At 64.0% G+C, this 53,783-nt stretch carries 62 protein-coding genes and 1 pseudogene (2 of these 63 only partly in view); 24 read left to right on the forward strand and 39 right to left on the reverse strand.

From position 1 onward, the window contains the following. Positions 1-325 carry the 5' end (the start) of a DUF7139 domain-containing protein gene (locus ACNO8S_RS04375; protein ID WP_420182542.1) on the reverse strand. It extends 770 nt beyond the left edge of the window, so only the first 325 of its 1,095 coding nucleotides appear in the window; its start codon is at positions 323-325; its stop codon lies beyond the left edge, outside the window. Positions 326-454: 129 nt separating this feature from the next. Here ACNO8S_RS04375 and ACNO8S_RS04380 point away from each other — a divergent pair, with 129 nt between their 5' ends. Together ACNO8S_RS04380 and ACNO8S_RS04385 are read left to right on the forward strand one after the other, a co-directional pair. Next, a complete protein-coding gene (locus ACNO8S_RS04380) occupies positions 455-742 on the forward strand; it encodes a DUF5789 family protein (protein WP_420182543.1) in 288 nt (95 codons plus the stop codon). A 150-nt stretch (positions 743-892) separates the two neighbouring features. Continuing rightward, positions 893-1,093 (forward strand): hypothetical protein, encoded by a 201-nt coding sequence (locus ACNO8S_RS04385; protein ID WP_146417442.1) that lies wholly within the window; start codon positions 893-895, stop codon positions 1,091-1,093. Between the two features lie 98 nt (positions 1,094-1,191). On the opposite strand, the gene ACNO8S_RS04390 is transcribed toward ACNO8S_RS04385, so the two are convergent. The 9 genes from ACNO8S_RS04390 to ACNO8S_RS04430 form a co-directional block, all read right to left on the reverse strand. Next, on the reverse strand, positions 1,192-1,356 hold the full coding sequence (locus tag ACNO8S_RS04390) for a hypothetical protein (RefSeq protein WP_023843175.1): 165 nt from the start codon (positions 1,354-1,356) through the stop codon (positions 1,192-1,194). 89 nt (positions 1,357-1,445) lie between these two features. Next, entirely contained in the window at positions 1,446-1,610 is a 165-nt protein-coding gene (locus ACNO8S_RS04395) for a hypothetical protein (RefSeq protein WP_165353747.1), read from the reverse strand. A 101-nt stretch (positions 1,611-1,711) separates the two neighbouring features. Continuing rightward, a complete protein-coding gene (locus ACNO8S_RS04400) occupies positions 1,712-2,482 on the reverse strand; it encodes a creatininase family protein (RefSeq protein WP_014039884.1) in 771 nt (256 codons plus the stop codon). 78 nt (positions 2,483-2,560) lie between these two features. Next, on the reverse strand, positions 2,561-4,258 hold the full coding sequence (locus ACNO8S_RS04405) for a glycoside hydrolase family 13 protein (protein ID WP_420182544.1): 1,698 nt from the start codon (positions 4,256-4,258) through the stop codon (positions 2,561-2,563). A gap of 96 nt (positions 4,259-4,354) precedes the next feature. After that, entirely contained in the window at positions 4,355-5,437 is a 1,083-nt protein-coding gene (locus ACNO8S_RS04410; protein WP_420182545.1) for a M24 family metallopeptidase, read from the reverse strand. 214 nt (positions 5,438-5,651) lie between these two features. After that, positions 5,652-6,611, reverse strand: coding sequence for a nucleoside hydrolase (locus tag ACNO8S_RS04415; protein WP_420182546.1), 960 nt, complete (start codon positions 6,609-6,611; stop codon positions 5,652-5,654). A 123-nt stretch (positions 6,612-6,734) separates the two neighbouring features. Further along, positions 6,735-7,748: an ornithine cyclodeaminase family protein gene (locus tag ACNO8S_RS04420; RefSeq protein WP_064288415.1), complete on the reverse strand. Its 1,014-nt coding sequence runs from the start codon at positions 7,746-7,748 to the stop codon at positions 6,735-6,737. Positions 7,749-7,827: 79 nt separating this feature from the next. Next, positions 7,828-8,100 (reverse strand): DUF7513 family protein, encoded by a 273-nt coding sequence (locus ACNO8S_RS04425; protein WP_050037749.1) that lies wholly within the window; start codon positions 8,098-8,100, stop codon positions 7,828-7,830. Further along, positions 8,097-9,650 (reverse strand): Na+/H+ antiporter NhaC family protein, encoded by a 1,554-nt coding sequence (locus ACNO8S_RS04430; RefSeq protein WP_014039890.1) that lies wholly within the window; start codon positions 9,648-9,650, stop codon positions 8,097-8,099. The genes ACNO8S_RS04425 and ACNO8S_RS04430 overlap by 4 nt, the downstream gene beginning before the upstream one ends. Before the next feature lie 329 nt (positions 9,651-9,979). Between ACNO8S_RS04430 and ACNO8S_RS04435 the strand changes: the two genes are divergently transcribed. Beyond that, positions 9,980-10,732: an IclR family transcriptional regulator gene (locus ACNO8S_RS04435; RefSeq protein WP_014039891.1), complete on the forward strand. Its 753-nt coding sequence runs from the start codon at positions 9,980-9,982 to the stop codon at positions 10,730-10,732. A gap of 133 nt (positions 10,733-10,865) precedes the next feature. Here the strand turns inward: ACNO8S_RS04435 and ACNO8S_RS04440 are convergent, their stop codons facing one another. Further along, positions 10,866-11,612 (reverse strand): helix-turn-helix domain-containing protein, encoded by a 747-nt coding sequence (locus ACNO8S_RS04440; protein ID WP_050037751.1) that lies wholly within the window; start codon positions 11,610-11,612, stop codon positions 10,866-10,868. A 138-nt stretch (positions 11,613-11,750) separates the two neighbouring features. Here ACNO8S_RS04440 and ACNO8S_RS04445 point away from each other — a divergent pair, with 138 nt between their 5' ends. Together ACNO8S_RS04445 and ACNO8S_RS04450 are read left to right on the forward strand one after the other, a co-directional pair. Beyond that, positions 11,751-12,794, forward strand: a complete 1,044-nt coding sequence (locus tag ACNO8S_RS04445; RefSeq protein WP_129754952.1) for a DUF1611 domain-containing protein — start codon at positions 11,751-11,753, stop codon at positions 12,792-12,794. Further along, the gene (locus ACNO8S_RS04450) at positions 12,791-13,870 is read left to right on the forward strand and encodes a dipeptide epimerase (RefSeq protein WP_050037752.1); all 1,080 of its coding nucleotides are present in this window, start codon (positions 12,791-12,793) and stop codon (positions 13,868-13,870) included. The genes ACNO8S_RS04445 and ACNO8S_RS04450 overlap by 4 nt, the downstream gene beginning before the upstream one ends. A 44-nt stretch (positions 13,871-13,914) precedes the next feature. Here ACNO8S_RS04450 and ACNO8S_RS04455 read toward each other — a convergent pair whose 3' ends face one another. After that, positions 13,915-15,012 carry a polymer-forming cytoskeletal protein gene (locus ACNO8S_RS04455; RefSeq protein ID WP_420182547.1) on the reverse strand — a complete coding sequence of 366 codons (1,098 nt, stop codon included), beginning with the start codon at positions 15,010-15,012 and terminating at the stop codon, positions 13,915-13,917. 204 nt (positions 15,013-15,216) lie between these two features. On the opposite strand from ACNO8S_RS04455, the gene ACNO8S_RS04460 reads away from it, so the two are divergent. Continuing rightward, a complete protein-coding gene (locus ACNO8S_RS04460; RefSeq protein WP_420182548.1) occupies positions 15,217-16,068 on the forward strand; it encodes a DUF7537 family lipoprotein in 852 nt (283 codons plus the stop codon). A 15-nt stretch (positions 16,069-16,083) separates the two neighbouring features. Here the strand turns inward: ACNO8S_RS04460 and ACNO8S_RS04465 are convergent, their stop codons facing one another. After that, entirely contained in the window at positions 16,084-17,544 is a 1,461-nt protein-coding gene (locus tag ACNO8S_RS04465) for an alpha,alpha-trehalose-phosphate synthase (UDP-forming) (RefSeq protein ID WP_420182549.1), read from the reverse strand. 329 nt (positions 17,545-17,873) lie between these two features. Here ACNO8S_RS04465 and ACNO8S_RS04470 point away from each other — a divergent pair, with 329 nt between their 5' ends. Next, the gene (locus ACNO8S_RS04470; protein ID WP_014039898.1) at positions 17,874-18,566 is read left to right on the forward strand and encodes a 6-hydroxymethylpterin diphosphokinase MptE-like protein; all 693 of its coding nucleotides are present in this window, start codon (positions 17,874-17,876) and stop codon (positions 18,564-18,566) included. A gap of 15 nt (positions 18,567-18,581) precedes the next feature. Here the strand turns inward: ACNO8S_RS04470 and ACNO8S_RS04475 are convergent, their stop codons facing one another. Beyond that, positions 18,582-19,580, reverse strand: coding sequence for a TIGR04024 family LLM class F420-dependent oxidoreductase (locus ACNO8S_RS04475; protein WP_129754957.1), 999 nt, complete (start codon positions 19,578-19,580; stop codon positions 18,582-18,584). 191 nt (positions 19,581-19,771) lie between these two features. Between ACNO8S_RS04475 and ACNO8S_RS04480 the strand changes: the two are divergent. Together ACNO8S_RS04480 and ACNO8S_RS04485 are read left to right on the forward strand one after the other, a co-directional pair. Continuing rightward, positions 19,772-19,908: pseudogene (locus ACNO8S_RS04480) on the forward strand (QacE family quaternary ammonium compound efflux SMR transporter); the annotation flags it as partial. Between the two features lie 108 nt (positions 19,909-20,016). Further along, positions 20,017-20,697: a haloacid dehalogenase type II gene (locus ACNO8S_RS04485; RefSeq protein ID WP_050037757.1), complete on the forward strand. Its 681-nt coding sequence runs from the start codon at positions 20,017-20,019 to the stop codon at positions 20,695-20,697. A 111-nt stretch (positions 20,698-20,808) separates the two neighbouring features. On the opposite strand, the gene ACNO8S_RS04490 is transcribed toward ACNO8S_RS04485, so the two are convergent. Next, positions 20,809-21,462, reverse strand: coding sequence for a potassium channel family protein (locus tag ACNO8S_RS04490; RefSeq protein WP_014039900.1), 654 nt, complete (start codon positions 21,460-21,462; stop codon positions 20,809-20,811). Between the two features lie 213 nt (positions 21,463-21,675). Between ACNO8S_RS04490 and ACNO8S_RS04495 the strand changes: the two genes are divergently transcribed. Beyond that, entirely contained in the window at positions 21,676-23,130 is a 1,455-nt protein-coding gene (locus ACNO8S_RS04495) for an APC family permease (RefSeq protein WP_023843179.1), read from the forward strand. Positions 23,131-23,132: 2 nt separating this feature from the next. Beyond that, positions 23,133-23,786: a potassium channel family protein gene (locus ACNO8S_RS04500; RefSeq protein WP_050037758.1), complete on the forward strand. Its 654-nt coding sequence runs from the start codon at positions 23,133-23,135 to the stop codon at positions 23,784-23,786. Between the two features lie 132 nt (positions 23,787-23,918). Here ACNO8S_RS04500 and ACNO8S_RS04505 read toward each other — a convergent pair whose 3' ends face one another. Continuing rightward, on the reverse strand, positions 23,919-25,076 hold the full coding sequence (locus ACNO8S_RS04505) for a dihydropteroate synthase (RefSeq protein ID WP_014039903.1): 1,158 nt from the start codon (positions 25,074-25,076) through the stop codon (positions 23,919-23,921). A 138-nt stretch (positions 25,077-25,214) separates the two neighbouring features. Here ACNO8S_RS04505 and ACNO8S_RS04510 point away from each other — a divergent pair, with 138 nt between their 5' ends. Continuing rightward, complete coding sequence (locus tag ACNO8S_RS04510) at positions 25,215-26,387, forward strand: sensor histidine kinase (RefSeq protein ID WP_014039904.1); 1,173 nt, start codon at positions 25,215-25,217, stop codon at positions 26,385-26,387. 120 nt (positions 26,388-26,507) lie between these two features. Next, positions 26,508-27,524, forward strand: coding sequence for a phosphotransferase family protein (locus ACNO8S_RS04515; RefSeq protein ID WP_064288423.1), 1,017 nt, complete (start codon positions 26,508-26,510; stop codon positions 27,522-27,524). Here ACNO8S_RS04515 and ACNO8S_RS04520 read toward each other — a convergent pair. Further along, positions 27,521-28,399 (reverse strand): carbohydrate kinase family protein, encoded by an 879-nt coding sequence (locus ACNO8S_RS04520; protein WP_044951743.1) that lies wholly within the window; start codon positions 28,397-28,399, stop codon positions 27,521-27,523. The genes ACNO8S_RS04515 and ACNO8S_RS04520 overlap by 4 nt on opposite strands. A gap of 229 nt (positions 28,400-28,628) precedes the next feature. Between ACNO8S_RS04520 and ACNO8S_RS04525 the strand changes: the two genes are divergently transcribed. Genes ACNO8S_RS04525 through ACNO8S_RS04535 form a run of 3 tightly spaced genes read left to right on the forward strand, consistent with a single transcriptional unit; the run spans position 28,629 to position 31,925 of the window. Then, positions 28,629-30,122, forward strand: coding sequence for a hypothetical protein (locus tag ACNO8S_RS04525; RefSeq protein WP_420182550.1), 1,494 nt, complete (start codon positions 28,629-28,631; stop codon positions 30,120-30,122). After that, a complete protein-coding gene (locus tag ACNO8S_RS04530) occupies positions 30,119-30,802 on the forward strand; it encodes an ABC transporter ATP-binding protein (protein ID WP_014039908.1) in 684 nt (227 codons plus the stop codon). The genes ACNO8S_RS04525 and ACNO8S_RS04530 overlap by 4 nt, the downstream gene beginning before the upstream one ends. Then, entirely contained in the window at positions 30,792-31,925 is a 1,134-nt protein-coding gene (locus ACNO8S_RS04535; protein WP_420182551.1) for an ABC transporter permease, read from the forward strand. Before ACNO8S_RS04530 ends, ACNO8S_RS04535 begins: the two co-directional genes overlap by 11 nt. Here ACNO8S_RS04535 and ACNO8S_RS04540 read toward each other — a convergent pair. From ACNO8S_RS04540 to ACNO8S_RS04595, 12 genes are all read right to left on the reverse strand, one after another. Next, on the reverse strand, positions 31,922-32,434 hold the full coding sequence (locus tag ACNO8S_RS04540; protein WP_420182552.1) for an HTH domain-containing protein: 513 nt from the start codon (positions 32,432-32,434) through the stop codon (positions 31,922-31,924). The genes ACNO8S_RS04535 and ACNO8S_RS04540 overlap by 4 nt on opposite strands. Positions 32,435-33,200: 766 nt before the next feature. After that, positions 33,201-34,274: a methionine synthase gene (locus tag ACNO8S_RS04545; RefSeq protein WP_008310097.1), complete on the reverse strand. Its 1,074-nt coding sequence runs from the start codon at positions 34,272-34,274 to the stop codon at positions 33,201-33,203. A gap of 2 nt (positions 34,275-34,276) precedes the next feature. Further along, positions 34,277-35,275: a 5-methyltetrahydropteroyltriglutamate--homocysteine methyltransferase gene (locus ACNO8S_RS04550; protein ID WP_420182553.1), complete on the reverse strand. Its 999-nt coding sequence runs from the start codon at positions 35,273-35,275 to the stop codon at positions 34,277-34,279. Positions 35,276-35,337: 62 nt separating this feature from the next. Beyond that, positions 35,338-35,970 (reverse strand): HemK2/MTQ2 family protein methyltransferase, encoded by a 633-nt coding sequence (locus ACNO8S_RS04555; protein ID WP_420182554.1) that lies wholly within the window; start codon positions 35,968-35,970, stop codon positions 35,338-35,340. Position 35,971: 1 nt separating this feature from the next. After that, positions 35,972-36,829: a 16S ribosomal RNA methyltransferase A gene (locus ACNO8S_RS04560; RefSeq protein ID WP_151146708.1), complete on the reverse strand. Its 858-nt coding sequence runs from the start codon at positions 36,827-36,829 to the stop codon at positions 35,972-35,974. Between the two features lie 81 nt (positions 36,830-36,910). Continuing rightward, entirely contained in the window at positions 36,911-37,483 is a 573-nt protein-coding gene (locus ACNO8S_RS04565) for a DUF655 domain-containing protein (protein ID WP_050006870.1), read from the reverse strand. A gap of 179 nt (positions 37,484-37,662) precedes the next feature. Continuing rightward, positions 37,663-38,019: an RNA polymerase Rpb4 family protein gene (locus tag ACNO8S_RS04570; RefSeq protein WP_008310086.1), complete on the reverse strand. Its 357-nt coding sequence runs from the start codon at positions 38,017-38,019 to the stop codon at positions 37,663-37,665. Next, positions 38,016-38,306 (reverse strand): 50S ribosomal protein L21e, encoded by a 291-nt coding sequence (locus ACNO8S_RS04575; RefSeq protein ID WP_004593356.1) that lies wholly within the window; start codon positions 38,304-38,306, stop codon positions 38,016-38,018. Before ACNO8S_RS04575 ends, ACNO8S_RS04570 begins: the two co-directional genes overlap by 4 nt. Before the next feature lie 113 nt (positions 38,307-38,419). Further along, a complete protein-coding gene (locus ACNO8S_RS04580; protein WP_004593354.1) occupies positions 38,420-38,686 on the reverse strand; it encodes an elongation factor 1-beta in 267 nt (88 codons plus the stop codon). A gap of 2 nt (positions 38,687-38,688) precedes the next feature. Then, entirely contained in the window at positions 38,689-38,868 is a 180-nt protein-coding gene (locus ACNO8S_RS04585; RefSeq protein ID WP_004516620.1) for an HVO_2753 family zinc finger protein, read from the reverse strand. Between the two features lie 72 nt (positions 38,869-38,940). Then, the gene (locus tag ACNO8S_RS04590) at positions 38,941-39,540 is read right to left on the reverse strand and encodes a hypothetical protein (protein WP_014039916.1); all 600 of its coding nucleotides are present in this window, start codon (positions 39,538-39,540) and stop codon (positions 38,941-38,943) included. Then, entirely contained in the window at positions 39,537-40,409 is an 873-nt protein-coding gene (locus tag ACNO8S_RS04595) for a 3-hydroxyacyl-CoA dehydrogenase family protein (protein WP_420182555.1), read from the reverse strand. Before ACNO8S_RS04595 ends, ACNO8S_RS04590 begins: the two co-directional genes overlap by 4 nt. 143 nt (positions 40,410-40,552) lie before the next feature. Here ACNO8S_RS04595 and ACNO8S_RS04600 point away from each other — a divergent pair, with 143 nt between their 5' ends. Then, the gene (locus ACNO8S_RS04600) at positions 40,553-41,521 is read left to right on the forward strand and encodes a sugar phosphate isomerase/epimerase family protein (protein ID WP_420182556.1); all 969 of its coding nucleotides are present in this window, start codon (positions 40,553-40,555) and stop codon (positions 41,519-41,521) included. Positions 41,522-41,614: 93 nt separating this feature from the next. Next, positions 41,615-42,328: a TIGR00266 family protein gene (locus tag ACNO8S_RS04605; RefSeq protein WP_050037765.1), complete on the forward strand. Its 714-nt coding sequence runs from the start codon at positions 41,615-41,617 to the stop codon at positions 42,326-42,328. 31 nt (positions 42,329-42,359) lie between these two features. On the opposite strand, the gene ACNO8S_RS04610 is transcribed toward ACNO8S_RS04605, so the two are convergent. Next, on the reverse strand, positions 42,360-42,740 hold the full coding sequence (locus tag ACNO8S_RS04610; protein ID WP_004962786.1) for a cyclic nucleotide-binding/CBS domain-containing protein: 381 nt from the start codon (positions 42,738-42,740) through the stop codon (positions 42,360-42,362). A 102-nt stretch (positions 42,741-42,842) separates the two neighbouring features. On the opposite strand from ACNO8S_RS04610, the gene ACNO8S_RS04615 reads away from it, so the two are divergent. Together ACNO8S_RS04615 and ACNO8S_RS04620 are read left to right on the forward strand one after the other, a co-directional pair. After that, positions 42,843-43,952: a Gfo/Idh/MocA family protein gene (locus tag ACNO8S_RS04615; protein WP_420182557.1), complete on the forward strand. Its 1,110-nt coding sequence runs from the start codon at positions 42,843-42,845 to the stop codon at positions 43,950-43,952. 47 nt (positions 43,953-43,999) lie between these two features. After that, positions 44,000-45,181, forward strand: coding sequence for a redox-regulated ATPase YchF (locus ACNO8S_RS04620; protein ID WP_420182558.1), 1,182 nt, complete (start codon positions 44,000-44,002; stop codon positions 45,179-45,181). Between the two features lie 29 nt (positions 45,182-45,210). Here the strand turns inward: ACNO8S_RS04620 and ACNO8S_RS04625 are convergent, their stop codons facing one another. After that, the gene (locus ACNO8S_RS04625) at positions 45,211-46,137 is read right to left on the reverse strand and encodes a hypothetical protein (RefSeq protein WP_420182559.1); all 927 of its coding nucleotides are present in this window, start codon (positions 46,135-46,137) and stop codon (positions 45,211-45,213) included. Positions 46,138-46,214: 77 nt separating this feature from the next. Here ACNO8S_RS04625 and hisD point away from each other — a divergent pair, with 77 nt between their 5' ends. Beyond that, the gene (gene hisD / locus ACNO8S_RS04630; RefSeq protein ID WP_420182560.1) at positions 46,215-47,486 is read left to right on the forward strand and encodes a histidinol dehydrogenase; all 1,272 of its coding nucleotides are present in this window, start codon (positions 46,215-46,217) and stop codon (positions 47,484-47,486) included. Between the two features lie 100 nt (positions 47,487-47,586). After that, complete coding sequence (locus ACNO8S_RS04635) at positions 47,587-47,961, forward strand: HesB/IscA family protein (RefSeq protein WP_008310062.1); 375 nt, start codon at positions 47,587-47,589, stop codon at positions 47,959-47,961. On the opposite strand, the gene ACNO8S_RS04640 is transcribed toward ACNO8S_RS04635, so the two are convergent. The 7 genes from ACNO8S_RS04640 to ACNO8S_RS04670 form a co-directional block, all read right to left on the reverse strand. Continuing rightward, positions 47,962-48,162: a dodecin gene (locus tag ACNO8S_RS04640; RefSeq protein ID WP_004593332.1), complete on the reverse strand. Its 201-nt coding sequence runs from the start codon at positions 48,160-48,162 to the stop codon at positions 47,962-47,964. Positions 48,163-48,209: 47 nt separating this feature from the next. Beyond that, positions 48,210-48,869 (reverse strand): hypothetical protein, encoded by a 660-nt coding sequence (locus ACNO8S_RS04645; RefSeq protein WP_014039924.1) that lies wholly within the window; start codon positions 48,867-48,869, stop codon positions 48,210-48,212. Then, on the reverse strand, positions 48,866-49,486 hold the full coding sequence (locus ACNO8S_RS04650) for a hypothetical protein (RefSeq protein ID WP_023843184.1): 621 nt from the start codon (positions 49,484-49,486) through the stop codon (positions 48,866-48,868). The genes ACNO8S_RS04645 and ACNO8S_RS04650 overlap by 4 nt, the downstream gene beginning before the upstream one ends. A gap of 60 nt (positions 49,487-49,546) precedes the next feature. Beyond that, a complete protein-coding gene (locus ACNO8S_RS04655; RefSeq protein WP_420182561.1) occupies positions 49,547-50,461 on the reverse strand; it encodes a metal-dependent hydrolase in 915 nt (304 codons plus the stop codon). A 66-nt stretch (positions 50,462-50,527) separates the two neighbouring features. Beyond that, positions 50,528-51,061 carry a mechanosensitive ion channel domain-containing protein gene (locus tag ACNO8S_RS04660; RefSeq protein WP_014039927.1) on the reverse strand — a complete coding sequence of 178 codons (534 nt, stop codon included), beginning with the start codon at positions 51,059-51,061 and terminating at the stop codon, positions 50,528-50,530. A 24-nt stretch (positions 51,062-51,085) separates the two neighbouring features. Beyond that, on the reverse strand, positions 51,086-51,418 hold the full coding sequence (locus tag ACNO8S_RS04665) for a DUF7116 family protein (protein WP_050006866.1): 333 nt from the start codon (positions 51,416-51,418) through the stop codon (positions 51,086-51,088). Between the two features lie 124 nt (positions 51,419-51,542). Next, a complete protein-coding gene (locus ACNO8S_RS04670; protein ID WP_014039929.1) occupies positions 51,543-51,782 on the reverse strand; it encodes a DUF5816 domain-containing protein in 240 nt (79 codons plus the stop codon). Positions 51,783-51,854: 72 nt separating this feature from the next. Here ACNO8S_RS04670 and ACNO8S_RS04675 point away from each other — a divergent pair, with 72 nt between their 5' ends. Both ACNO8S_RS04675 and ACNO8S_RS04680 read left to right on the forward strand, forming a co-directional pair. Next, positions 51,855-53,213, forward strand: coding sequence for a bifunctional metallophosphatase/5'-nucleotidase (locus ACNO8S_RS04675; RefSeq protein ID WP_014039930.1), 1,359 nt, complete (start codon positions 51,855-51,857; stop codon positions 53,211-53,213). Positions 53,214-53,245: 32 nt separating this feature from the next. Further along, positions 53,246-53,692, forward strand: a complete 447-nt coding sequence (locus ACNO8S_RS04680) for a universal stress protein (RefSeq protein ID WP_014039931.1) — start codon at positions 53,246-53,248, stop codon at positions 53,690-53,692. On the opposite strand, the gene ACNO8S_RS04685 is transcribed toward ACNO8S_RS04680, so the two are convergent. Then, positions 53,662-53,783, reverse strand: partial view of a mechanosensitive ion channel family protein gene (locus ACNO8S_RS04685; RefSeq protein WP_050037774.1) — the 3' end only. Its footprint extends 928 nt past the window's final position; 122 of the gene's 1,050 nt are visible here — the last part of the coding sequence; its start codon lies off the right edge, out of view — the gene reads right to left on this strand; the stop codon is at positions 53,662-53,664. The genes ACNO8S_RS04680 and ACNO8S_RS04685 overlap by 31 nt on opposite strands.

A 53,783-nucleotide genomic window follows, 5' to 3' on the forward strand; every position in this document is an offset into this window, starting at 1 on the left:
GATACAGCGACCGGAACAGCACGACGCCGACTGTTGCGACGCCCGTGCCACCGAGGGCGGTCAGCCGGATTCGACGACTGGCCGGTAACACCGCGAACACGCCGAGGATGACCGACGGCAGCCCGAGCCCGGCGATGACGCCGGCGATTCGCCTGGCTGCATAGGCGTCCAGCCCGTATCTGTTTCCGATGCCGGTCGTTGCGAGCGCGATTGCCCCGACGAGTCCGGCAACACCAACGAGAAACAGGGCTGTCCCGACGAGTTGCTGGCGGCGCGATGCGACGCGCCCAACCTCCCCTTCGTACACGTCGGTGAGACTAGTCATGCAGTATACTACTGCTACATCCGATAAAACTACCCGTCAGACAGATGCATGACGCGGGCACGCGCGTGATTCACCAAGTGCGCGAGCCGTTCCGAAAGCACTAATCGGACCCACGGGAACAGTTCGGGTATGAGCGACGACGAAAGCGAGGACGCGGACGAGCAGGCTGTCGAACTCGGCGACGGACCCGACGTTGCCGGTGCGCCGCTGGCCCGCGTCTCGGCCCGGCTCACCTGGGGCATCGAACACAGCACCATCGTCAGCCGCGAAGGGGACACGACGATTCGGACGCCGGACGGCCCGCAGGAACTCGCAACGGTGCTCGAGGACGTCGATGTTCCGTACTTCGCCGACCGCCAGGAGTTCGAGAACGCGGTCCGGGACGTCATCGGGACCGGCCCCATCCCGACCGAGTGAGGGCGGGAGCGGACTTCTGTGGCACCAGCACGACCCATCCCAGTTACAACTGCTGTGATCTGTGCGGCGTGTGTTATCACCCCCTTATACTCGCGGTCCGATATCGCGTCGAACCACAGGCTTTGATACCGTCTGTTGCGGAGACAGCGTGTGTTCCACAGAAGTGGCCTCTCCTGGAAAGAGCGTGCCGCCTTCGCTGTCTGGGGACTCGGGGTATTCATCGTCCTCCGGACTCTGTACGACGCATTCGGCGTGGCAGGGCGAGAACTAGCTATCGCGGCTGGTGTCCTGGTTTTTGGCTCGTTCTACGGCGTCTTCATGCCAGTCTGGCGGCGATTCTCGGCGGAATGACTCACACGAAGAACCGGCGGGACAGACACAGCGGCGTCACCGTTCCGACGCAGTTGGATCCACTATCGTAACGCCACAACGCAACAGTTTGCTACCTGTTACCGCATATTTTCGAGCGCATACACCGTGTCGGAGATGAGCCATTCCGTCTCACAATCGGCGTGCTCGATACTGAGCGCGTTGAAGGTCTCTCGTCCGTCATCAACCGTTATTTCGAACGCTCGGCTACGAAGCGACTCGGGATGGGGACTCGGTGGGGACACACATCTCCATCATAGAGTGGGACCGATAAACGAGTCGATTCGCCGCGACAGGCCCATTACGCGCCGATTGGCCGCCGTCTGGCGATTGGTTATGAATCGCCCGACTCGCTCACTTCGGCTCTGCCGCGGCGCTTGCCGAACAGGTACGCGGCCACGACGAGTGCGAGGGGAACGACGAGAAACATCCCCATCGTGACGAGCATGACGACCATTTCAGTAGTACCGGGCATCCCGGGAAACAGGAGGAGGGCCATACGCCCCGTACATCCGCCTGTCTCAAAAGTCCAACTCAGGGTCCACTGTTTAGCGTCGGGCACGCAGACCGGAATCGCGTTCTACCACCGGCAGCCCCGCGTTAGACGTGTGGCTCCGGGAGCAGGTCGTCGAATGCCTGTCCGTCCAGCCATTCGCAGAGCCTGACGAGCTGTTCGGTCGCGGCCTCGAACATCTCCGCCCCCTTCTCGGCCGTGGCGTCGGTCTGGTCGCCGAGAACACCATTGCCGGTGTTATCAGCGGCATCGTAGAAGGTCCGCGAACCGTACTTCTTTGTCTCCGCCGCCTCGACGCTCGGAATCCCGCCGTCCCGTGCGTCTTCGAGGCGGTCGTCGTGAACCAGTTCGGCGCGCAAGTGTTGGATCATGGCCGTCTCCTTCGGCCCGCCGTGTGGCCCGTTCTGCTCGAACAGGTCGTCCACGAGGTCCGGAATGCTCTCGTCCCACATCCACTCGATGGCGTACAGCACTTCGTCGTCCCGGAGCCGCCGGCCGACCTCCCGGAGGTGCTCGACGTTCCCGCCGTGGGCGTTCACGTAGATGACCCGGTCGATGCCGTGGTACGCCAGGTTCCGGGTGAACGACTCGACGTAGTCGCGAAACACCGGCGCGTCGACCCACATCGTCCCGTTGAACTGTCTGTGATGGGGGCTCACGCCGACGTTGATGGTCGGGGTGCAGAGGTAGCCAGTCCTGTCGGCGGCTTCTCGGGCGAAGGCTTCCCCGATGAGATGGTCCGTCGCCAGTGGGAGATGCGGCCCGTGTTGCTCTGTCGACCCGAGCGGGACGAGCGCGAGCGACTCCGTCTCGAAATAGTCGCCGAGGTCCGGCCAGGTCTCGTCGGCAAGGTACATACCACTGCTGGTGACGGACGCGTCTTGAATCTGTGCTTCGCCACGGCCCCGCGGCGGGATTCAGGTAGCACGAAGGACTCAGTCGAACAGCTCGTAGACGCGAGCCTCGTACGGCGCGAGCGTCACCGTTTCCGGGTTCTGGTCGTCGTGGTCGTAATTGCACTCTCGCAGCGTCGCATCGGCGTACTCGACCGGCAGGTCGAAGGTTTCCGTCGCGTCGTCGAAGTGCAGGACGACGAGGACTTTCTCGGTTCCCGAGTCCGTCGACAACGACCGCGTGAAGGCGAAGACGGTTTCGTGGTCGGGGAGCAGGTCGGTGTAGTCCCCGTACACGAGCACGTCTCTGTCGGAGCGTAACTGGATGAGCCGCTGGTAGTAGCTGTAAACGGAATCCGCATCGGCTTGCTGGTCGGCGGCGTTGATCTCCCTGTAGTTCGAATTGACCTGAATCCAGGGGTCGCCGTCGGTGAACCCGGCGTTTTGCGAGTCGTCCCACTGCATCGGCGTTCGGGCGTTGTCGCGGGTCCGGTAGCCGACGACGTCTTTCACGTCCTCGTAGCCCTCGACGCCCTCCCGGTCGAGTAGCTCCCGCGCGTGGTTGATGGCGTCCACGTCGCGGAGGTCGTCCATCGTGTCCCAGTCGGCGTTAGTCATCCCGAGTTCCTGGCCCTGGTAGATGTAGGGCGTGCCACGGAGCGTGAGGAGGAACGTTCCGAGCAGCTTCGCGGATTCCCGGCGGTAGTTCTCGGTGTCGCCGTAGCGTGAGACGCTCCGCGGCTGGTCGTGGTTCTCCCAGTACAGCGTGTTCCAGCCGTCCGCCGCCAGCCCGTCCTGCCAGCGGTCGACGATACGCTTCAGCTCCGGCAGGCTCCAGTCGCCGACCGACCACCGCTCGCCGTCAGCGTAATCCAGTTTCGTGTGCTGGAAGTGAAACGCCATGTCCAGCGGGCCGTCCGCGCCGGCGTACTCGCGGGCCGACTCGACGGTGAGCTGTGGCATCTCCCCGACGGTCATCACGTCGTAGTTCGACAGCACCTCGTCGTCCATTGCGTCGAGATACGACAGCATCTCCGGCCCGTCGATGAACTGTTCGGACCCGACCCACTCGCTGTCCGGATCGCCGTCGGGCAGCCCCTCGACTTTCGACAGGAGATTGATGACGTCCATCCGGAAGCCGTCGATGCCCTTCTCCAGCCACCACTCGATAGTGTCGAAGACGTCCTGTCGGACGGCGTCGTTGCGCCAGTTCAGGTCCGGCTGTGAGGTGTCGTACAGGTGGAGGAAGTACTCGCCGCGCTCCTCGTCGTACTCCCAGGCGGAGCCCCCGAAGAAGGACTCCCAGTTGTTCGGTGGCGCGGGCTCGCCGTCCTCGTCTGTTCCGCCCTCGCGCCAGATGTAGTAGTCGTCGTACTCCGGGTCGCGCTGGCGGGACTTCCGGAACCACTCGTGTTGGTCCGAGGTGTGATTGACGACGAGATCCATGACGAGCCGCATGTCCCGGTCGTGGACCTCCTCAAGTAGCGCTTCCCAGTCGGCCATCGTCCCGAACTCGTCGTAGATGGCCTGATAATCGCTGATGTCGTAACCGTTGTCCTTCTGCGGGGAGTCGTACACCGGGTTGAGCCAGATGATGTCAACGCCGAGGTCGGCGACGTAGTCCAGGCGCTCGATGATGCCCTGTAAGTCGCCGACGCCATCACCGTCGCTATCGTTGAAGCTCCGGGGATAGATCTGGTAGACGACTGCCTCCTTCCACCAGGCGCGCTCTGCGGTCATACAGAGGGGTAGCCTGACGCGTTGCTTAAATCCACGGGTTCATACAACGCCTGTTGTAAACTTTTAACTCGCCGGCTAGAGACGGCTGCAGTACCGCTACAGTTCCAGCACCGTGTGTCGCGGCAGTTCGAGGTCGTAGCCGACTGCCGAGACCGTCTCGGTTGGCCAGTCGCCGGTCGCTGACAGCAGTTCGATATCGTCGGCCGAGACGAGATAGGTATCCTCGCTCTTCGCGCCGTCGATAGTCGGGTTCCACGCGTACCCATGTGGCAACGCGACCTCGCCCTCATGTCCAGGCGTGGCGATCCACTCACGGCCGGCGAAGCCCGTTGCGCCGCCCTGATGATGGTTCTGCCACTCACCCTCCCAGCCGACCGCGGCGTAGGCGTCCTGAATCGCGTCGAACACGTCGCCCGCTGTGCCGCCACCCTGACCGGCCGCCTGTGTCGCGGCCAGCGCAGTGGTCTCGACGCGGGCGGCCTTGTGGGTTCGCTCCATGAGCCACTCCGGCGGGTCGAACGCGACCGCTCGGGTGGCGCTGACGTGGAGACCGTCCCGCTGGACGGTCACCGATATGAGCGCGTAGTCGCCGAGTTCAGTTTCGGTCGAGGTGTAATGGCGGTAGGATTGTGCCCGCTCGGCACTGCCGACGAGTACGACGGGCGTAGCGATGCCTCGGCCTTCGAGTTTCTGTCGGAGCACGGCGGTCACATCGAGTTCGGTGTGGGACGGCTCGACGTTCCGCGCGACTGCTTCGACTGCTTCAGCCGTGTCTCGCGCGAGGTCACGACACTGCTCTATCTGGGCCTCGGTCAGTGGCTGTCGGAGCTGTGTGGCGTCGACTGATTCGAAGCCGGGGACGTCGAAGTCCGCCGCCGCCGGGGTCGGGCTCGCTTCGGCGACAGCCTCGGCCAGCGACTGTGCGTGCCAGTCGAACGTTTCGACGGCCACATCGCTTTCGAGTTCCTCGTCACGTAGCCGCGGCGCTTCGATGTTGTCGGCAACGACCCGTACCTCGTCGCCGTCGTAGCCCGCGGCGGCGACGCCGATGTCGCCCTCCCGGTCGACGACGTTGTCGCCGCCTCCCGTAAGCCACGCGAAGGAGTTCGGTCGGGCGAACCAGACGGCTTCGAGTCCCGCTGCCCGGCGGTACTGGTCGAGACGGTCTGTAAGCGTCATACCCTGACATCCCTCCGGCCCCCAGTAAAAACCAGGGACAACACGCGGCGACAGGACCGGCGCCACAGGTCTCGCACAGCGGCAACTACGACACACACCGTTCGCTACTATCGCGCCCGACACCGCTCCTGATACTGCTGGCTGTAACTATTTCAAGAGATTCGCCACCCCGAAGTGGTGATATTCGTCACAGACGTACAGCCGGCAGTATGACTCACTCGGCGATGCCGCTGTCAGGGTCCCGGGACTGCAGCAGCGAGTACATGACCGACTGGAAGGCGTCGCTGTCGACGGACTCCACGACGTGGGTGTTCGGTTCGCCGTCAGTCACGCCGTTGACGTCGACGCTGGTGTACCCGCGGGTGAGTCCGTCGCGGTCGTCCACCGCGACGTGATACGTCGACACCTCCTCGCGGAGTTCCGGGTACGCCAGCAACGCGGCGGTGACGCTGTCCGGGAGTGCCGTCCATCCGGAATCGTCGGGGCCTTCGCTGTTGAACGCCCGGGCCTGCTCGGTTACCGACTCGAAGAACGACGCCAGTTCAGTGTCGAACGCCGACACCGCCTCGAACTCGGAGGAGCCAAACACTGCGTCTCGAAGACACACGCCCCAGTCGACGAGCGTCACCTCGAAGGCGTCGAACACGCGTTTGGCAGCGTCGGGGTCGACCCACAGATTGAATTCCGCGGCAGGAGTGACGTTCCCCTCACAGTTGACGTTCCCGCCCATCACCCACACCTCATCGACAAGCTCCGGAAGTTCAGGCTCGCGGGCGTACGCCAGCGCCAGATTGGTCAGCGGTCCGATACAGAGCAGTGTGATTTCACCCGGGGCCGCTCGACAGCGGTCGACGATCTCGTCGGGGCCAAACCCTGCCGCCGACTCGATACCGGTGTCGGGGAACACGTCCCCGCCGAGGCCGTCCTCGCCGTGAATGTCCGTCGCGTGTTCGAACTCCTTGAGTAGCGGCTGTCTCGCCCCTTCGTAGACGGGTACGTCGAGAGAATCGGCGAGATCGAGCGTGTATTTCGCGTTCTCGACCTCTCTGTCGAAGGGCACGTTGCCGGCGACGATTGTGACTGCCTCGACGGTAACTCGATCACTGAGACAGGACAGCAAAATTGCCTGTGTGTCGTCGCCCGCGGTGTCCGTGTCGATGATGACGCGTCGCATACGCCCTCGTCGTATGGCACATATAAATCGTTCCGGGCCACAACTGCGTGCCACAGTTGTCTGTGCGACACTCGATAGCGGTGGGTGAACGGCCAGCTGCTACGATACTGCAGACCGCCGGGGTTACACCATTTCGAGGCGGTGGCCGCTGTCGTCACCGAGCGATTCGTACACGATGCGTGCGGCAGCGATGTCCTGAATCGCGAGCCCGGTCGAGTCGAAGACGGTAATCCCGGACAGGTCCTCGCGGCCCGGCGCGTTCCCGACGACGATCTCGCCGAGTTCGGCGTCGATATCCGACTCGTCGATTTCACCCGTGCTCCAGGGGACGTTTATCTCGCCGGAGTGGGTCGTCTGCTCGAAGTCGTCGATGACGAGGGTCGCCTCGCGGATGACCTCCGTGTGGAGTTCCTGCTTCCCTTCGGCGTCGGCACCCATGGCGTTGACGTGGGTGTGTTCCCCAAGGTCCTCAAGCGTGACGATGGGGTCTTCGACCGGCGTCACGGTCGAGAGAACATCACACTGGGCCGCCTCGGAAATCGTGCCGGCTCGCACGTCGAACTCGTCGCCGAAGGTGTCGATGAACCGCTGGACGCGGTCGTCGTCGAGGTCGCTGACGACGACGGATTCAATCGGTCGTACCTGCGAGATGGCCTCCAGTTGCGTGTAGGACTGGACGCCGGCACCGATGATGCCCAGCGAGGACGCGTCCTCGACGGCGAGGTGGTCCGTCGCCACGGCGGCGGCCGCGCCGGTTCGCTTCATCGTCAGCGTCGTGGCGTCCATCACGGCAAGCGGGAAGCCGCTCTCGGGGTCCGTGTACACGAGCGTCCCCATCACGGTCGGCAGGTCGAACTCGTCGGGGTTGTCCGGGTGAACATTCACCCACTTGATGCCCGACGCTTCCCAGTCGTCCGTTTCGAGGTAGGCCGGCATCGACCGGAAGTCCCCGTTGTGCTGTGGCAGGTCGATGTAGGACTTCGGCGGCATCTGCGCCGTGTCGTTTTCGTATGCGGCGAACGCGGCCTCGATGGCCGGCACGAGGTCCGCCATCTCGACGGCCGCCTCGATGTCCGTACTGGGGACGATAGTCGTCTGGTTGTCCTGTCGTGCTGTCGAATATAGTGAGTTGCTCATAGTGGTTCGAATCTGTGATATCGGTTTATTCGATCGCGCTATACTGATTCAATGTCCGTCTCGGCGCTCGTTGGCAATCCTAGAACGACCCCTGAGACAGCGTTTTGAGGTGGGTGAGACGGCCGCGGTGCTCCGCGTCGTCGAACGACTCGACCTTCGCGAGGACGCGACAGCCGACGATGTCTGTCTCGCCGTTCTCGAAGTGGAGACGGGTTTCGCCGACCTGTGCGACCAGCTCGCCGGATTCCTCGTCGAGTTCCGTGACGTACACCTCGATCTCCTCGCCCGCCGCGAACGTCGGCGTGGTCGTCCTGAAGGACATCCCAGTGAGGAATTTACTGAATATGCTCATAGACGGGTCACATCCTTGGATTTGCGGTCAGTGGTGTATTCGAGCCCGAAGCCGGTCAGTGCGGAGAGCAGGAACACACCGAACAGGAACCAGCCGTGGAAGACGTACGGCCACACCTGCACGGGGTTGACGACCATCGCACTGGTGAACCACTCGTACTGGTTCGGGAGGCCTTGCAGCGTCGCGAAGCCGATGAGCACGCCGCCGCCCCACGGGAAGATGTACCCGAGCGCCGAGGTGTTCGCGTCGAGGATATTCGCTCGACGGTAGCTGTTGATGTTGTACCGCTGGCCGATGCGGGCGATGTACGGCGCGATCGCGATCTCTGCGGCCGTGTTGATCGTGATCATCGAGTTGACGAGGGCAGTGCCGACCACCATCGTCGTTTCGGCCTTGCGAACGCCCGTTGCGACGTTTTCGAGGAGCCACTCCTGGATCGCCTCGAAGCCACCGCCACGGATCATGATCTCTGACCCGGCGACGATGAGCAACACGAGAACGATTAGCGGGAAGAACCCGGCTGCACCGTTGTAGATCGACCCGGTGACGCCAGCGTTTTGCGGCGCGACCACTTCCGCGATGGGAAGTGAGCCAGCCCAGCTTGCGGCCGAAGACGTTTCCGGGACCTTGAACAGCAACACGGCACTCAGCGGTGCGAGACCGAAGACGATGTTGAAGGCAACGGCGACGACGAGGCCCCACGAGATCGCCTCGACGATGTGTCGGCCCATGACTGCCGTCACAATGACGACGAGCATGGAAATGAGATGCAACAGTCCCGCCGGCTCGCTGTTCTGGACGAACAGGTCCTGTGCCTGCTGGGAGATGTCCAGCCCGGGCATCGCGTTCCCGGCGAAAACGTACGCCGCGAGCGCCAACACCGCAGCGATGATGGCGTACTTGAACCGCGAGGCGACGACGCCGCCGATGTCGGCGTCCTGTGTCACCGCACTCACGATTGTCGTATCACTGACCGGTGCCAGGTTGTCGCCGAAGACAGCCCCTGAGAGAATTGCTCCGAACAACAACACCGGATTCGCACCGAGCAGGATGCCGGCCGGGAAGAACAGCGCCGAGAAGGCGACTGCCGCGCCGTACCCGGTGCCGATACCGGTCGTGAAAAGCGCAGCGAGGATGAAGGTGGCGGCGGGGAACAGCGCGCCCCCGACTTCGGCCGCGTTCGCTGCCCAGACGAGTCCGCCGACGAAGCCACCTGCCTGCAGCGTGTTCGAGAACATCCCTGCCCAGAGCCACGCGACGACTGCCGTCGCGGCGACCCGCTTTGTCATCCCATCGAAGATGGTGTTCGCGTAGTTCTTCCAGTCTCCCTTGGCGAAGAACATCCCGACGATGAGCGCCACGAGCATCCCTGCGACGAGTCCAGTCGTGTCCCCGATACCGAACAGGCCACTCTGGACAATTGCCCACAGGATAAACAACCCTATGGGAATGACGCTCATCCACCGTCCGCCGTAGAACTCGATTGCTTCGACGTCCGGACCAGAGATCTCCTCGATCTCTGTCCCATCGCCACTATCCGTGTCTGACATGCATTCTGTGCCTCGTCAGATACACACGCAAAAGATCATGATAATAACTATCTCTCCGGTAACAAATCACGGGAGCCGCCTCTGGTGAAGTCTTGTCTCGTTCCGGCCGCTGTAGCTATATAAAAGTCCACTTCTATTGGATCCGGGACAGCGTCCTGACCTTATATATCGCACAAATCCCGGAAGACGGACTAATTTCGGGCGTGAGATTGTAAAATATACCTATGGGTAATCACACTCTCAGTAGCTATCACATCTACACATAATATCCACCGAACCAGTTCCACTATGTCCGGACCTTTTTATATCACTATCAAGTCCACAGTGGTATGGACAGCTCTAGCGGTCGTCGTCTCCAGACGACCGAAACCTCCCTTGCGATCATCGATGCGGTAAACGAGCTGGGGGAGGCTCGAATGAGTGAGCTTGCGGACCGGCTGGACCTCTCGACGAGTACCATTCACGTTCACCTCAAGACACTCCTAGATCAGGAGTATCTGGTCAAACGAGGCGAGCAGTACCGACTCGGTATGAAGCTGTTCCACCTCGGAGAGGGCGCTCGGACCCGAAACGAGTGGTACGAGGTCGCCCGTCGCAAAACACACGAACTCGCCGATAGCTGTGGCGAGGAGGTCACGTTCGCCGTCGAGGAGTACGGGCGTGCGATAACGCTGTTCAACGTCGTCGCTAACGTCCCGTCGAAAGGGTTCCAGGTGGGCCGGTACTACTACCTGCACAACTCGGCAGTCGGCAAGGCGATTCTCGCCGCGTTGCCGGAGACCCGAGTCAACGAGATTCTCGACCGGTGGGGGCTGCCAGCCGAGACAGAGTATACTGTCACGGACCGGGAAACCCTCATGGAAGACATCGAACGCACGAACGAGCGCGGCTATTCGGTGAACGATCAGGAAGCGGTCGAGGGGCTTCGCTCGGTCGGCGTACCGGTCACCGCCCCACACGGCGGCGTCCTCGGCGCACTGGACATCTCCGGCCCGCTGTATCGGCTGCCGCCGAACGAAGAACTCGCGTCGATGCTGCAAGACGTTGTCGAGGAGTTGGAGTCAGAACTCGGAGTGGAATAGGCATTCGGTTGCGCTCGCGGTCCCGGAGGCGTTCAGCCGCGCTTGGGGTCACAAATGCTGAACAGGGACCGGGACGCTGGCTCTGACAGTACGGACCCGGCAAGGCGAAGCATGGATCGACGCCGTACCGTCGTCAGTACCGGCCAGCGTCTCTCGGGCCGAGAAGCGTGGCCTCGACTTTCCGGAGGTGTTCATGGAACGTCGTCTTCGCGATATCGAGTTCGTCGGCCAACTCGCTCCCGCTTACCGCCCTCGGGTAGTCGTAATAGCCGCGTTTGCGGGCCAGTTCGAACACTTCGCGCTGCTTGTCGGAAAGCTGCCGGACAGCCAATCCATCGCGTTCTCTGCTTCCGGTGGTCGCCGACGTGATCTGTGTGATGGTGATTGTTGCGTCTTTCTGTGCACACACGGCGTCGAGTTTCTCCTGTATCGTCGCCCGCGATTCGTCGATGGCGACCGTCCAGTACTCGGTCCCGTTGCGGATTCGAATCGGCTCCTGGTTCATGAACCCGTGTGAGACCAGCGCGTCGTGGATGCTCTCCTCGGGGCCGTACTCGACGAGCAGCGTGCTCGTCGCTTTGTTTACCGGTGCGGATATGCCGCCGAAGCTGCGACGGGTATCCATCTCTGTGACTGTCTCGGTGTGGTCGGACGCCCGAGTCGCCGCGACGAGTGCGTCGACCGCGTCCGCCGACTCCGCGTATGCGACGACGTGGGCCTTGACCTTCTCGTCGACCAGATACGCGGCGTTGACCAGCAGTCTGGCCGAGGTGGCCGCCGTCACCTCCCGCATCCAGCAGTCGGGATGCTCCAGTTCGAGTGTCAGCTGGAGACCGCCACTGGCCGAGTTAGCGGTCGCATCGGAGCCGTCAGCGCCCATCGTTCTCTCCGGGTCCTGAGACGTGACTGTGCTTGGTTGCGTTTGCTTTCACCACGGGGAATCGTCCTCCAGTGGTCTCACTGAGTGCCACACATGTAAGGCTCTGGTTTGTCAGTCACGTCGGCGATGTACATCAGTATGGACTTGCGGCGAAAATACGACGAAGGCACGCCCGCCGTTGTGCTCGCAGAGGGCGAGTTCGGACAACCGGAAGGCAAGACGGCCAACGGAATCGTCATGCACGGAGAGCTGTTCGACGCGCAGGCCGTCGTGGACTCGACGTGTCCGAGCCCCAACGCCGGAGCGGCCCTCGATTGGCCGGCTGCCGACGACGTGCCGGTCGTCGAAACCGTCACCGAAGCGCTGAACCGAGCCCCGGACGCAGCCGTCCTCGTCATCGGCGTTGCGCCCGCTGGCGGTGACCTTCCGGCGGCCTGGGTCGAGGCTATCCAGCGTGCGATGGAACGGGGCTGTGACGTCGTCTCCGGCCTGCACGTCTTCTTGAGCGAGCGCCCAGCCTGGACCGAGCGCGCACAGCAACACGGTGTCGACCTCGTCGACGTCCGGAAACCGCCGTCCGTCGCCGACCTGACGCTCGGTGACGGCCGCGGGAGCGAAGCCGACGCGGACGTGGTCCTGACGATGGGGACCGACTGTGCGGTCGGGAAGCGAACGACGACCTTCGAACTGTACCGGGCAGCGGCCGACGCCGGGCTCGACGCCGGCTGGGTCGCGACTGGACAGACCGGCATCCTCGTCGGCGCGGACCGCGGTGTCGTCATCGACCGGGTTCCGGCCGACTTCGTTTCGGGCATCGTCGAGGACATGGTGCTCGACGTCGCAGCGGACCACGATATCGTGTTCGTCGAGGGGCAGGCCGCGCTCACGCACACCGCATACGGCGGGGTGACGCTCGGGTTGCTTCACGGGGCGGCCCCCGATGCAGTCGTGCTAGCCGACGACCCTTCTCGGGAGGCCCGGTCCCATTTCGACGACCTCACCGTGGCCGGTGTCGAAGCCGAACGTCGCGCGATTACCGACCTCGCGGATACGACAGTCGCCGCGCTCTCCACCTGGGGCGATCCGGAGGAAGAAGCCGCTCGGACAGGCCTGCCAGCGGCGAACACCTACGACGATGACGGCCCGGAGACACTCCTCACGGCCGTCCTGGAGGCGCTATGACCCGTATCGACCGCATCTCCGTCGAACCGCTCGATCACGAACTCCGCGAACCGTTCGAAATCTCGCTTGGCACTCGGGAGAAAGCGCGGAATCTGGTCGTTACAGTGGAGACAGATTCTGGCGTGGTCGGCCACGGTGAGGGGTCCCCGCTGCCGCCGGTGACCGGCGAGACGCAGGCGGCCGCCGTGGCGACCGCCCGGTCGGTTACATCGCTGCTTGAGGGAGCGTCTCTCGCCGATTACCGCGAACTCGTCAGTGACCTGCGGGCAGCCGTGCCCGGAGGGGTTTCAGCACTGTTCGCCGTCGAGACGGCACTGCTCGACGCCTACTGTCGCGACCGGGGCATCCCGCTCTCGGAGCTGTTCGGCGGAGCGCCGACCACAGTTACGACGGATATCACCGTTCCGATAGTCACGCCCGACGCGGCAGCCGAGCGAGCCACGCGCGCCGCAACTGCGGGCTTCGACCACATCAAGGTCAAAGCCGGCGGAGAGGTCGACGCCGACGTGGCCCGGACTGTCGCAGTCGCGGACGCCGCGCCCGACGCAACGATTACCGTGGACGCGAATCAGGGCTGGACGCCGAAGGCCGCAGCGACGTTTGTCGACGAGGTGACCGCGGCCGGGGTCGACCTCGCCCTGGTCGAACAGCCGACGCCGAAAGACGACATCTGCGGGCTTGCGAGGGCACGCGACAGACTCTCGGTCCCTGTCGCCGCGGACGAGGCCGTGTTCACGCCGGCTGATGCGACTGCCGTAGTTCGCGAAGGGGCTGCCGACGTGATCAACGTCAAACTCGGGAAATCGGGGCTCCTCGGGGCAGCGGCGATTGTGAACATCGCCGAGGCCGCCTCCCTCGACTGTATGCTCGGCTGTATGCTCGAAGGCGCAACCGGGATCGCGACGAGCGCCCACCTCGCCGCTGGGCTCGGTGCCTTCGATTACGTCGACCTGGACGGCCACCTGCTGTTTGACGAGTGTCCGCCGTCAATGTCGTTCGGCCCGCGTATCGATATCGACGGGCCGGGACACGGGGTTTCACCGCCGGCGGCTGTGTGTGACGCGACTGAACGCTGACGCTGTGTAGCGAGCGTTCGCCACGCAAAATAGCGTCCGAGCGGTTACTCTGCCGACTCCGCCGCCTCTTCGACGTCGGGACCGTCCTCGGAAGCATCGCTGCCGGTTGTCACTCCGTCTGCATCCCCGCCGTCGGTTGCCGCACTGTCCGCAGTGGCGGGGTCGTCGGCTGCTGCATCGGCCGCCGACTCGCTGTTGTCTGAATCGCTTCGTTCGTCGGCTGGCTCCGTAGTGTCAGTGTCAGCTTCGAGCGATTCGGCCATCTCGGCCATCGCCGCAGCGGATTCGTCCGGGCGGTCTAGCACTGCCTCGGTGTGCATCCGCATCTCCTCGCTGGTGCGGATTGTCCCGTCGACCGTCGCGTTCTCGTGGAGTTCGACGGTCGTCCCCGAGATGTCGCCCCAGATCTTCGCTCCCGGGCCGACACGGACGGTGCCACTGCGAGTCGTTACGTCCCCTTTGATCTCCGTGCCCCGGCCGACCACGATATCGTCTTTCGCGCGGAGGCTCCCGAAGACGACCGTGTCACGGCCGACTTCGAGGGACTTCGCGCGGATGTTGCCGTGGAGCCGGCAGTCGTCGCCGACCGTTGCCGGCGTCGAGACGCGCCAGGCGTCGTCCGAAACGCTCGCACCGCGTGGAATCAGAACCGGGTCGTGCTCGTCACTGCCGTCGTCTAGCATCTCGTCGATTACTTCCTCGGCCGCGTCTTCCTCGCCGATGCGGAGGAGTTGCGAGAGGTAGACGAACAGGAAGACGATGGTCGGCATCGGATTGCGGATGACGATCCAGCCGTTCGCCTCGAACCCGTTCTCGATGTCCACGTCGTCGCCGATATCAAGGTCGCCCGCGACACGGAGTTCGCCGCCGATGTGTACCCGTTCGCCGATGTAGGCGTCTTCGCCGACGAGGACGTTGTCCGCGACGTCACACCACATATCCAGCCGACAGTCACCTTCGGCTTCGATGTGGCCGCCAAAGCGGACCCGCTCGTCGGCGATGACTGTCCGCCCGCGTACGCCGAACTCCACGGTCGACTGGCCGCCGACGATGACGTCGCCGTCGGTCACCAGGTCGTGTTCCTCGACGGTCGTCCCGTCGGGAATGTCGAGTTCGGACAGCGGGTCGGAGCCGAGAGGCACGGTTACTATAGCGGTTCCGTTCGTATTAAACCCTCATGACGTGCATGACGGGCGTCTGACGCTGGTCCGACGGGAACGGCATTCCCCTCCGTAGTGCGCTGGTGACGGCGCAGTCAGTAACGGTCTGTTCGAACGTCGATAACAGCGAGAACGTGACAGCTGAACGGCCATAACGAACTAGTTCGCTGATACAGTGGCTCCGGTATGTTACTCGAACGCCGCCACCTCTCGCTTGCACTCGTAATGCTACTGACAGCGTCCGCCGGCTGTAGCGGGCTGCTGGGTACTGATTCGGGCACAGACGGTACGGACGCCGAAGTAACGGCGACGCAGATTGATGCCAACGGCCCCGCCCCCGGGTCGTCCGGGTTCGACGCGGCGGCCGTCGAACGCGGGCACTTCGAGACGCTGTCGAACTCGTCGTTCACCACCTCGCTGTCGTTCCAGCTCTCGACGGTCCGCGACGGCGAGAACCGGTCGGTGTTCATCAACCGGACCATCGCTATCGACCGCGACAGCGACCGGTCGCTGGCGACGGGCGAACTGGTCCAGGCCAGCGGCGACACGCTGGCGACGACGACCTACACGGCTGACGGGACCACCGCCGAGCGTCGAGTCCTCATCCGCGGTGACGACACGAGGACGGACTACCGCTCGGCATCACCGCCGTACGATGGCCAGGTCCAGCCCGTCAACGAGAGCAGCGTCATCGACCGCTCGCTGCTGCAATCACTAGGGTCGGACATCAACTGGACCTACGCCGGTACCGAGACGGTCGACGGTGACAGCGTCTCGCGGTTCGAAGCAACCGGGAGCGACGTCACCGGCTTCGCTGCCGACGACGCCGTCTCGACGAACGTCTCGGCCAACGGGACGACACAGTCGGCCAGCGCGACCGTTCTCGTCGACGAGGACGGCGTCGTCCGAATGTTCGAGTACAGCGTGACAACTGAGCGGGACGGCCAGCCGGTGACGGTGACGCTGTCGCTCTCCGTCTCGCAGGTCGACGACACCATCGTCGCGGAACCGGACTGGCTGTCAAAGGCAGCGAACTGACGAACGACGGAAAAACTACAGGGACTGGCCGGCGCTGAACTGCCTGGCGACCCACTGTGAACTGTCGAGCGCCTCGACGCCGTCCTGAAGACGCGACAGCCGGTCCCTTGTTTCCGCTTCGTCCAGTTCAAACGCCCGCTCGATGGCGTCCGCAATCGCCTCGATGTCGTGCGGATTGACCGTCAGCGCGCCGTCGAGATGGGTCGCCGCGCCGGCCAGTTCGCTCAGCACGAGCGAGCCGTCGCCGTCGACACAGGCCGCTGGGTACTCGTGGGCGACGAGGTTCATGCCGTCGCGATGGGGCGTCACGACCGCGACTTCTGCGGCCCGGTACAGCCCGGCGAGCGTCTCGTTGTCGAGTTTGGCCTCGGTGTAGACGATGGGCTGCCAGTCGTCGGTCCCGAAGCGGTCGTTGACGCGCTCGACGGCATCGACGACGTCCGCTCTGTAGCGGCGGTAGGCGGCGATCCCCTCCCGGGTTCGGCTCGCCTTCTGGACGTACGTGAATTCTCTTCGCAGGTCCGGCCGCCGGTCCCAGAGGTGTGCCAGCGCCTCGATCCGTTCGGGGATGCCCTTCGAATAGTCGAGCCGTTCGACGCCGAGCGCGAGGCGAATCGACGTGTCCGAGCGGCTGCCGCCCAGCACAGTATCCCGGATACTGGTCACGTCAGCAGCCCGTGCTCGGTCCCGAACCCCCTCGACGTCGATTCCCAGCGGGTTCGCGACGGCTCGTGTCTTGTCACCGCTGCGGGTGACTATTCCGCCGTCCGTGTCGACGGTCGCCGCGGGGAACGCGCTGTCGACGCAGTGCAGGAACTGCTCGGCGTACGCTGTCGTGTGAAAGCCGATGACGTCACAGGCCAGCAATCCGTCGAGGAGCGCGTCGCTGTGGGGGCAGTGCCGGAACACCGACGGCGCGGGCCAGGGGATGTGCCAGAACTGCAACAGCGTCGTATCCGGTCGCCGCTGTCGGACCAATCTGGGCGCGAGCGCCAGGTGGTAGTCCTGGAACCAGACCGGCTGGTCCGCGTCGGCGACCGTATCGACGGCCTCGGCGAACTGCTCGTTGACGGCGCGGTACTGCTCCCAGTAGGCGGGCTCGGCCCACATTCGGCCCGTGTCTTCGTGACAGAGGGGCCAGAGAACCTGATTGGCGTAGCCGTAGTAGTAACCCTGAACTGCCGCGTCGGAGAGGGGAACGCGTTTCAGGTCGTATGTGGGGGCAGACGGCGGGACTTCGACGATGCCCTCCTCGGCAACGGCCATATCGGCGTCGCCGCTGCCCCAGGCGACCCAGGTGCCGCCCCGTGACTGCATCACCGGGTCGAGTGCGCTCGTCAGCCCACCCGCCGCGGACTGGACCCGTATCTCACCGTCGTCGTCCCGCTCGTGGCTATACGGTTCGCGGTTCGAGACGACCACCAGCGAATCCGGAACTGCACCGTCTTGCGCGTTTACTGACAGTTCCGGGGCCATTTGCCTGCGGTAAGTGCTTCCCTGCCTTGAGACTGTCGTGGACTACTGACTCGTGTTTCCAACGTAACAAGTCCTCGGGCTTGTGACGCCTGTCCTCCATGTCTGACGGTAAGAGAAAACTTATACCGGAGGCCTCGAAAGAAAGGGGTGAAAGCCGAAAGGGCACCCGGGTAGGGGTACACGGACGTGCCATTTCGGCTCAACTCGGTTTATCTGGACACGAATTCGATAGCGACAGCTACGCTGTGGGACGTTGGTAGTGTGAAAGCGGTATGACTGGCTCGGTGAACAAGACAGAAGCACGTCCACTCCGTGGTGTCTGACAACAGATGGAATTTCACACCTGGGAACCAGTGTACGAGGATATCCTCGACGATTTCGGCTATCCTCGTGATGGCGACGAGCGTGCCCGCGACCGATTCGGTGACCTGCTCGGCGACGACAGCACGTACGACCCGGCGCGACTCGGACTCGACGGCGCAACGGTTGCCGTCGCCGGGGCCGGCCCATCACTCGAAGCCGAGGCCGACCGGGTAGTCGATGCTGACGTGGTCTTCGCGGCCTCCACGGCCGCCGACCGCCTCAAGACGGAAGGTGTGGCCATCGACTGCATGGTCACGGACCTGGACAAGAACGCCGATACCGGACGGGAACTGACCGCCGACGGGACGCCGGTCGTCGCCCACGCCCACGGCGACAACATCCCCGCACTGGAGACACACATTCCGACTTACGACAGCGAGTTCGTCGTGCCGACGACACAGGCGGCCCCCGCCCCGCCGGTCCGCAACTACGGCGGTTTCACCGACGGCGACCGCGCCGCGTTCCTCGCGGACCACTTCGGCGCTGCCGCGCTGGTGTTCCCCGGCTGGGACTTCGACGACCCGTCCGTGACTGCGGAAAAGCGACAGAAACTCCGCTGGGCCGAGCGCCTGCTCCACTGGCTAGAACAGCGCCGCGGCGAGCGCTTCGACGTGCTCGACGGCCGACGTGACGACATCGAGCCAGTCGCTACCGACTGAAAACGACGCCCCGACTCAGGGCGCTAACACGTCGATGGTCGTGTCGATAGTGTCCGGTTCGGCAGCGCGGGGGAACGAGATGTTGATCGCGTCCACGCCATCGATGTCTTCGAACTGTGTGATGTGGTCGCGACAATCCTCGGGCGAACCGGCGACGGCGATGCTGTCCAGTAGCTCGTCGCTGATCGCGTCGACGGCAGCCGCTTTGTCGCCCGATCCCCACTGCTCGGCGATCTCGTAAGCGGTGTCCTCGTACCCCTGGCGGGCCAGCGCGTCGCGGTAGAACGTCCCCATACCGCCGATGTAGAACGCGACGTGCTGACGGGCCAGTTCGCGGGCCTGCTCCCGGTCGTCCATCGCACAGCACGTCAGCGACAGCGTCACCCGCTGGTCTGACCGGTCGCGGTCGCCGAGATCCGCTCCGCGCTCGAAGTCTTCCAGTCGGTCTCGGAGGCCGTCGGCGGTCAGCATCAGCGCGTGCCAGCCGTCGGCGAAGCGACCGGCGAGTTCGACCGATTTCGGGCCGAGGCCGCCGGCGTCTACGGGCGGCGCGGGTTCGGGCGGCTCACAGCGCAGTCGGAACCCGGACAGCGAAAAGATGTCCCCGTCGTAGTCGACGGTCTCCCCGGAGAGCACCAGTTTCATGATGTCGACGGTCTCCCGCGTGTACTTGAGCGGATTCTCGAACTCACGGCCGTGCCAGCCTTCGATGACGATAGGGCCCGACGGGCCAACACCGGCGCGGAAGCGGCCGTCCGAAACCTCCTGCAGCGTCGCCGCAGTCTGGCCGAGCAGCGCCGGCGACCGCGAGTACACGTTCAGAATCGAGGACCCGAGACCGACCGTCGACGTGTGCTCGGCGATGCTAGTCAGCGTCGTCACCGCGTCCCGCCCCCACGTCTCCGGGAGCCAGACCCGGTCGTAGCCACTGTCCTCGGCCTGCTGACTCATCTCGACCAGCGTGTCGACCGACGGCTGTGCCGCGACCGGGAGATACACGTCTCGCGCTGTCATCTGTCGCCCTCCACGCGTCGAGCGATGACTGGCTGGACGCCTGTCAGCGACTGGAACGCACGTACCTGAGACATGGCTCGCAGTGCGGCCGCACGGGAGATAAAGCCACATGAGAGGGGGAGTGTCGCCCGTTGTCCGCGGTTTATTCACGGGACGGTGACCGGGTCGCCACGCCTCAGGAGGGGCTACCTGGTGTCGTCGTCGGCTACGGCCTGGCTTTCTACTTGGTGTCGCTGACGCTCGAAGACCTCCCGGTGCCGTCGGCATCCTGCTCATCATCATCGCCGTGTACTGTGGCAGCGTCCTGTCCGAGATGTCCGTGCACTGAGCGGGGACCGGTCACGTCACATGTGAAGCTGTGAGTGGGCCCGTACCGGACGGCTGGACGCTCGACTCGGCGACCGGCTATATGAGGCCGCCGCTTCTACGGGTGCCTATGCCGTTCGACCCGGACCGCGTGACGACGATTACCTTTGACTCGTACAGCACCATCGTTGATGTCGAAGCGGCGCAAAAGGCCCTCGCCGACCGGGTGGACGACCCCCGGCCGGTGTCCCGGCTCTGGCGCTCCCGTTCGCTGGCGTACACCTTCCTCGCCAACCAGATCGACGCCTACAAGCCGTTCTACGAGATGAATCGCGATGCGCTCCAGTACGCGCTGGACGCCCACGGCGTCGACATCACGACGGAGGAGCGCGACGAGATTCTCGCGGTCTACCACGAACTCGACGTGTTCGACGACGTACGGGACGGCATGAACAGGCTCTACGACGCCGGCTACGACCTCTATGTCGTCTCGAACGGCAACCCCGAGATGCTCGAATCGATGGTCGACTTCGCCGGCATCGGCGGTCTGCTCGAAGACACCGTCAGCGCCGACGAGATCCAGACGTTCAAGCCGGCGGCCGAACTGTACCGTCATGCGGCAGAGAGAACGGGGACCGAAATCGAGGAAATCGCCCACGTCACCGCGGGCTATTTCGACGTGTACGGTGCGATGCACGCCGGGATGCAAGGCGTCTGGGTCAACCGCGATGACGGCCCGTGGGACGCCTTCGCCGGCGAGCCTGACCTGACCATCAGGTCGTTCCACGACCTCCACGACGAACTAGTCTGAGACGGGACAGTACCACCGTTGGGGTCTCTGTGTTGGTTCGCCGATAGAGCGTCAGTTTCCGTATATAACCAGGAAGACCTGAGCGGCGGCCTCTGACAACGTACTATGTTGCTACCCGCGCAGGAGATTCAACACTTCATCGACAACATCGGTTTCGACGGCGAGAATATAGTGCTCGTCAGGTTCCAAAACCGTCTCAGGTCCTGCCAGTTCCGTTCGGTCCGCCGTCGAAATCAGCAGGCTACCGGCCGGGAGAGCGATTTCATCGAGGCGACGCCCAGCAACGGGGGCCGACGGGGAGACGCTCACCTCAATGATATCGAGATCGGCAGTCGGATAGACAAGCGTCCGAATATCCTCGCCGGTCAGTATATCAGCCGCGTGGTCGCCACCGAGATACTCGGGTAGCAGCGTCGCATCCACCACCTCGTCGTACTCCTGCTCCGTCCCCGTCTCTGCCCTCGCAATGGTCCGAATCGATGGGGCGTACTGTTGGGCCTCCATACAGATTGCGAGGTTCGTTCCCGGTTCGTCAGTGAGTGCGGCGATGGCGTCGGCATCGGCCAGGTCGGCCTGCTCAAGAATCGACGGGCGTGTGGCGTCGCCGTGGATAACGGGGCCGAGATACGCATCGGACAACGCCGCAACACGCTCCTCGTCAGACTCGATTAGCAGTACGTCGTGACCCTGATCCGCGAGATTCTCAGCGGTCTGTTTCCCGACACGGCCGCCACCGGCGATGACGAATCGCTTTGTTCGGGTCATTGAGAGATTGTTTAAAACGCGTCATCTTCAATGCCCCGGCGGTTCTAATGGACCGGGAACACAACCTGTCGTGCCGGGGGACAGGCTATCATAAGCCTTTAAGAAATCCACTTACCGTTCTTACAATAGAAGAACTTACCCCGGTAATCAAATGGACCGAAAAGAGTGCATACGGCGTACGATGGATGGCACGCCGAATAAAAACAGGACGCAATGAGTAAGAGCCAGACTCGATCACCCGAGGCTGAACTCGGGTTACTTGACGCGACGATGATTGGGATGGGAGCGATGATCGGGGCCGGTATCTTTGTGCTGACAGGACTGGCTGCCGAAATCGCTGGTCCGGCAGCGATTCTTGTCTTTGCGTTGAATGGCGTCGTAACAGCGTTCACAGGACTCTCGTATGCGGAACTTGCCGCCTCGATTCCGAAAAGCGGCGGTGGCTACGCGTTCGTGCGAGAGATATTCGACGACTTTGCCTCGTTCATCATGGGCTGGATGCTCTGGTTTGCCTACATGATTGCCGGGGCGCTGTATGCGCTGGGTTTTGCACCGAACTTTCTCGAATTGCTGCACGTCTATGGTGTGGTCCCGCCACCGGATCAAGTGGGGGCTGTCGCGGTTCCAGTCATCGACGCGGCGCTCCCGCTGGCCTTCCTGCTGGCGTTCGTGGCGGTACTCGGTTTGGTGGCGCTCAACGCCGTCTCGACGGCCGCCAGCGGCAGTGTCGAGACGATTTTCACCATCATCAAAGTCTCCATTCTGGTGGTGTTCGTCGCGTTCGGACTCGCGTCTCCGATGTTCTCCGGGGCCGAATTCCAGCCGCTGTTTCCACAGAGCAGCGGGGCGGCCGCGGTTCTGCCGGCGATGGGGCTAACCTTCATCGCCTTCGAGGGGTACGACCTCATCACCACCGTCACCGAGGAGGTACAGAACCCGCGTGAAAACATCCCCAAGGCGATATTCATCAGTCTCGCTGTTACGGTTGTCGTCTATCTGGCAGTTGTGACCGTCGCCGTCGGCACGCTCGGGGCTCAAGGACTCGCCGACGCCGGCGAGGCGGGCATCGCCACGGCAGCCACATCGTTCATGCCGACCGGATTACCGATTATCCAGAACGGTGGTGCACTCATTGTTTTCGGGGCCGTGTTCTCGACACTCACCGCCCTCAACGCAGTCGTCATCGCGTCGTCACGCGTGGCGTTCTCGATGGGACGTGAGGGACAGTTGCTCCCGTCGATCGGTCAGATTCACCACCGCTACGGGACGCCGTTCGTCGCAATCCTCGCCAGCGCAGTCGTGATGCTCGGGTCAGTGGCACTGCCGACACAAAGTGCTGGCAACATGTCGAGCCTGTTTTTCCTGTTATCGTTCGTCATCGTCAACGTCGCCGTCATCAGACTCCGCAGGGAGCGCCCGAACATGAACCGGCCGTACGAGATGCCGTTCTACCCGGCGCCGCCACTGATTGGTATCGCGCTCAATCTGCTTCTAACAGGGGTGCTCGTGGAGTACCTGCTCCGAACAGATCCATTGGCGTTGGCACTCAGCATGGCGTGGATTCTGCTCGGAGCCCTCGTGTATTTCGCGCTTAAACGTGTGAGAGAGCAATCGGACCGCGAACAGGCGGCTGCCGCCACTGAAATAACACCTGAAGCTGAAGACTAACCATGACTAGTGACCTCGACATTATCATCGCTGGCGGTGGACGTGTCGGTTTCCAAACAGCCGAGATACTCGCTGACCGCGGTCACGACGTGACGATAATCGAACGCGATGACCGGATTGTCTCGGATATCGCCGATCAATGGATAGCGACTGTTATCCAGGGTGACGCGACAAATCCGGATATCATCGAACAGGCAGGCCTTGAGCGAGCGGACGTAATTGCCGCGCTTACGGGTGAAACAGGGCTAAATCTCGCGGTCTGTTTAGCTGCTGCAGAGTTGACACCCGACATCCGAACGGTCGCCCGTATCGACCGCACTGGCGGGGAGTCATACACCCGATTTGTCGACGCGGTAGTCTTCCCGGAACGGGCCGGGTCGAGGGTGGCAGCCAACGAAATCATAGGGAGTGATGTCCAGACGCTCGCCGACGTGACTGGCAACCTCGATATCATGCTCATCCGCGTTGCTGACGACGCCCCGGCCGCCGGAAAACCCCTCTCAGATGTCCGCTTTCCCGAGGGAACCCTCGTCGTGTCCGACGCGAACGGTGAGCGAATCGCTCGTGCTGACACGACCCTGACACCGGGGAGCAGCTACGTCGTCGCTGTCGAACCTGCTGTGGTCGATGAGGTCATGCATTTGATGCGTGGCTAGTGACCCGTGGTCGGTCCTATTCCCTGATGGAGAGAGCCGCGTGATTTCCTCGTTCCGATGAACAGCCACCGACGGCCAGTATTGTTGCACCGGACTGTGTGGGCATCGCTGCAGTCGGCCCAGTCGCGCCACCTACACACGCCGCGATAGCGACGCTCGCAACTCGCCGGCGAGTTCGCGGTGGCCGTCTTCGGCGAGGCTGTCGGCGACCACTTTCAGTGCTACCGCGGCGCCGCCGACGTAGAGGCTGCCGCTGTCTTTCTCGACGACTACCACGTCGGTCACCTCAGCGACGGCCCGGAGACTTGCCCGTGCGTCGTCGGTCAGGTCACCGAGCAGGAACGTCAGCGTCGCGCCGTCGTCGGTGCCGCCGGCGACCGTCTCGCCGAGGGCCTGATGCCGGGCCACCTCCCGCAGCGTCACGTCGGTCAGTTCCGCCACGGTGGGGCCGGGCTCAGTTTCGGCACGCGTCGTCCGCTCGTCGCCGAGCGCGTCGGCCACCTTGACCACGTCGTGGGTCTCGCGTGTGTCGTGCGTGCGGATGATGTGCGCCCCGCGTTCGACTTCCATCGTCGCCGCGGCCAGTGACACGGCGAGTTGGTTCTCCGTCTCGGGCTGGTCGGCCAGGTCACCGAGGAAGTCCTCGCGGTTGGTCGCCGTGAGCATCGGTCTGTCGAAGGCGCGGAACTCTCGGAGGCGGCGGAACATCTCCCAGTTGTCCTCGAACTCCTTGCCGTCGTACCAGCCGCCGAATGCCGGGTCGATGATTGTCTTGTCCGTGAACCCGTCCCGCTGGAGCGCCTCGAAGATGTCGTCGATGCTCTTCAGCGCGCCGGGCCGGGCCAGGTCCGGCGGACTGGCCATCTTGACGACCGGCATGTCGTGGTCTTCGACGACACCTTTCATCTCCGGGTCGGCGAAGCCACACACGTCGTTGATAAGGTCAAACCCGTGGCCGATGGCCTCCTCGGCGACCTCTGCGTACCGAGTTTCGAGCGACAGCGGCACGTCGGCGTCGAGTTCGTCGACGAGCGGCGCGACCTCTTCGAGCCGGTCTTTCTCCATCTCGACCGGCTTGGACTCGTACTTGGGGTTGGCCGACTGGAGGCCGACGTCGATGATGTCTGCGCCGGCGGGGACGAGGTTCTCCTCGATTGCGTCGGCGGCTTCCGCGGGGTCCAGATACACGCTCGGCTTGTACCCGGAGTTCGAACTCATGTTCAACACGCTCATGACGCGTGTCGGGTGCCCATCACCCACCGGGAGGCCGTCGATTTCGACCGTTCGCATACCGCTCCCTGAGGACTGTGGATACAAAGGTCCCGCGACATCGGCGGACCGACGACGCTATGCTACGTATCACTGACACGAGATCACCGCGTTTTATATATACGGTTGCATGAATTATACGGGATGGGTGGGGAGTTAATGGTCGCATTCGATCTCGATTCGTTCGAGGCCGTAACACAGCAGTTGATGGCTGCGGAGTCCGAGCGTGAGATATGCGAGATCGCAATGTCGGGGATTTCGTCTGTGTTCGACGTGCCACTCGGAGCGCTGTGGCTGTATGACAGCGACGCGTCGGAACTGCAGTTGGCGGCGTCGACGGAGCGGGCGGACGAGGTATTCGACTGGCCGGTCACCTACCGGCCCGGCAACAGTCTCTCGTGGGAGGCGTTCGAGCAGGACGAAGTTCGGACGTACTCGGAACTCGACGACGAGCAGCGCCAGTACAACGAGAACTCGCCCGTCAGCAGCGAGATCATCCTGCCGCTTGCCGAGTACGGCGTTATCAACATCGGGTCCCTCGCCCCCGTTACGTTTGACGGCGAAACGCTTCGACTCGCCCGGATGTACGCGACGCACGTCCAGGCAGCACTGCAGAAAGCCGAGCGCGAGCACGACCTCCGCGTCCAGCGCGACCGGATGGAACAGTTCATCGGCGTCGTCTCACACGACCTCAGAAACCCGCTCCACGTCGTCGAGGGTCGGCTCGAACTCGTGCGAGAGACCGGCGACCTGTCCCATCTCGAAGATGCGGAGGAAGGTGTGGCTCGCATGGAAGCGCTCATCGACGACCTGCTGACCCTCGCAAAGAAGGGGTATGCGGTCGAAGACCGAACCGCCATTTCGCTCGATACCATTGTCGAACAGACCTGGGAGATGGCCAGAACGGCTGACGCAACGCTGCGGGTCGAAGGGTCCGCCCCGGTGTTCGGTGACCAGAACCGCCTCAAACAGGTGTTCGAGAACCTCTTTCGGAACGCGGCGGACCACGCGGGCGACGACGTGACCGTCTGGGTCGGTCCGATTCTCGACGACGGGACAGCCGAGATAGACACTGCAGACGAGCGAACCGAGGGCCGCGTGACCGGCTTCTACGTCGCTGATGACGGTCCCGGCATCCCCTCCGATGAACTAGACTCCCTTCTCTCGGTAGACAGCTTTTCAGGGAGTGACACCGGCCTTGGCCTGTCTATCGTAACGCAGATAATCGACGCCCACGGCTGGGACATCTCGGTGACTGAGAGCAGGGCCGGCGGCGCACGATTCGAAGTGACTGACGGGACGAAACCAGTCTCACCGTTCCACTCCTGGTAGCGCGGAGACGGCGACTGACAGCGTCCGAACCGGGTCGACCGACAACGCCCGAATCGGGTATCAGTGCTGTCCACGACGGGATTGACAGATTTATTTGCTCGCCCGCTATATGGTACGCCAGTGCAGACTCCGGAACAGGACATCGAAGCCGTGCTGACAGAGTCGGGCCCGGATTACGAGGGGTTTCAGTTCGAGACACCGGGTGGGGGCCACCAGAGCGATGTCTACATGGTAACGCTACGCCACAAGGGCGAGGCGTACGAGGTGGTCGTGAAATTCAAGCCACAGGGCGATGTCCCGTTCGCCGTCGAACCCTGTCTCCACGACTTCGTCGCCGCCCGGACCGACGTCCCTGTTCCACGCATCCTCGTCTACGAGGACGACCCCGACGCCGACGTGCCGCCGTATTTTGTCACCGAACGCATCCACGGCGAGAACCTGGCCGAAGAGTTCGCCGGGCTTTCGACCGAGGACCGACGGCGGGTGCTAGCCCAGTCCGGTCGGATTCTCGGCGATATGCACTCTGAGATCGGATTCGAGGCGTTCGGCCGACTCACGCTCCACGACGACCGGATCATCGTGAGTGACTGGATGGGTAACTGGCGGGAGTACTTCGAGAGTCTCACCAGATCCCACCTCTCTCATCTCGACGGGACGCCCTTCGAGGACATGACAGACCGGGCGTGGGACTGTATCGAACCGGCCCTGAGTATGGTGCCCGAGGACGGCGTTCCGCGGCTGGTACACGACGATTTCAGGCCGGCGAACCTGATGTTCGAGCAGACGGCGGATGCGCCGATTACGGCGGTCCTCGACTGGCAGGACGTGCTCGCAGCGCTGCCGGAGTACAACCTGGCACAGACCGAATTCCTCTTCATCGACTCGTCGTTTCAGGACCCGGAACTGCGCGATTCGCTCCGGACGGTGTTCCACGAGGGGTATCAGGAGATGCGCCCGATGGAGTTCGACGAGGGCTACGAGCGGCGACGGCCCCTCTACCAGCTCTCGACGCTCCTGTGGCGGATGGCCGGATTCGAGGCGGTCTTCGCCGACGAGTCCGGCCTCGCCGCCGCTCGTGCCGAAGCCCAGTACCGCCAGCAGTTCGAGCGGCTCGTCGAGGAGATACAGGCGGATTAGGCCGTCTCGGGCGATTGCCCGCTGTCGACAAGCTCCCACACAGACTCCCAGTCGAGTGTCGTCTGTGCGCCGGGTGACTGCGCTGCGAGCGCGCCACAGGCGTTGGCGACTGCGAGCGCCCGTTCCGGATTGGTCTCCTCTGCACTGGCGAGAAGGTACCCGGCGGCGAACGCGTCCCCCGCGCCTGCGGTGTCCACGGATTCTATGGGATACCCGGCGTTCGTGACTGTCCGGTCGTCGATATAGGCTGTCGCGCCGCAGTCCCCGTGTTTGACGACGACCGTCGGCACTGTGTCGAAAAGGCCGCTGTCCTCGGCGTGGTCGGCCTCCCGGTCGTTGCAAAACAGGAGATCCGCGTGTGAGAGCACCGCCGAGTAATCGCGGTACGGGAGCCGACGGCCGGGGTCGAAGCTCACCGGGACGTCCGCGGCCGCGGCGTCGCGGGCGAGCGTCGCAGCCGTCGCGGGGTCCTGGCCGGTCAGATGGAGGTGGTCTGCCTCGGCCAGGGTCTCGGCCGGGAGATCCGACGCACAGAACGCCTCGTTGGCCCCGTCGTTTCCAAGCACCGCGACGCCGCCGTTCTCGTCCACGATGAGGTATTTCACCGCCGTCGGTTCGTCCGACTCGACCAGTAGCGTCTCGACGCCGGCCGCCGCCAGTTCGCGCCGAGCCATGGTACCGTGGTCATCCCGGCCGACGCTCCCGAGGACCAGCGGGTCCGCATCAAGCCCGGCGAGTGCGACGGCCGCATTCGACGCGCTCCCTCCGCTGGACTGTGACCGGTCGGTGATGCGCCCCTCGCCGTCGGGCTTCGGGAAGTGGTCGACGTGGAGCGTCACGTCCCAGTTGACGTGGCCGGCACAGATGACGCGCATGTCCACCGCTGGGGGTGGCGTTGTGATAGCAGTTTCCCACTGATACGGGCTGGTGTCGCCCCTTCCCACTCCCGGGAGGGACATAGCGACACCAGCCCGTACGAGAGATATGCAGCATATTTAACATCGACCGGAACAGACCGGCGCACATGGTAATGGTCCCCGATAGCATCCTCCCGAGGAGTGGTTGGACCGGCATACGACTACGGCAGGTAGAGGTGACTGCGTGATGCGCCACGGTGTGGCTGTACTCGCCTGCTTAGTCGTCGTCGGCTCGCTTCCGCTTTCAGTCGCCGGCGCGAGCGTCAACGCATCCGTCTCGAACGTCGACGTGTCGCCGTCGTCACCAGCGCCGGGTGAGACTGTCACGTTTGACACGACGGTTCGGAACCTCCAGAGCAGCGACGCCCCACTCGAAATCAACGCCATCGCGATACGGAAGTCGGGCGGGCGAGGTATCACCGAGTACGAACGCGTCTCGGATCTGGGCTCGATTGCGCCGGGCAGTACGCTGGAAGTACCCCTGACCGCATCCTTCGATTCGTCCGGCAGCAAGGACCTCCGCGTCATCGCGTACGGTCGTGACCGCGGTACCGGCGAGAACGTCGAACTGAGATACCCGGTGAAACTGAACGTTCAGGACCGGCACCCGCAGGTAGATATCACGGCCAACGACTCCGTCGCCGGCGTTGAATCGACCGGCGAAGTCACCGTCGCAAACGGGCTCGACACCCAGATAACGAACGTCGAAGTCGTCGTCGAGGGCGAGGGCGTCGAGATGACACAGAGCCGTACGGTCCGGTCGAGCGTCGCACAGAACGGGTCGATTACAGCCCCGTTCCGGTTCCGACCTGAAACCGCCGGCGAACACTCGCTGACGGCAACGATCAGCTACACCGTTGACGGAGATACCACTCGCAACACGACTCGGACGACAGTCATCGAGTCGGACCCGCTCCGGAACAGCGTGGAACTCGATACGACTGCGGTCGGTAGCGGCACCGACCGCGCGCTGCGAGTCGCCGTCTCTAACGGGGCCAACGCTCCGCTCTCGGATGTCATGATCAGTGCAACGTCCGAGAACGCGTCGTTCCAGCGCGTACTGCTCGAGAACATCTCGGCCAGTACGACCCGGCAGGTGCGGCTGAACGCCACGATGGACGAGCCCCGGGCGGACGTCACCGTCACGGCCAACTACGAACTCGGAACTGAAGCGGAGCAGACGACTACCGAAACGACGTTCCGATCAGTCCCGGGGACGATAGACCTCACCGGTCTGGACGTGATCCGACAAGGCGGTCGACTGCAGATTTCCGGGAGTGCGAGCAACGTCGGGTCGACGGATGCGGACAGCGTCCTCGTCAGTGTCGTCGATACCGAGACCGTCACTCCGGCGACGCCGAACCGCGACTACTTCGTCGGCACGGTCCCGGCCAGCGACTTCGTCTCCTTCGACGTGTACGCACGGACCGAGGGGAACGTCACGTCGGTGCCACTCGAAGTAACGTACCTCGTCGACGACACGCGGAAGCGACAGACGTTCGACGTCGATCTCGACCGGATGGGCGGTTCGGCACAGCAGCCGGAGCAGGACGGCGACAGCGAGGGCGGTGACCAGAACAGTATGCTGCTGCTGGTCGTTGTCTTCGGGCTGGCGCTACTGGTCGTCGTCGGTGTCCTCGTGCGTCGCTACCGCCGCGGTGACGACGATATCGAGGTATGACGGTCATCGACGCACAGGGACTGGTCAAGCGCTACCGTACTGGCGGCCAGACCCTCTACGCGCTGGCGGGTATCGACTTCGCCCTCGAAGCCGGCGAGTTCGTCTCGATTATGGGCCCCAGCGGCAGTGGCAAGACGACCCTGCTGAACATCCTCGGACTGCTTGATACGCCGACGGAAGGGACCGTCTTGCTGGAGGGGCAGGACGTGACCGGACTCGGCGACAGCAAGCGGACCGCGCTCCGCAAGCGAACGATCGGGTTCGTGTTCCAGCACTTCTATCTCCTGCCGACGCTGACTGCCGTCGAGAACGTCGAGGTGCCCCTGCTGTTGGACAGTGACCCGAAAGTCACGAAACGGGCCAGAACGCTCCTTGAGCGGCTTGGACTCGGTGACCGACTCGACCACAAGCCCGACGAACTCTCCGGCGGCCAGAAGCAACGCGTCGCCATCGCGCGCTCGCTCATCAACAGCCCGAAGGTCGTTCTCGCCGACGAACCGACGGGCAATCTCGACAGCGAAACCGGGCGACAGATACTCGACGAGTTCCGCCGCATCGCTGACGAGGACGACGTGGCAATCGTCGCAGTCACCCACGACGACCTGGTCAACGAATACGTCGACCGGACCGTCCATCTGGTCGACGGCACCATCGGGAGGGAACGGAAGAATGGCGGGTAGGTTCTTCCCGGCCGCGCTGATGGCGCGGCGCAACCTCACGCGGACGAAAATGCGGTCGTTGCTGGCGTCGCTGGGTATCGTCATCGGCGTCGTCGCCATCGCTTCGTTGGGGATGTTCGGCGTCGCGCTCCAGTACTCGTTCACCCAGAACCTCGGCAGCGTCGGGAACCAGCTCACGGTGTACCCGAACTCCGGCGAAAACATCACTGAACTCACCGAACGCGATATCCGTACGATTCGCAGAGAGGCGAGTCCGACGGCGACTGTCTCGCCGGTAAAGACGCGCATTGAGCCGGTGTCGTACAACCGCGAGGATGCAGTCAGGGAACAAATATACGGCGTTGAGGACCCGGCGGCGTTGTACGAGGCCAAGGAGGGACGGGTCTCGCCGTTCCGGTCCGGTGCCCTCGTCGGTTCAGACGTCGCGGAGGAGCACGACCTGCATCCCGGGAGCCAGATTACTGTCAACGGGACCAGCGTCCGTATCCGGGCCGTGCTCGAAGAAGGCGACCCGTTCTCCTCGACGAACCCCGACAACCAAATCATCATGCCGGCTACGTCGTTCAGCCAGCGTGGCTACTCGGAAGTGTACGTTATCGAGTCCACTGGGACGCAGGCCAACGAAACGGCTAGGGGGATACGCGACTCGCTCAACGACCGCGAGGAGCGGGTCTGGGTCCGAGAACTGGGTTCGCTTGTCGATAGCATCGAACAGCAGTTCCAGATAATCAACACCGTCCTCGCCGGCATCGCGTCGATTTCGCTGCTCGTGGCCGGAATTTCCATCCTGAACGTCATGCTGATGTCCACCGTCGAACGCCGGGAGGAAATCGGCGTCCTCAGAGCGGTCGGCTACCAGAAGCGGGATGTCCTCAAGGTGATGTTGATGGAAGCGACGCTGCTCGGGTTCCTCGGCGGCATCGCTGGTGTCATTCTGAGTGTCGGTGCCGGGCTGGCGATAAACCACTACGCCGTCGGCGACGCGATGGCCGTCTTCAGGCTGCCAAACGCCTGGTACGTCGGCGCGGCGTTTACGTTCGGCGTGCTGACGGCCATCGTCAGCGGCCTGTATCCGGCCTGGAAAGCGGCGAGCGAAGAACCGGTCGACGCGCTACGCGGTTAGATCGTCGCGTCGACGCCCGGTTCCAGCAGCGGATCGGTCCGGTCGACCGACAGCGAGTCGAACTGCGCGAGCCAGTTTTCGTCGCCGCGCTCGAAGGCCTCCAGCGCGTCGCCGACGGTGTAGGTCCGTTCGTTGTCCGAACACGGGAACACGCCCTCCAGGTCGTCGCCGTCGTAGATCGCAAGCGAGACGACCGGGAACACGACGACGTCGTCGACGCGGTCCATCCCGACGTAGCTCCGATTCCGTCGTTCGAATGCCGGTTCGAGCGAGTGGCCGTTCTGGCCTGCCCAGTCTGTGAACTCCTCGTAGGTCTGGATGGCTTCCGACCGCTTGTCCTCCGCCATCGTCCTGATCCGCTGCCACTCACCGGCGACCATCGACTCGCTGAACACGCCGTTGGCCTCCAGTCGCTTGACCCGATTGAGTACCTGCTGTTGTGCGTCGAACGTACCGTAGGTATCTCCGCGAAGATACAGTTCCGCCCGAAGGTGTATGTCCCCTGTCATAGATTTCTCATCGCTAGCTTCTCCAGAGACCCTCAAAACTCTTTCCCAGACTTACATGCTAGCACATACCACAATGTGGAATAGAGAATCAGCGGTATGAGTGCCTCTATATTCATAATATGGGGTATTTGCCTGAATATGGAAGTCCCTTATATTATTAGTACGTCAACAATTATTTTCCTCTTGGGTCGATGTTAGTTTCGATATCTGTCGAACAAATTAGTGGCCTGTTCCTTTCAGTTGGGACGATTAATTCACAAATTTATAAGCAATCGTATACTTGTCTATTTGGGACTTTGGTGTTCAAGCATCCCCGTGATGACCTGTTCGAGGTCTCGCTGGCCAGAGGTTCCACATGTCTTGCTCGATCCCGCACCGGGGATGGTCGCATACGTGTCTGCTACATTTGCCGGTTCCGTGACCGGTGCGGCCGAGAATATTCGATAGCTGCCGAAATCGCAGCCCACCTTCGTCGAAAATACGGGTAGTCGCGTCCACGCTGCATTTGGACTCCTGTTGACCGCTCTAACCGCGCTGCTCGCGGGTCGCTACGTTCACGGCTCCGCCGTTCATTTTCGAGGCGCAGTGCGCCTCGCTCTCCGCGCTCGCTATTCGAGAGCCCTCACTACGTTCGGGCTCTCGCTGTTCGCGGCTCACCCCGTTCGCCGCTCACGTCTCGCAGTTTTCGCTTCCGCTGGTCCCTCAAACCGCGCTGCTCGCGGTTTCACCGCTCGCTATCCGAGATTCTCGCTCCGCTCGAATCTCGCTAGTCGTCAGCGTGCGCTTCCGCACCACTCGCAACGACCTCTAGCTCGCCGGCGTCCAGCTCTTCTTCGATTTCGCGAGCCGCCTGCACCATGTTCTCCATCTTGCCGCGGGCGACCTCGCGGGGCAGGAGCTTCACGCCGCAGTCCGGCGAAACGGTGAGTCGCTCCGGCGGGACGACCTCCAGCCCCTTCTTGATGTTCTCCTTGATCTCTTCGACGGACTCTACTTCGGCGGTGTGTGCGTCTAGGACGCCCATCGCGAAGTCCTTCGTGAACTCGTGCTCTTTGAACACGTCGAGCTGGTCGTAGTCGCCGTTGGCGAGTTCCAGGTCGTACTCGTGGACCGGGTAGTCCAGTATCTCGGGGTAGATACGCGAGTAGTCGCCGTAACAGACGTGCAGGCCGAGACGCACGTCGTCGGGGATCTCGTCGACGATGCGCTCCAGACACTCGCCGACGATAGCGTGGTCGTCCGGCGTCGTGGCCAGTGCGGGCTCGTCGATCTGGATGTAGCGAGCGCCGGCCTCGACCAGCGCCTCGATCTCCTCGTTGACGAGGTCAGCCAGTTCGTAGGCCAGCTGTTCCTCGCTGTCGTACACTTCGTTGAACGACCAGTTCGCAAGGGTGTACGGGCCCGTAATCGGGACCTTCACGGGGCGTTCGGCGACCTCGTCGGTGAACTCGAACTCCTCGACGAGCCACTGTTCGCCGTATTCGACCTCGTCGGCGACGCTTGGCTTGTCGAAGTAGTTGTGGCCCCACACCTTCACGCGGCCGTTGAACTCGTAACCGTCGATGCGGTGGGCGAAGTACTCTACCATCTCGTTGCGGCGCATCTCGCCGTCACAGATGACGTCGAGACCCGCGCGTTCGTGCTCGTGGGTGATGAGCCGCGAGGCGTCGTCTTTCGATTCCTCCCACTCGTCCTCGCCGAAGTCGGCGTCCTCGTCCTCGAACAGCTCACGGGCACGGTCGTGCCACTTGGGCTTGGGGTAGGAGCCGACGACGGTCGTCAGCAGGAAGTGGTCGTTCGGGTGGTCCGCCGGTTTGAACTGGTCTCGTGGTCCTGTCATCGTTATGCCTCCGCCGCCTCCAGATCCGCGGCGTTCGCGAGTGCTTCGAGCTTGTCTTCGAACTTGTTCACCGGGAGATAGAACGTTTCCGTGTTCGCCGTCGCGTAGACGGTGTCGTAAGCAGTGTTGGTCTGCTGCTCGAACCAGTCGATTCGGTCCCGGATCGTTTCGGGTGACTCGACGAGCGTGTTCTGGCCGTCGACGACGCCAAGCGCCACGTCGTCCTTGGTGCCGTACTCCTGGACGTTGTAGACGGTCTGGTCGTGGTTCGCAACAAGGTCGAAGCCGATGGCATCCACGTCAGCGTCCATCAGGTGCGCGTAGGCCTTCTCCTCGATTGCGCCCCAGTAGGTGTGGGCGACGACTTCGGCGTCGGCGGCCGAGGCGACAGCATCGATAGCGGCCGCGGCGCGTTCGTCCTCGCCGTCGGCGGGTGTGTTCTCGACCAGCGACGGCTCAAGCAGGAACAGCGTCTCAACCTCGGGGAAGGCGTTCACTTCCTCGACGAGGAAGTCGGCGATGGCGTCGAGGAACTCGGCGTCGTCGCCGTAGTGCTCGTCGGTCGCTAGGTCCGCAAGCGAGTACGGGCCAGGGAGCACAGCCTGAAGACCGTCGTCGACGTGCTCGGCTGCGGCTCCGAGGTCTGCGGCGACGTCGCCGCCGTCAGCACTGAGGTCGCCCTGCACGACCGGCTCTCGGTAGAAGTTGTTGTTGTCGTAGTAGCGGACGATGCCTTTCGTCTCCACGCTGTCGTGGACCGCGAGCGGGTGCGCGAGCATGTCGTCCCAGCGGAGTTGGCCCTCGACGACGCGGTCGAGCCCGGCGTCCTGCTGGATGGAGATGACTTCCTCGCGCGCTTGGTCGTAGGCCGCGACGACCTCGCCGGACTCGTCGCCCGAGATGAGGTCGGTCTTCTGATGGCCTTTCAGATCTGCCAGTTCGTCCTTGGCCCAGTCCGGGAGCGGAAAGAGCCCAGGGGTCGTGGCGATTACCTGTGTCATTGCCGTGGAGTAGGAAATGACGGGCTTTAATATTTCCTATTCGATAAAATGCACAACAGTAATCAATCGCGATAGAATCGCAGGACGACGAGCGCTTCGTATGGGTGTTTCTCACTCGCAAGCTGCTCGCTCGCCAGCCCGTGTTCGCTCGCGTATTCTCGCACCGCCTCGGGGTCCGTGAGACTGCTGACGAGCATGAGCGCTTCGCCGGCCGGAGCTAGCACGCGCTCGACGGTTTCGAGAAACGGGTCGACGAGTCGGCGACCGTCGTCGCCGCCCGACAGCGCGTGTTCCATCCAGTCGTCCCACTCCTGTTCGGACGGCGTCGGCAAGTAGGGCGGATTGAACGCTACGAGGTCGAAGGCGTCCGCCCGGAACGGCTCGACGAGGTCGCCACGAACGACCGGGACGCCGTTTTCTGCCGCTTCTTGACAGGCCAGCGGGCTCACGTCGACGCCGACCGCCCGCGCTCCGGCGTCGGCGAGCGTCGCGGCGACGTAGCCGGAGCCCGTCCCCACGTCGAGGACGGTGTCGCCCGCTTCGACTCGTTCGCGGGCCGTCCGGGCCAGCAGGTCCGAGTCCTCTGCGGGCTGGTACACCGATTCGACGCCGCGCTGGTTGGCCAGCGACGGGCGTTCGGTGCCGCTCTCCTCGGCTGTCTCTCCCGCTCCTCCGGCGTCGGACTCCTCACCCATCTCAGACCTCCGGCTGGCCGACTTCGTAGGCGAGTGTCGCCAGCGTAGCGAAGTCGGCCGGCGTGAGCTTCCCGGCACGGGCACTCATAAGCTCCTCATCGGCGGCTTCGACTACCGCGTCGGGGTCGCCCAGCCCGGAGATGTGGGCCGTGTTTCGGACGGCGTTGCGCATCGTCTTCCGGCGCTGGGTGAACACTGCCTTCAGGAAGTCCATGAAGAACTCGTCACTGGGGACGGTGTAGTCGGGTTGCCTCGGCGTCGTCCGGACGAGCGCGCTGGTGACGCGGGGTTGCGGGTCGAACGCTTCCGGCGGCACTGTCTCAACAATCTCCGCGTCGGCGTAGTGGCCTGCTGTGACCGAGAGCCGCCCGTAGTCGTCCGTCGCGGGGTCGGCGGCCATCCGCTCGGCGAACTCCCGCTGGAACATCAACAGGAGCGGGCGCTGCTCGGGCAGCAGTCGGAAGGCGATCTCTGAGGACGCGCCGTAGGGTAGATTCGAGATGCTGGCGGTGAACTCAGGCAGGCCGATATCGAGCGCGTCGCCCTCGACGACGGTGAGGCGGTCCGCCGCGATTTCCTCGGCGAACTCCTCGTGGAGATGGGCCGCGAAGTCCGGGTCCCGCTCGATTGCGGTCACCGTCTCGGCCGCCGCGAGCAATCGGTCCGTTAGCGCGCCCGGGCCTGCACCGATCTCCAGTACATGCGAGAGGTCAACGTCCGCGTCTGTCGCGTATTGCGGAATGCGGTCCAGTACCCGGTCGTCGACGAGAAAGTGCTGGTCCTGCCGGGTATCGGCCCGCTTGCCGGCCCGCCGGACGAGCGCGTCGGGGTCCCGAGCCCCTGTCTCGGTCGTGGTCATTAGCTGGCCGTAGCGGGTCGCGGTAGAAAAGGGTCGCCTTATACTGGTGGCTGTCAGCTTCGCTGCTTGCAGCCGACAGTGTTACGAGGACTGCTCCTCGCGCCGGACGAACAGCCGGTACTTCAGGTCGTCGTCCTGTAGCTCTTCGAGTATCCGCTCGACAAGTGTCTCTTTGGGGCTGTGGAGGCCGCTGACGCGCTCTTCGAGGTCTTCAAAGCTCTCGAAAGGCTTTCGCTTCCGCTCGTCGAGAAGCGTGTTCCGGAGCTTCTTCCCGATACCCGGCAGGAGGTTCAGCTGGTGGAGCCGCAGCGTGATCGGCTGGGCGTCGTTGTAGAAGTCGACGAACCGCTGTTCGTTCGCTTCGACGATTTCCTCGACGGCGTAGTCAAGCTCCGAGCGGGCACCGCTCGGGATATCCTCGAAATCGACTTCCGTCACGCGGCCGAACTCCGTCAGGTCGACGCGGTCACCGAATGCAATATCAACGTCCTTGTCGTCGAGCTGGAGCTCGTAAATGTAGAACTCCTCGACGTCGAGCGCGTACGCGAGCGGCTCCTTCTGGTGCTGTGGCCGGTCGTCTCCGGGCCGCCCGTGTGGGAGGACATCGAGGACAGCCGCCATCATAGAGTCGCCGCCGCTCTCCGATTCAGTCATGCCAGGCAGTACGACCACAGCACACTTAATGCCGGTGGATGCCCCGAACCGCGACACGGAGCGCCGTCGCTATTTTCGCTTCGGTCCAGCGGCAGCGGAAACTAGATCTCGACCGCGTAGCTGGTCGTCCGTGAAAGTAGGGATAGAGCGGCGAAGAGCCGAACTGACGATTGTCCTCGCTACGCGTACTGCTTGACGATGTTGAGAATCTCGTCGAGTTCGTCGCCATCGAGCGTGTACCGCTCCTTGGCGAACACGGCGCGGAGCTCGTCGCGGTCCAGCGGCCGCAGGTTCGCGATCTTGTAGGCCGTCGGCGTGTCGACCTTTTCGAGTTCTTCGAGGTCTTCGACCAGCTGCAGCGACTCCTCGGGGTCGAGGACGGCAAAGCGGTTGACGTGCTCGATAGCCCGCTTGAGCTCGTAGCGCATCTCGCGGTCCTCCTCGGCCGCCCGCTCCATCTCGAGGTCTTCGAGTATCTCCTTGGTCTCCGCGACCGTCAGGAACTCCTCACTGACCTTCTCTTTGAATATCGTCATTCTTGCCGGCGCAGGTGCGCAGCGGTGACGATGATGGTCTTCGCCTTGCCACCGTCGACGATGTCGACCTTGTACGCGTCACCCTGCTTCCCTTCGACGGTGCCGGTCTGGCCGTCGAACCGCGGGTGGAAGCGGCCGTTCGGCACTGACGGGTCGATCTTGAGGTGGACTTTCTCGCCGTCGTCGAACTCTTCGACGGCGCGCTGTGGCGGCGAGGTGCCGCGGTCGCGGGGCTTGTTCTTGAGCTTGTCTCGTGTTCCTTCGAGGGGTCCGTTTGAACTAGGCATTCTTGCTCCTCGCTAATCCGGTCGCCCTAATAAAACGTGCGTTCCGCGACCGTCACTGGTCACGCTCTTGCAGTCGCTACAGACCCGAGTGGAAAACTACAGCGGTGAGTCGATTACAGGCGGCCGGTGCTCTCGACGGAGACCGACTCGACGTCATCGACGTTCGCAAAGGCCTCTTCGACGGCTTCCGTCCCGCCGGTGTCGTCAGGGACGATGACTGTCGGCGTCAGCGCGACGAGGCCGAAGGCGACGTCCTCGCGCTCGAACCCGTTGATCTTCGTTCCTTCCGGAAGCACGCCCTCGAGACGCTCCTGCAGGTCGTCGAGGTCGACTTCGGGGCTTTCCGGCATGACCTTGATCTTGGCTGCTACTTTCCCCATTGTTATGGCCCCATGAAGCCGCAGTCCGGGCATTTGTAGAGGTTGCTCTGCTTCCGGCAGGTGGCACAGCGGTAGATCTGCTGTCCACAGTCCGGGCACTTGAACGCGGCGGCGTTCGTGCCGGCGATGTTGATGCCACACGAGACGCACTTGCGCGCCTGTTTTTGTTGGCTCTCGCTCATACCACTCCGTATCCGACCGCGGCTTTTAACGATTGCCAAACGCGACCGCCACCGCGAGTGACTGCCATGGCCCTAGTTCCCGGGCAGGATGTCCCCGAGCGCAGCGCCGATTGCCATGGGGACGAACGCCACGGCACAGATGCAGGCCGACTCGTAGACGACCGCAGGCTCGGTCGACCACTCGACCAGCCCCCAGCCAGTAAGCAGCGCGACGGAGACGACGAGCGCCGTCCCGGTGACGCCGACGAGTCGCCGCGGGATGAATCCGAAAATCGGGTTCGCCACCCGAACGTCCTGAAACTCGGCCACGTACAGAATGGAGATGACTAGCCCGACAGCGATAGCGACTGTCGCGGCGAGATACAGCGGGTGCTGAGCGATGTGTAGCCCGGCGTCGACTGTCCCGCCCTCGACAGCCATGGGAATCCCGAACAGCAGCGAGCCGAGCAGCGCCTCCGCGAGGTCGGACCGGCCGAAGCCCCAGACGACCCGGCCGAAGGTCGCTGGCTCGTGGTCCTGGGAATCCGCGGCCGCGCGCATCGCGTCCCGGACCTGCCGTCGCTCGTCTTCGGAGTCGACGAGCTGTTCCAGCTCCTGAAGTTCGTCGAACAGGGCCGCAAATTCGTCGTCATCTCCATCCGGTTCGACCGGAGGGCGGTTCGACTGGCTCATCTGAACTCGGGCTCGCTATCTCGCGTTGGGACGTCCGGGTCCGGGTCGGCACCGGCCGTCGGGGTACCCTCCTCCCAGACGTAGAACCCCTCGCCGGCGACAGCGCCTCGCTGTCCGTCCTCGACCTTCCGGCGGAGCAACGCTGGCGGTTCGAATCGCTCGTCCAGCCGCTTTGCGAGGTCTTCGAGCGCGGTTAGCACTGTTTCCAGCCCGTGGCGGTCGGCCCGGACGAGTGGCCCGTCGCGGTCCGAATCGCCACGCTCGAACGTGCGGTCGATATCTCGAATCCCCGCGACGCCGTCCTCGACCATCCGAACAGCTTCGGCAATGGTAGCGAGTTCGAGGCGTAGCGCGGCAAATCCCGGCGTGTCGCGGACGACGACCGGCGACGCGTCCAGGCTCTCGACGAAGTCGGTGACTCGGTCGCGGGTCGCCGCCGTCGTCTGTTCGGCGATGACCACCTCGACAATAGCGCCGTCCGGCGGGTCAACGAGGTTGAGGCCGACGGCCCGGTTCGGGCTCCGCAGGCCGGTCGCGACTGCGGTCACCGACAGCGACGTGTCGCTGACGGCGATGAGCGTCTCATCCTCGACCATCGTCTCAGTTTCGGCGACCACTTCTCGGTGGCTGTCCGTCCCACCGTCGGTCGCGTCGATGACGATACCGCTGCCGCTGACGGCGCTTTCGAGTCCCGTGGTTCCGTCGATACCGGCTGAAACATCCCCGTTGAGTGCGTGCCGGATCTCGTCGACGCGGTCCATCACGTCCGTCGCATCCGTCCCCCGTAGACGTACCTCGTGGCCCGCACGGACACATCGCTGTGCGATATCCCGCCCTCGTCGTCCGGTACCGAGTACGGCCACAATCATGACAGTACCACCGCACTCCCGGCGTTAATCCTTTACGCCGCGGTCTGTCGCGGTCCGCCTCTGGTCTGTACTGCTTGTGGGCTGGATAGCGAGGCCGGAGCGACGGCAGTACGCTTTTTTCGACACCGGCTGTATCGCCGCGCATGGACATTGGTGTACTGACGGTCCCGCTGGGCGGACAGTCACTCGACGACGCGCTGGCGTATCTCAGCGACTTAGGCGTCGACGCGGTCGAACTGGGGTGTGGCGGCTTCCCCGGCGACGACCACCTCGACCGGCAGGCGTATCTCGACAACGAGGAGAAACAGGCCGAACTCGAGGCGCTTTTAGACGAACACGACCTCCGGGTGAGCGCGCTGGCGACACACAACAATCCGCTTCACCCGGACGACGAGCGCGCCGCAGAGGCCGACCGGGAACTCCGGGAAGCGATCCGGCTGGCCGACCAGCTCGACGTGAACACCGTTACGGGGTTCTCTGGCCTGCCTGCCGGCGGCCCGAACGACGAGGTGCCGAACTGGATCACCGCGCCGTGGCCGACCGAACACGCCGACGCCCACGAGTACCAGTGGCGCGTCGCCGACGAGTACTGGTCGGACCTCGCGGCCCACGCCGGCGCACACGACGTGGACATCGCCATCGAGATGCATCCCAATATGCTGGTGTACGAACCCCGCGGGCTGCTCGAACTCCGCAGGCGGACGAACGACCGAATCGGCGCGAACTTCGACCCGTCGCATCTATACTGGCAGGGCATCGATGTGACCGAGGCCATCCGCCTGCTCGGCGAGCACGACGCCATCCACCACTTCCACGCCAAGGACACGAAGGTGTACGAGTCAAACGCCCGGGAGAAGGGCGTGCTAGACACCGCGCCGTACACAGACGAAGCGGACCGGTCGTGGCTGTTCCGCTCTATCGGCTATGGTCACGGCGAATCCCACTGGAAGGATGTGGTGTCGACGCTGCGGATGGTCGGCTACGACGGTGCGCTCTCCATCGAACACGAGGACTCACTCACTAGCGCACGCGAGGGACTGGAGAAGGCCGTCGACGTGCTCGACCGCGCCGTCTTCGAGACCCAGCCCGGCGACGCCTACTGGGCGGAGTAGCCGATACGGCCACCAGCACGACCGTTTCTGGCACTTACGCTTATATAGTGTCTGTGTGATACTACGACTGGACTACCGTATCCAGTGACACTTATGGACATCGAACTCACACACAAGCCCTCGTACACGCACGTCCGCGTTGCGCTCGACAGCGGCGAATCGATACTCGCGGAACCCGGCGCGATGGTCAGCCACTCGCCGACCATCGAGATCGAGACGACGACCAGCCGGGACGGCCTCCTCAGCTCCGCGAAGTCGATGCTCGGCGGTGAGTCGCTCCTAGCGAACGAGTTCACCGCGCAGGGCGGTTCGGGCACCCTGACCCTCGCGCCGCCGACACCGGGCGACGTACACCATCACGAACTCACTGGCGAGACGCTGTACGCCGTCGACGGGGCGTTCCTCGCAGCCGACCCGGATATCGACATCGATTCGGAGTTCGGCGGCATCAAGTCGATGCTGGCCGGCGCGAGCATCACGCCGCTGGCGCTGAAAGGGACCGGAAACGTCCTCATTGAGGCCTTCGGCGGGCTGGAAACCGTCGAACTCGACGCCGGCGAGTCCTACACAATCGACAACGACCACGTCGTCGCCTGGGAGGAGTCAGTCAACTTTGACGCCCACCGCGTCGGCGGGCTGAAGTCGACGCTGCTCAGCGGCGAGGGCCTCGTGATGGACTTCACCGGCCCCGGAACGGTCTGGTATCAGACGCGCGGCCTCGGCTCGTTTACCTCGGCTATCGCTGACGCGCTGCCCGGAACGGGTGACAACGACGGTGATGCGTCCGGTCTTGACGACTTCATCTGACTGTCGGAAGTCCGCTGGAGAACAGCCGCGTTCAGGAGAGTGCTTGCGTGATATCCGTCGACGACACCATGCCGACGTAGTCCTGATGCTCGTCGATGACGGGGAGGTGCTTGATGTCGTAGGTCGTCATCATCGCGGCGGCCTCGCCGAGTTCGAGCGAGGTCGTCACCCGCTCGACCGGCGACGTCATCACGTCGCCGACGGTCGCCGACGAGAGGTCCTTCCCGCTTGCGACGGCATCAACGATGTCGGTGGTGGTGATGATACCCGCCTCTGCCCCCGGCACGAAGATGCCGTTGATGTTCTGCGCTTGCATCTGCGTCGCGGCCGCTTTGACGGTTTCGTCGGCAGAAATCGTCTCTAACGGCGTCGACATGATATCCTCGATACGAACGGTCGTTTCAGTGGCCATGGAGTATCAACACGGGCATCCGGTTTTGGCTTTTCCCTCGGGGCGGCCCGCTGCCCTGCCGTCACCATGAGCGTTATTTCGGCTCCGAGTGAACAGCCGGCTATGACCCTCGATATCGGTATGCTCGGCTACCGCTTCATGGGCAAGGCCCACGCAAACGCGCTGGACCGCCTGCCCATGTTCTTCCCCGAAGCGCCCGCCGTCAACAAGGACGTGCTCGTCGGCCGCGACGAGGACGCGCTGGCCGACGCGGCCGACCAGTTCGGCTTCGACCGGACTGCAACAGACTGGCGGGCTATTGTCGACGAGGTCGACGTGTTTTACAATCTCGGCCCGAACCACGTCCACGCCGAACCGTCTATCGCAGCGCTGGAGGCCGGGACGCCGACGTTCTGTGAGAAACCGCTCGCGCCCACGCTCGATATGGCCGAAGAAATGGCCGAGACCGCCGCGGACGCCAGCGTGCCCGCGGGCGCGGCGTTCAACTACCGCTTCGTCCCGGCCATCCAGTACGCGAAGGGGCTCATCGCCGACGGCGAACTCGGCGAGATTCACCACTTCCGCGGGCAGTACCTCCAGGACTGGCTGGTCGATCCCGACGCGCCGTGGTCCTGGCGCAACGACGAGGAGATGGCTGGCAGCGGGGCGCTCGGCGACCTCGGGTCGCACACGGTCGATCTAGCCCGGTTCCTGCTCGGCGACGCCGCCGGCGAGATAACGGACGTGAGCGGTCACCTCCGGACGTTTACCGAAGAACGCCCCGTAGAGGGGAGCGACGAGACGCGCCCGGTGACCGTCGATGACGCCTACAGCGCACAGATTGCTTTCGACAGCGGCGCGATGGGAACGCTCGAAGCATCGCGGGTCGCCAACGGCCACAAAAACGCTCACACCATCGAAATCGAGGGGTCGAAGGGCGCAATCAAGTTCGACCTCGAACGGCTGAACGAACTGCAGGTGCTCACCGAGGGTGACCGCGGCTTCCAGCAGGTGCTTATCACCGACGAAGACGACCCCTACGTCGACCACTGGTGGCCCCCCGGCCACGTCATCGGCTGGGAGCACACGTTCGTCCACGAGAATTACGAGTTCCTCTCAGCCGTGGCCGATGGCAGGCAACAGGAGCCGTCCTTCGCCGACGGCCTCGCCGCACAGCAAGTCCTCGATGCTATCGAGCGAAGTGACGACCGCGGCGAGTGGGTCAGCCTGTAGGGCCACGAACCGAAACCCCCTTTCGGCGGCCACTGGTAGGCCCTGCCATGCTCTCTATCGCGCTGGCCGGGAAGCCGAACGCCGGCAAGTCTACTTTCTACAAGGCGGCGACGATGGCCGACGTGGACGTGGGGAACTACCCGTTCACGACCATCGACGCCAACCGCGGGGTCAGCCACGTCCGAACGGACTGCCCCTGTCTCGACCGGGAGGAACGCTGTGGTGACGATAACTGCCGGGACGGCAAGCGCTACGTCCCGGTGGAGCTCATCGACGTGGCCGGCCTCGTTCCCGGGGCACACGAGGGGCGCGGCCTCGGGAACCAGTTCCTCGACGAGCTGTCGACCGCCGATGTGATCCTCAATGTCGTCGACGCCTCTGGTGGGACTGACGCCGAGGGCGAACCCGTCGAAGTCGGCGAGCACGACCCCGTCGAGGACGTGCACTTCGTCGAGGCGGAGATGGACCTGTGGCTCGCCAGCATCGTCGAGCGAAACTGGGAGTCCATCGAACGCCAGTCCCGCTCGCCGGATTTCAAGCTCGACGAGTCGCTCGTGGACATGCTGGCCGGCGTCGGGGCCTCTGAACTCGACGTGGCCCGCACCCTGCGGGACCTGGAGTACCCCGAGGACCCCATCGCCTGGACCGACGAGCACCGCGAAGCACTGGCGACAGAGATACGCCAGCGGACGAAGCCGCTCGTCGTCGTCGCGAACAAGGCCGATATCGCTCCGGAGGGAAACATCGAAGCCCTGCAGGAAGCCGCCGACGTGGTCGTGCCCGCGACCGCCGACGGCGAACTCGCGTTGCGCAACGCCGCACAGGCTGGCGTCATCGACTACGACCCGGGCGACCCGGACTTCGATATCGTCGGCGACGTGAGCGACCAGCAACGCGAGGGGCTGAACCGCATCCGCGGCGTCATGGAGGAGTACGGCGGCACCGGCGTCCAGGGCTCCCTTGACACCGCCGTCTACGACCTGCTCAACCATCTGACGGCCTACCCCGTCCAGAACGAAACGCACTGGACCGACGGCCAGGAGAACGTCCTCCCCGACGCGTTCCTGCTGCGCCAGGGCGCAACGCCCAAAGACCTCGCCTACGCCGTCCACTCGGACATCGGCGACGGGTACATCCACGCCGTCGACGCCCGTGAGAACCGGCGCATCAGCGACGAGACGGAACTGGAGGAGGGCTCGGTCATCAAAATCGTGAGCGACGCGAACTGAGGGGTCTAGCCCACGACTGCTCTCTCGCTTTACTTTGGCAGCAGGTCCCGCAACGTCGCCCGAATATCCTCGCTGCCGGGGCTCTGTGGCACCTGCCCGAGTACGTCCCGGCCGAGCCGGTCCGTCGCTGCCGCGACCGAAAGCTCGTCCAGCAGATTTCCGTACTTCAGCGCCAGCCGCGGCGACACGTCGAACAGGAGGTCGCGCTTGCCGATGAGCGAGTGGGTGATCGACAGAACTTCGACGGCGCGGTCGACGTACTGCTGTCTCGCGTCGTCGTCGCCGCATTCGTCGAGGGCAGCCAGCAGGAACTGCTCCAGTTCGGCCTCGCGGTCGTGGAGCGCCGGCGGGTCCGAGAGCATCGTCGTCCCGTCGGGCCGCTCCGGGAGCATGCTCCGGCGGGGCGCATACGAGAGGACCGCGCCGGTGGTCGGCGTGGTCGCGGCGGGCAGTGGTACTGCCAGCCGCTTCGAGGGGGTCGTATCGGTGAAGACGACGTGGAGGTTCGCCGGCTCGCCGCGCACCGGCTCGTCCCAGCCGTCTGGGCTGTGTTCGTAGCCGCGCCGGAGCGCCTCCCGAAGCGTGCGCACAATCCGCCCGCCCTCGCCCTGGAGTTCCAGATGGAGCACGACGGGACCGTCGCCGCTCTCGTCGATGAGAGACCACAGGGCCGGAAGCGCGTCCGCAGCGCCAGCCGAGAGTTCGTAGCAGACGGCGTCTCGCTCTGCAGCCAGCAGCCGGGCGAGCGTGCCGCCGCGCCAGCCAGTCAGGTCGGCCACGTAGAACCACGGGATGGTGTGTATTGGGCCGACTGCGGCGTCGCCGGCCGCCGTGTCGATAGTTGGTGGGACGGTCTCCAGATAGCTATCAATAGTCGCCAGTTCGGGCGCGAAATACTCGGTCGTCGCCGGAGGGAGGTCGGTCGTCCGGCGACGGTGGTCGTCGAGTGAGGCCATAGGCGGTGTATGTCCGAGTGCCGGAAAACGGTGACGAGAAGGGAAACCCGTTTTTTACCCCGCCCCGAATCAGGTGTATGAACGTACGGACGATAGCCGACCTGGGGCCCGACGAACGGGCCGCTTTCTTCGACCGCGACGCCGGTGTCGACGCCGTCAGAGACGATGTACGCGATATTGTCTCGCAGGTCCACGAGGAGGGCGACGTGGCGCTCCGGCGCTTCGCCGAGGAGTTCGACGACGTGTCGGTGGGCAACATCGACATCACGGACGCCGCCGAGCGAGCCTACGAAGAAATCGACGACGACGTGTGCGACGCTATCGAGGACGCCGCGGCGAACATCCGCGCGTTCCACGAGCGACAGGTCCCCGAGGACTGGCGCGACGACTTCGAGGGGCGGGAACTCGGTCGGCGGTACCGGCCGCTTGACAGCGCCGGCGTGTACGCGCCCGGCGGCACGGCGGCGTACCCCTCCAGCGCGCTGATGGGCGTCATCCCGGCGAAGGTCGCCGGCGTCGAGCACGTCGCCGTCGCCACCCCGCCAGCCGAGGAGGTCAACCCCGTCACGCTGGCCGCCATCCACGTCGCTGGCGCTGACGCCGTCTACCAGGTCGGCGGCGCACAGGCCATCGCGGCGCTGGCCTACGGGACCGAGACGGTCAGCGCGACGGACATCGTCGTCGGCCCCGGCAACCGCTGGGTCACAGCGGCGAAGGCCGAGGTCCGTGGCGACGTGGCAATCGACTTCTTGGCCGGCCCCTCCGAAGTTATGGTCGTCGCCGACGGCGACGCGGACCCGAAACTGGTCGCGGCAGACCTCGTTGCACAGGCCGAACACGACGAGAACGCCTCTGTCGTCGCCGTCACCGACGACGCGGACCTCGCCGAGCAGGTCGTCGATGCCGTTGACGAGCAGGCTGACGGCCGGGAGCGCGAGGCAGTCATCCGCGCCGCACTGGACAACGACGCATCTGGCGTCCTCCTCGCTCGTTCGATGAGCGAAGCCGTCCTCTTCGCCGAGGAGTACGCCGCCGAACACCTCTCGATTCAGGCCGCTGACGACGAATCGCTCCTCGAACGGATTCCCTCCGCCGGGTCCGTGTTCCTCGGCCCGTACAGCCCCGTTGCAGCCGGCGACTACGCGACCGGGACGAACCACGTCTTGCCGACCGGCGGCAACGCGCGGGTCACCGGCGGTCTCGCCGTAGACACGTTCGTCCGGTCGACGACTGTCCAGCGCCTCTCGGAGGACTCGCTGAGCGATATTTCGGACACGATCACGACTCTCGCCGAAGCCGAAGGGCTGGAAGCCCACGCCGAGAGCGTCCGCAAACGGTTCGAGGAGTAAAGCGGTTCCTGGGACTTTCTCGCAGGTCAACTCAGGACGTATCCCTCCGAGCCGTTCCACCGGCGTCACTGTTAACACGTTCGGGCGTGGATACTTGTGTATGAGCAGCACAGCGGACGACGGCGATCCGAACCTCGGGGGCGAGGACGTAGCCGTCACCGAGCAGGCAGCGGGAGAGGCACTGGACCTCCTCGAAAGCGAGGGAATGGACGTCGACGAATCCGGACTTCGCCTGTATGTCCAGCAGGGCGGCTGTGCCGGCCTCTCCTACGGGATGCGGTTCGAGCATGCACCTGAAGAAGACGACGAAGTGTTCGAGCGCAACGGGCTCCGCGTGTTCGTCGACGACGCCAGCATCGACTACATCGAGGGGTCGGTACTCGACTACGAGGGCGGCCTGCAGGGGGCCGGGTTCCACGTCAAGAACCCGAACGTGGTCAGCGAATGCGGCTGTGGCGAGTCCTTCCGGACGTAGCTACTCTTCGAGTTCGAACGCCACGACGACCTCGGCCTGGTACTCGCGGCCCTCGACGCCGGCGATCTCGACGCCGAGTTCCTCTACCTCGACCCACTTGAGATTGTCAAGTGTCGCCTCCGCGCGTTCGATGGCGTCGTCGGCGGCTTTGTCGAAGCTTTCCGAACTGGTCCCGATCAGCGTGATCTTCTTGAAAACCATATGCGTGAGATTGATTCACACGTCCATGTCATAAAAGTACGGACAGGTCACTGAGACTGCCGGTCGAGCAACGTCTCGACGTGACCGACCACGCCGGTGAGGTGTGCGGTCCCCCAGATTGCCACGATGATGGCACCGATAGCGTCGAACACGAGGTCGAGCATCGTGTCGCTGAGACCGAACTGTGTCAGAATCGTGTCGTTCCCGGTCGCCGACGCGGCGAGCGTAATCGAGAACTCGATGACCTCCCAGAGCACGCCGAAGGCCATCACGAACAGGAGGAGGAACACGAACATGAACCGCGAGGGAATCGATATCTCGTCGGTGTGCTCGTCGAGCGCACGGACCGTCGTGTATCCGACCGCGGCGACGACCGACGACGAGAGGGCGTGGGTGAAGTGGTCCCACCACCAGATGGTGACGTAGAAGTTCTCTTCGGACCCAGGCAATCCGACAGTTCCGAGTGCGTGAAAGAACGCCGCCGACGTAATCCACAGCGTCAGCGCGGGGTCGAGCGTGATGCCGTAGTCCCGTTCCAGCAGCGCCGGGAGTTGTGTGACGAGGATTGCGACGCCCGAATTGACGATGATGCCGACGTTGCCCCGCTCGATACCGACCGCCAGGAGCCCGATGAGTGCGAGTGACAGGGCTCGCGAGAGCAGTTGTTGTGTCGCCGGACTGATTCGGAGGCGGTCACGGACCTTCATACGTCCGGCTGGACCTCCTCGGGGACGCGACTGGTCCCGGCCTGCTGTCGGACGTAGTACGCGAAAACCACGCCAGCGCCGATACCGGCGATGGTCGACGCGACGAACTCCCACATCACCGCTTCCTCGATGACGTGTTCTGACACCGTCGGATCGAGGATGAAGGTGGTCCCGAAGAACTGGTCGGCCACCCAGCGGACGACCGCCCAGACGCCGGCGGTGGCCATCGTGGTGATGGCGACGAAGACGACGGCGAACCGGGGCGTCATCCGGACGGGGGTAAAGAGCTGGAGTTCGACGGCGAGGATGAGCGCGATGGCGGCGACCGAGAGGTAGGTCGCGAGATTACCGGTCAGCGAGAGCGTCGCAAACAGACGGCCAACGACGGGCGACGCCGCCAACAGGAGGATTTCCCAGGGGAGCATGGCGTCCCGGTTACGCAATAGAACCGGCGGAAACAGCGCCAGTGCCGCGACGGCAGCCGCGAACCCGGCCCACAGCACGTCGGCCTGAACAGCACTCGTCACAGAAACGGCGGCGAGCATGGCGACGATGCACCACGCCGCGAGGGCGTTGACGCGCCTGTCCCGGAGCAACCGCGCTACGTCTCGGCTCATAGTGTCAGGTGAGCCGCGACTCGAAAAACCCTATCGACCGATGCCGGCGGCGTGGGCTGTTCAGATAGCCCCATACGCCATGGCATACGCGAGCGCAGCGATGGTCACCGCCGCCAGCCCCGTCACGACCGTCTCCAGCCAGTCGACACCGTCACTGAACGGCCGGGTCGGCGCTCCGACGACGCCCAGTGCGAGGACGCTGAACACGAAGTGCGCCGACCGTTCGAGCGTCGGTGCGGGCAAGAACAGGACGGCAGCCCCGTAGCCGATTCCCAGCGCTGCCCGGGGACGGACGAGTTCGGTCAGCGTGTATCCACGGAGGTGGACGTACGTCCACACGGCGAGCCAGACCGTCGCCAGTTCGATAGCGAACGCCGCCAGGAGGTGCGTGGTCGGGTCGGGGTGGAGTATCACCCGCTCGGCGACGAGGGTCACGTCGAAGGGATAGAAGAACGGGGGCGGGCCGCCGGTGAAGAGGTCACCGAACGGGTGGGTGAGCAGTCCAAGTAGGGCCAGCCCGGCCACCGTTTGGGGGCTGATATCGCGGGACTGTGCGACCGTGGCGACACCGAGCACGGCCAGGACGAACACGAGCATCACGAGTCCCGCGATGGGACCGCTGAGTACGCCTGTGAGAACAGTCGCTGCGACGCCGATTGCCAGCGATGCAATTCGGGCGGGCCGTGATTCGGTCGCCCAGAGACCGGCCGCGACGGCGAGTGCCGCCCCCAGCAGGAGCGAGTGCGTCGGCCCGCGGTGGACGACGTTCGCGGTCTCCCAGAAGCCGTCCGCCGTCAGATTCTCGGCGGCTCCGACGAGCAGCCCGAAGGGGGCGTAGACGATGTCGACGTCGGGAACCGCGGCGAACAGGCCAGCGATGACGCCCAACTGGACCGCACGCTCGCGGGAGAGTCCAAGCCACCACGCGGCGAGGCCTCCGAGGGCGAACGCGAACAGCGCGTGCCCGACGAACATACGCCGAGTACGACGGCAATACGCTTAAACTCCATGTGTGACGGGATAGCGCGGGCCTCGGCCCGCTCAGGCCTCGGAATCGACTTTCGTCCAGCGTTCTTCGATGGCCGCGTTAGCCCTGACGACAGTATCGCCGTCGACCCGGAACCGCGTCTTCCGGAGTTCGATGGCGGCCACCTCACCGGTGGTGTCGCCGGCTGTGATCGTGTCGCCTGGGTTGAAGTCGGGGTCGCGGAGGAGGTAGACGCCAGCGACGGCGTCCTTGATCATCTCCGAGAGCGCGTAGGAGACGCCGAGCGCGAGGAAGCCGGTCGCCGTGCCCAGCGACGCGGCGATGGCGGTCAGGCCGACGATAGAGAGGAAGGATAGCGCCACGCCGAACCACAGGAACACGAGCACGATGACCCCGAGAAACTGTCGATAGACGGGTGACTCGCCGGGCAGCGACCGCTTCAGAACCGCCCGTACGACGACCATGATGGCTTTGATGCCCACTGCGGCGATTACGAGAAAGACGAACCCAGTTATGAGACGCGGGAGCGCGTCGACGACATTCGTGACTAGCTGTTCGAGCGCTCGATTGATGACACCGACTTGCACGCCGGATGGTGGACGGAGAGCCCCCTAAGTGTTGGCGTCAGCCGACATTGTTGTGTCGCCGGGGTGACGGACCACCTCGTAGTCACCGTCCTCGGTAATACCGATGACAGCCCAGTCATAGGATACGTCTCGTCGAGTGAGACGGCGGCTGAGGTGCGTTGCCTCGCCCGTTCGTGTGACGAAACAGCGCAAGTCGCCGCTCTCGGGTATCGGGTCCTGCGAGTCGAGCACTGAGACAGTGACGACGCGCCAGTCGCGTTCCGCTCGCAGTTCGGTGCCAGTGCGCGACACGGTGTATCCGAGGTCGTCGAATATCGACCGGGCCTGCTCGTCGAGTGATGTGGTAACGGCCCCCATCTGAGAGTCAGTACCACCGGCTATCTGATAAACGTTCCCACTAGCTATGTGGCTGACAGTTCGGCCGGCGACACAGCCGTCGAAAAACGCGGAACAGCACGGGTCTGTCACCCGGACCCGACTGTTACTCGTGGGCCGCGTCCCACTCCTCAGCCTTGCGGAGGTTCGAGCAGTCGTTACAGCGGATGCGGCCCATCGAGTCCATCGCGTTGTTGAACGTCTCACAGTTGCTACAGAAGTAGCCCCAGCGACGCTCGCGGTCGGCGTCGCGGTAGACGACGTGAAACGCGCCTTTCGTGCCGATGTCGCCGTCGCTCCTGTCGACGTACAGCGTCTCGCCGTCGGGACCTTCGAGTGCGTCCATACGTACGCATGACGGGCCAGCGGCTAAATCACTGCGGAAACCATTAATGGCTGGTTCCCCTGCACTGTGGGTGTGAGTCCCCGGATCATCCAGTACTCCGACGTGGAGAAAGCGTACGATACACCCGAGCGAATCGGGCGATTTGCGGGGACAGTGGCCGCCGCTGACGGCCCGGATGCGCTGGTGGTCGGCACTGGGGACAACACCGGTCCGGGGGTGCTATCGCTGGTCACCGATGGCGAGCAGTCGCTGGACCTCTTTACTGCGCTGACACCCGCGTTCGAGACGCTTGGCAACCACGACTTCGACCACGGGCTCGACGCGACGCGGGACATCATCGCCAGGTCGCCCCAGACGTGGCTGACTGCGAACGTCGAACAGGACGGCGAGCGGTTCGCCCGACGACTGACCCGGCCGTGGGCGAGCCGGACCGTCGACGGGAAACAGCTCGGCTTCGTCGGCGTGACCGACCCCGACACGGCCGCAGCTAATCCACAGGCGACGACTCTGACGTTCACGGACCCGCTCGAAGCCGTCGCCGAGGCGGCCACCGCGCTTCGAGCGGACGGGGCCGACGTTATTGTCGTGCTCTCACACCTAGGCCGGACCGACGAGGAACTGGCCCGCACCTGCGACGTGGACGTCATCCTCGGCGGGCACGTCCACGAGCGCCGCATCGACCGCGTCGCCGGCACGCTGCTCACCAGACCGGGAGCCAACGGCAAGACCGTCGTCGAGGTCGACCTCGGTGGGCCGGAACCGACTGCGCAGTTCCGCGAGACTGCCGACGGTCCCGTCGACGACCGCGTCGCGGAGGCTATCGAGGACAGACTCTCTGCGGCAGGACTCGACGAGGTCGTCGGGCACGTCGAGGAACCGCTGGACCGGAGCAGGGCGACGACCTACGGCGGCGAGTGCCGCCTCGGCAACCTCGTCGCGGACGCGTACCGATGGGCGACGGGCGCGGACGTTGGCCTCCAGAACAGCGGCGGCCTTCGGAACGACACGGTCCCGCTGGACGGGGCGCTGACGGTCGGCGATATGGTCTCGGTCGTCCCCTTCGAGGAACCCCTGACAGTCGCTGAACTGACGGGTTCGGAACTCCGGACGCTGTGTCGACAGGGCAGCGGGAGACAGGTCGAGTTCGGAGAACCGGACTGGTGGCACGCCCACCTCAGCGGCGTCGAACTGATCTGGAACGACGACACGCAGACTATCGAGCGACTGCGGGTGGACGGGCGACCGGTCCGCGAGGCCGAGACGTACACGCTCGCGACGAGCAACTACCTCTACTACACTGAGCGGGAGTTCCCGGTCCTGACCGAGTCCCACCGTGTCAGCGTCGCCGACGTGCAGTACGAGGCGCTGGCCGATTACGTCCGCCAGACGGATATCGCCCCGACCGTCGACGGGCGACTCACTCGTCGCTAGCGATTTAAACCTCGGCACGGTACATCTCGCCGATGCCACAGGTCGTCGTCCCAGTCAGATACCCGCTCTCGGAGAACTCCCGAGCCACGCTTGCGGAGGCCATTCAGATCGCCGACGAGGAGGACGCGGACCTCACCGTCTTACACGTTAATCTCTACCAGAACAGCCACCGGGTCGACCGGACGGAACTCAAACGTGCCGTCGAGCAGTCGTTCGGCCACGTCCCGCGGACGCGGTACGTCGTCCGGTCGGGGATGCTCGTCGAAGAGACGATTCTCGATGAGGTCGCCGCACAGGACGCCGACATTGTCGTCATCGGGAGCAAACAGGCGAGTCGCTGGCGACAGATGATCCGTCGGTTGGTTGACGACCCCGATGTCGAACAGTTCCTTCGCGAGGAACTCGACTGCGAAATCGTCACCGTCGAGCCGGATACCCCGTCTAGCCGTCACTCGTCGGCGAGGTCGTCGGGGTCCTGACGCGGCGGGACGGGAGAGTCACCAGTGGCCGTGTGGCTCCGGCCACCGTTGTTCAGTCCGCTCAGTCCGTCGTTGAGTGAGACGTTCATCT

It is taken from the genome of Haloarcula sp. KBTZ06 (genome assembly GCF_048595605.1).
Taxonomy (GTDB): domain Archaea; phylum Halobacteriota; class Halobacteria; order Halobacteriales; family Haloarculaceae; genus Haloarcula; species Haloarcula hispanica.

Bases quoted from the DNA above. Each gene is read 5' to 3' on its own strand.
- ACNO8S_RS04380 (WP_420182543.1), top strand. From the start codon at position 455: ATGAGCGACGACGAAAGCGAGGACGCGGACGAGCAGGCTGTCGAACTC.
- ACNO8S_RS04395 (WP_165353747.1), bottom strand. From the start codon at position 1,610: ATGGCCCTCCTCCTGTTTCCCGGGATGCCCGGTACTACTGAAATGGTC.
- ACNO8S_RS04400 (WP_014039884.1), bottom strand. From the start codon at position 2,482: ATGTACCTTGCCGACGAGACCTGGCCGGACCTCGGCGACTATTTCGAG.
- ACNO8S_RS04405 (WP_420182544.1), bottom strand. From the start codon at position 4,258: ATGACCGCAGAGCGCGCCTGGTGGAAGGAGGCAGTCGTCTACCAGATC.
- ACNO8S_RS04410 (WP_420182545.1), bottom strand. From the start codon at position 5,437: ATGACGCTTACAGACCGTCTCGACCAGTACCGCCGGGCAGCGGGACTC.
- ACNO8S_RS04415 (WP_420182546.1), bottom strand. From the start codon at position 6,611: ATGCGACGCGTCATCATCGACACGGACACCGCGGGCGACGACACACAG.
- ACNO8S_RS04420 (WP_064288415.1), bottom strand. From the start codon at position 7,748: ATGAGCAACTCACTATATTCGACAGCACGACAGGACAACCAGACGACT.
- ACNO8S_RS04425 (WP_050037749.1), bottom strand. From the start codon at position 8,100: ATGAGCATATTCAGTAAATTCCTCACTGGGATGTCCTTCAGGACGACC.
- ACNO8S_RS04430 (WP_014039890.1), bottom strand. From the start codon at position 9,650: ATGTCAGACACGGATAGTGGCGATGGGACAGAGATCGAGGAGATCTCT.
- ACNO8S_RS04435 (WP_014039891.1), top strand. From the start codon at position 9,980: ATGGACAGCTCTAGCGGTCGTCGTCTCCAGACGACCGAAACCTCCCTT.
- ACNO8S_RS04440 (WP_050037751.1), bottom strand. From the start codon at position 11,612: ATGGGCGCTGACGGCTCCGATGCGACCGCTAACTCGGCCAGTGGCGGT.
- ACNO8S_RS04445 (WP_129754952.1), top strand. From the start codon at position 11,751: ATGGACTTGCGGCGAAAATACGACGAAGGCACGCCCGCCGTTGTGCTC.
- ACNO8S_RS04450 (WP_050037752.1), top strand. From the start codon at position 12,791: ATGACCCGTATCGACCGCATCTCCGTCGAACCGCTCGATCACGAACTC.
- ACNO8S_RS04460 (WP_420182548.1), top strand. From the start codon at position 15,217: ATGTTACTCGAACGCCGCCACCTCTCGCTTGCACTCGTAATGCTACTG.
- ACNO8S_RS04465 (WP_420182549.1), bottom strand. From the start codon at position 17,544: ATGGCCCCGGAACTGTCAGTAAACGCGCAAGACGGTGCAGTTCCGGAT.
- ACNO8S_RS04470 (WP_014039898.1), top strand. From the start codon at position 17,874: ATGGAATTTCACACCTGGGAACCAGTGTACGAGGATATCCTCGACGAT.
- ACNO8S_RS04475 (WP_129754957.1), bottom strand. From the start codon at position 19,580: ATGACAGCGCGAGACGTGTATCTCCCGGTCGCGGCACAGCCGTCGGTC.
- ACNO8S_RS04485 (WP_050037757.1), top strand. From the start codon at position 20,017: ATGCCGTTCGACCCGGACCGCGTGACGACGATTACCTTTGACTCGTAC.
- ACNO8S_RS04490 (WP_014039900.1), bottom strand. From the start codon at position 21,462: ATGACCCGAACAAAGCGATTCGTCATCGCCGGTGGCGGCCGTGTCGGG.
- ACNO8S_RS04495 (WP_023843179.1), top strand. From the start codon at position 21,676: ATGAGTAAGAGCCAGACTCGATCACCCGAGGCTGAACTCGGGTTACTT.
- ACNO8S_RS04500 (WP_050037758.1), top strand. From the start codon at position 23,133: ATGACTAGTGACCTCGACATTATCATCGCTGGCGGTGGACGTGTCGGT.
- ACNO8S_RS04505 (WP_014039903.1), bottom strand. From the start codon at position 25,076: ATGCGAACGGTCGAAATCGACGGCCTCCCGGTGGGTGATGGGCACCCG.
- ACNO8S_RS04510 (WP_014039904.1), top strand. From the start codon at position 25,215: ATGGTCGCATTCGATCTCGATTCGTTCGAGGCCGTAACACAGCAGTTG.
- ACNO8S_RS04520 (WP_044951743.1), bottom strand. From the start codon at position 28,399: ATGCGCGTCATCTGTGCCGGCCACGTCAACTGGGACGTGACGCTCCAC.
- ACNO8S_RS04525 (WP_420182550.1), top strand. From the start codon at position 28,629: ATGCGCCACGGTGTGGCTGTACTCGCCTGCTTAGTCGTCGTCGGCTCG.
- ACNO8S_RS04530 (WP_014039908.1), top strand. From the start codon at position 30,119: ATGACGGTCATCGACGCACAGGGACTGGTCAAGCGCTACCGTACTGGC.
- ACNO8S_RS04535 (WP_420182551.1), top strand. From the start codon at position 30,792: ATGGCGGGTAGGTTCTTCCCGGCCGCGCTGATGGCGCGGCGCAACCTC.
- ACNO8S_RS04540 (WP_420182552.1), bottom strand. From the start codon at position 32,434: ATGACAGGGGACATACACCTTCGGGCGGAACTGTATCTTCGCGGAGAT.
- ACNO8S_RS04545 (WP_008310097.1), bottom strand. From the start codon at position 34,274: ATGACAGGACCACGAGACCAGTTCAAACCGGCGGACCACCCGAACGAC.
- ACNO8S_RS04550 (WP_420182553.1), bottom strand. From the start codon at position 35,275: ATGACACAGGTAATCGCCACGACCCCTGGGCTCTTTCCGCTCCCGGAC.
- ACNO8S_RS04555 (WP_420182554.1), bottom strand. From the start codon at position 35,970: ATGGGTGAGGAGTCCGACGCCGGAGGAGCGGGAGAGACAGCCGAGGAG.
- ACNO8S_RS04560 (WP_151146708.1), bottom strand. From the start codon at position 36,829: ATGACCACGACCGAGACAGGGGCTCGGGACCCCGACGCGCTCGTCCGG.
- ACNO8S_RS04565 (WP_050006870.1), bottom strand. From the start codon at position 37,483: ATGACTGAATCGGAGAGCGGCGGCGACTCTATGATGGCGGCTGTCCTC.
- ACNO8S_RS04570 (WP_008310086.1), bottom strand. From the start codon at position 38,019: ATGACGATATTCAAAGAGAAGGTCAGTGAGGAGTTCCTGACGGTCGCG.
- ACNO8S_RS04575 (WP_004593356.1), bottom strand. From the start codon at position 38,306: ATGCCTAGTTCAAACGGACCCCTCGAAGGAACACGAGACAAGCTCAAG.
- ACNO8S_RS04580 (WP_004593354.1), bottom strand. From the start codon at position 38,686: ATGGGGAAAGTAGCAGCCAAGATCAAGGTCATGCCGGAAAGCCCCGAA.
- ACNO8S_RS04585 (WP_004516620.1), bottom strand. From the start codon at position 38,868: ATGAGCGAGAGCCAACAAAAACAGGCGCGCAAGTGCGTCTCGTGTGGC.
- ACNO8S_RS04590 (WP_014039916.1), bottom strand. From the start codon at position 39,540: ATGAGCCAGTCGAACCGCCCTCCGGTCGAACCGGATGGAGATGACGAC.
- ACNO8S_RS04595 (WP_420182555.1), bottom strand. From the start codon at position 40,409: ATGATTGTGGCCGTACTCGGTACCGGACGACGAGGGCGGGATATCGCA.
- ACNO8S_RS04600 (WP_420182556.1), top strand. From the start codon at position 40,553: ATGGACATTGGTGTACTGACGGTCCCGCTGGGCGGACAGTCACTCGAC.
- ACNO8S_RS04605 (WP_050037765.1), top strand. From the start codon at position 41,615: ATGGACATCGAACTCACACACAAGCCCTCGTACACGCACGTCCGCGTT.
- ACNO8S_RS04610 (WP_004962786.1), bottom strand. From the start codon at position 42,740: ATGGCCACTGAAACGACCGTTCGTATCGAGGATATCATGTCGACGCCG.
- ACNO8S_RS04615 (WP_420182557.1), top strand. From the start codon at position 42,843: ATGACCCTCGATATCGGTATGCTCGGCTACCGCTTCATGGGCAAGGCC.
- ACNO8S_RS04620 (WP_420182558.1), top strand. From the start codon at position 44,000: ATGCTCTCTATCGCGCTGGCCGGGAAGCCGAACGCCGGCAAGTCTACT.
- ACNO8S_RS04625 (WP_420182559.1), bottom strand. From the start codon at position 46,137: ATGGCCTCACTCGACGACCACCGTCGCCGGACGACCGACCTCCCTCCG.
- hisD (WP_420182560.1), top strand. From the start codon at position 46,215: ATGAACGTACGGACGATAGCCGACCTGGGGCCCGACGAACGGGCCGCT.
- ACNO8S_RS04635 (WP_008310062.1), top strand. From the start codon at position 47,587: ATGAGCAGCACAGCGGACGACGGCGATCCGAACCTCGGGGGCGAGGAC.
- ACNO8S_RS04640 (WP_004593332.1), bottom strand. From the start codon at position 48,162: ATGGTTTTCAAGAAGATCACGCTGATCGGGACCAGTTCGGAAAGCTTC.
- ACNO8S_RS04645 (WP_014039924.1), bottom strand. From the start codon at position 48,869: ATGAAGGTCCGTGACCGCCTCCGAATCAGTCCGGCGACACAACAACTG.
- ACNO8S_RS04650 (WP_023843184.1), bottom strand. From the start codon at position 49,486: ATGAGCCGAGACGTAGCGCGGTTGCTCCGGGACAGGCGCGTCAACGCC.
- ACNO8S_RS04655 (WP_420182561.1), bottom strand. From the start codon at position 50,461: ATGTTCGTCGGGCACGCGCTGTTCGCGTTCGCCCTCGGAGGCCTCGCC.
- ACNO8S_RS04665 (WP_050006866.1), bottom strand. From the start codon at position 51,418: ATGGGGGCCGTTACCACATCACTCGACGAGCAGGCCCGGTCGATATTC.
- ACNO8S_RS04670 (WP_014039929.1), bottom strand. From the start codon at position 51,782: ATGGACGCACTCGAAGGTCCCGACGGCGAGACGCTGTACGTCGACAGG.
- ACNO8S_RS04680 (WP_014039931.1), top strand. From the start codon at position 53,246: ATGCCACAGGTCGTCGTCCCAGTCAGATACCCGCTCTCGGAGAACTCC.